The sequence below is a fragment of the Paenibacillus sp. BC26 genome (assembly GCF_900116125.1).
GTDB lineage: Bacteria > Bacillota > Bacilli > Paenibacillales > Paenibacillaceae > Paenibacillus_Z > Paenibacillus_Z lignilyticus.
Genome location: NZ_FPAD01000002.1, coordinates 461,374 through 519,044 on the forward strand (window position 1 = coordinate 461,374; position 57,671 = coordinate 519,044).

Sequence of the window (57,671 nt, forward strand, 5' to 3'; positions counted from 1 at the left end):
CTCCAATGCCGCATGCATTTGATTCGCTTGATCCAGCTTGTCGATGGCAGCAAGGACTGCCGAGACAATGGTTTCGATCCCTTCCGTCTTCAGGATGTAGTTGTCGATATTCTTCTGAATGGCGCTGTACACATAGTCGAATTCGCTGTAACCCGTAAGCAGAATGATCCGGCAAGCCGGCCAGTAGAAGAGAATATCGTCCGCCAACTGCAAGCCGCTCTTCCCCGGCATCCGAATATCGCTGATGACCAAATCGATCTTGGTTTTCTTCACGATGGCAAGCGCTTCAAGCGGCGAATACGCTTTACACACGTCGAGCTCTAAGGATTCCACGTGCTGAAAATGCTGTACAAGGCCGTCCACGATAGCTGGTTCATCGTCTACAATGAGTAATCGATACATGGAATCTCTCAATCTCCCATCTCGTTAAAGTGAATGATCATGTCCGCCTTTAGCCCGCCAAGTGCGCTTCGGGAAACGAAGATGCCGCTGCGCTGCCCGAATTTGAGCCGGATACGCCTGCAAACATTGAACAATCCGGTCTTCTCTTGGGAAGCAGACACATCGGCAAGCCGCTCGTGAAGCAGCTCAAGCGCTTCGTCCGTTAAGGTGTCGCCGTCATCTTCGACGGAGATGCACAGCGTGTCTTCCTCGTATTCCACTTTGACGGTCACATTGCCTCTCCTCATCCCATCCTCGAAGGCATGCTCGAAAGCATTTTCCACGACCGGCTGAATCAGCAATCTCGGCACCAGCAATGGCTTGCACACCTCGGGCAGCTTCGCCGCTTCAATAGTAATTCGATTCGAGAAGCGGATGCCCTGGATATCGCAATAATCCACCGCATGGCGATACTCTTGGTCAAGCGTAACCTCGTCGCTGCCGCTGCGAGTAATAAACTGATAGTAGCTGCCGAGCCGCTGCGCCAGCGTCGCCGCATTCTCCGCATCTCCGCTTCGGCTGATCATGTAGATATTGAAGAAGCTGTTGTATAGAAAATGGGGATTGATCTGCGATTGCAGCTGCTTCAATTCGGAGTGCTGCAGCGCGATTTTCTGCTCATAGTTTTCTTGAATGGAGCCTCTAAGCTTGTCTACCATTCGGTCAAAGCTTCGATAGAGGTATCCGAATTCGATATCGCCTTGCGGACGTATGGATATATTCAAGTTATCGGTTTCTAATATTTTGAAGGCTTCAATCAATCGTTTGAGCGGGCGATGAATCATGACGTTGACCGAGAAGGAGAATACGACCAGCACGCCTACGGAAACCGTAGACAGGATAATATACCAGAAGTTGAACGTCCGGATCGGTCCAAGCACTTCATTCTGATTGATGTAGGTGAAGATCGTCATGCCGAGCATCTGAATATCGCTTGATGTAATCAAGTATTTATGATTGCCAAGCCTCAGCGTATCCGTACGGGTAGGATCATCCGGCGGAATGGCGATCGTGCCGGCAACTTGCTTCTGCATTTGGCTGAAAATATCCCTGTCCATCTTCACGGCGATTGTCGTCGTAAAATCATCATTGGTGAGCGCTGCCCCGGAATCCTCGTAATTCTCCACAAATCGGCGCAGCGTCTCTTCCAGCTTCGGCTTGGAAATCTCCATGTACGAAACGATTCTGCCATTGTTGCTGGAGGCAATGAAGTAGAGCCTGCCGCTCTTGCTGTATACCGGCTGCGCTTGTTCGGATTCTCGGTAGGACGCAATGGCCTCATATTCCGCATTAGGCAAATCCCTAATACCGGCCCTGACGGAGAAGGTTTTCTCCAGCGACTTCACGTACACGCCGCTGTTTACCAGAAATTCGCTGGAGTTCTGAATCAAGAGCAAGCGCTCCCGTACACGATTCACCAGTTGAAATTGTTCGTAGCCTTCCAGCCGTTTTCCGATAAAACTGAGCTTCTGCAGGTCCGAATCATTCAGAAACTGAAGCTGCAAATTACGAATAAATGCGATCTGATCATTGAGCTGGCGGGAATAAAACTTTACGTTGGAGTTAATCGAGTTCGTATATTCTTTCTTGATGAAGGCTGCGCCTGTTGTATTCATTCGGAGGTTTATCAAGAGCAGGGGTACGATCAATAAGATGAATATTAGAATAACCTTCTGATACACATGCAGATTTGCAAGTCTAAACTTCGTTTTCACGATGCCTCATCCCCTCATGTTTCCCTTCTGCTTGTACATTCCTGTAGCCTTTTGTCACATTATCACTCATTTACTAAAAATTTGCACTGCCAAAAAAAGGCCAGCATCCGAACCATAGGTTCTCTGCTGGCCTTCATCGTTTCAATTGCAATCTACATCACCGCATAACGGAAGCTGCCCATGGCTGCGTTTCCGTTTGTACCGGCACCCCTGTTTCGAGTGCCTCATTCAACTTGATGCTCAAATAATGATCCTGCGAGGCTTCAGCTAAACCGTAGAAGCTTGGCCCGCCGGCCGCATATTCAGCCATCTTCGCCAGGGAGGTTGCAATGGCAAGCTCATCATCCGTCAATCGGCCCGGAGTAAACGGATTCCGGTAAACCCACTCTTCTCCGGCCAGGATGCCTTTGAAATAATAGCCTTCGAGATTCCCGTTTTCCCCTGCATTTTGTCTGCGGAGCTCCAGCTCAATCGGTGTCGAATAATCCTTCAAATAACGGATTTCCTTATTGCTGATTTCACCGGATTCCCCGCGCACCAGCAGACGTTGACTGCGAATCCATGAGAAGTATTGATCACCTGTGAAATCATAGATTCCCAGTTTGCCATCAAACGCGAGCGAGGCTATGACCTGATCGGACTGCGTAAGTCGATGCTCCTTCGGCGCACCTTCCCGTCCCGGTCCATTCACGAGCGGCGACCGAAACCGCGAAGCTTGAATGACCGCGTTCTCGAAAGTAATGCCCAGGAATTGACGGATCAGGCTAATGCCATGATACCCGTGCGCCGCCGAGACCTGTGCTTGGGTTATCGTCCCGAGCTTCCCGGATTGCGCAATGGCAATACGTGCTGCGTGAAGCGGCTGAAATAAATATTGTTCCGCAACTTGAATTCGGCTGTCGCCATACTTCTCATTTAAACGAATAAGGGCTTCTACATCCGGTGCCGGCGGCGTCTCGGACAGAACCGGCATATCTGCTAACGCTAATTCTTCGATCACACCGGGATTCGCATCCCATGGAACAGACGACACGACAAATAGCGGATCAGCCTTCTCCAGCATCGCAGCGGTAGTGCGGTATACCGGCACTTGCCACGTCGAGGCCAGCTTCTTCGCTTTCTCTTCGTTGCGGACTACGACACCGCTCACTTCAAACTGTTCCGGCAGCTCCTTGGCAATGCGCAGATAAAACTCCGTCCGCCAGCCGCCGCCAACAATCCCAAACCGTATTCGACTCATCTATAATCCCTCCGTCGTCATTAGAGCTTCCTGCCGTCTCGGCCACCGCCGGTCCCGCTATATGCAACACCCGGATTCCAATCCGTTTCAGCCGGTGCTTCGAATGCATCAACGGGGAACGTCACTTTGCAGCGATGTCGGCTGGATATGTACGCGCCCTCCACAATTTCAAGCGCCAACAGAGAACTCTCCGGGATCGAATAATTCCGCTCGCCGGATTCGATCATTCCAGCCATTCTCTCGAGATGTGCCTGATGCCCCGTAACCGCCAGCTCTTCGGGGATAATCAGCTCGCCTTTCGGAAACTCCGCATTCAGAATCCGGTAGCCGTTCGCCCAGCCCCAGAATTCAATTTGACCCGCGGTTCCGATAAGGCGGAATAACGTGTCTTTTCCCTCGGTGTTAATCCGCACATGATCTCCGGTATTCATGACTACCCGGACACCGCTTTGCGTTTGCCCATACGTGACAGCCGTCGTTTCCACCTGCATGCCGTCACGATAGGTACGCGTGCTCGATTCGCAGATCCCCATCACATGGTCCATCGGCTCATTTCCCGTCAATTGCACGAAGAAATGCAGCCAGTGGATGCCGGCATTGATAATATCCCAATTCGTATTTTGAATTTCCACGAGCTTCAGCTCGCCAATCTCTCCGCTTCTAACTCGCTCTATGATTTCAAGAGGCGTCTTCTTCGCAAGCAGGCCATGCGGCACGGCCATTGGCAAATCGCGTTTCTTGATTTCCTCCAGAATTCTCCGTCCTGACGCCACCGTATGTCCAAGCGGTTTCTCCACGAGAATCCCCTTAAGCGGAAGCTTGAGCGCATCCAGCGTCACTTCTTCATGAGAAGGCGGGAAGGTGCTCACGCATACGATATCAGTCGGACAATCCTTAAACATCTCGTTATGATCCAAATAAGTGCGGATGCCGGGAAATTGTTTTTGCAGATTCTCACACACTTCCGGCCGAAGATCTGCAATCGCTGCTAACTCGTAATGCTCTGAATTATGTAAGGCATTCATGCTGAGCTGCCCGCCGGCTCCTCCGCCAACGACTGATGCAGTCAATTTCTTCATGAAACTCCTCCTCATTTTCCCAGCATAATTTCACCCAAGCCGTGTCGCTGCTGCTCTGTTGGAACCCCTTTCAATTTACCATACGGAATCTCCTAAGTAATAGTCCTTTCTAGTAATGTTTCTCTTAAATCATACTTAGCAATATACCTCCGGCCGCTCCGGAAATGACAACCGCCCAGGGCGGAACTTTCCAGTAGACAAGCATGATAAACAGGATCGATGCAAGTGCAAAGTCCTGGGGTCCGATAATCGCTGTCGTCCACAACGGATCGTACAGCGCGGCCAACAAAATACCGACTACTGCCGCATTTATACCTATAAGCGCACCCTGGATGTAAGAGCTTGTGCGAAGGGAGTTCCAGAAGGGCAAGGCCCCGAAGACAAGTAAAAAGGCAGGCAAAAATATAGCTATTGTAGCGACTATAGCCCCAGAGGCGCCTTTGGCCATTGCTCCCAAGTATGACGCAAAAGTAAACAGTGGACCGGGGACTGCCTGCGCCGCACCATATCCCGCGAGAAAGTCTTCTTTGCTAACCCAACCCGTAGTTACCAATTCATGTTCTAAAAGCGGCAAAACGACATGTCCCCCGCCAAATACGAGGGAGCCCGGCCGATAAAAACGATCAAAATACGAAAGCCATTCGGAACCGAAAACTTGGCCGAGCAATGGCAACGCGATTAATAGACCGAAATACAAGATCAAACAAAAAAGAGCGAAAGCGCGGCTGACTTGTATGGGAAGGGTGGGAGCATCCCTAACAGTCGTTGTTTTTCTATACATCCCTAAACCAAAAGCTCCCGCTGCCGCAATAAGCAGCACTTGGGTGAACGCCGACTGCCACAACAGGCTGACAGAAGCTGCGATAATGGCCATGGTTACCCTGGTTTTATCCGGCGTCAACTTCTGCCCCATGCCTACAATGGCTTGAGCTACGATGGCCACGGCCACTATTTTTAATCCGTGAATCCATCCCGCGTGGCTGATATCATATCCCTTTAACAACAAGGCGAATAATACTAAGGCAATAACCGAAGGCAGCGTGAAGCCGATCCAGGCTAATAAACCTCCAAGAATACCGGCGCGTATAACCCCGATTCCGATGCCGACCTGACTGCTGGCCGGACCCGGAAGAAACTGGCATAGTGCTACCAGATCAGCATAGCTTCTCTCATCCAACCACTGCCGTTTGCGAATATATTCGTTATGAAAGTAACCTAAATGAGCGATCGGCCCTCCGAAGGAAGTAAGTCCGAGTTTGGTCGATACGACCAGTACTTCCATGCGTGTTTTCCATTTTCTATCAGGTTTGCTCTGTATAGCTGATTGGGAGGTTTCCATAGAATAGCATCTCTCTAATTTTTGTCGTATCATCGAAAATCGGTATTATAATATCATTTTAATCCTTGTTGTTAAAGTTAACTTTTGATGAATCTGTGGCTGCTGCTAATTGACTAATTCAGCAACCCGTGATTTTTAATTTTAACTCGAATATGAGGCTGGATTTTAATCTGCGCGTATTCCTTCTCCCAATCCAATTTACTCCATTCCCTATGATGCAGTGCCTTCATTTGAAGACCAATTCCAAGCCCATCGCAATTGGCTTGTTGAAGTTTACGAATCATGGCTTCCGCGCGTGTGCTCAGCACCTTTTCCAAACTTCGAGAAACATCCGCAATGATTGCCTTGTTTAACGGCGTACCGCTAGGATTATCAGTTAAGAAGCAATTAAGTGTAATATCAATATCCACAGTAATCGGATTCTGCATGGATATTTTCACCTTATGCTTTGCCCGCTTATATATAAACGTCAAATAACTTTGTTCAGGACCGACTTGTTCCGTTAAAGTCCCATAGGACATGTGTCTGGTTAGCATAACAAAGGTACGGGCTTGCTCGGAATCCAGTCTACCGGTCATCTGCTTTCCATGAAATAACGCCAGTCCGCTGACTTTTGCCCGTTGTTTCCGGTGCATGGCCTCAATTAGAGGCAGCACATTATCAAACCCGGGAGTACTCATAATCGAGAACATCAGAAGAGGCGATTCACTGGGAATAAGCCCTTCTTCCTCGTTACTCTCCAACAGATCGTACAAATATTCACTGATGAGCGATCGGTCCTCTACATCCATTTCAACGATATCTTGGGCAGAGCCATCCGTAATGGCCACGAAAATACTGATGGGGAACTGTCCTTCACGGTAGAAAAAATCCAACGTTTCATACAGACTTTTTTGCTTGAATTTGCCCGAGCAGTTTTGGCTTCATGGGACATACCACCTTTCCATAAAATATGGCCCAATCCAACAAATAATATGTATCTTTTTCCAATTGTCCGCGCGCAAACAAGACCGTTGCTCTTTAATCAACATCCTTCATGTGATCCACTATTGGAATCCCTTTCAATTTTCCGTCCGGAATCTCCTACATCATAGTACGCTCCAAACTCTAATTCAGCACGCAGCGTTCCACACAGCTCGCATCTCGCTTACCGCACTCCGCGAATCCTGCCTGCCTCGAAAAGCTAACGCATTGAAATGCTAACGAATCGTAGAGGGCTTATTTAGCCCGATTTCGGGCCTACGGAAATCTAACGAATCGTAGAAGCCTTATTTCGGGGAATTTCGCTTCAAACACCTGCAAATCTATCAATTAAGACCTGTACGATTCGTTAGATTTTTTTTGGAGATGTTTTGGAGTAAATAAGACCTGTACGATTCGTTAGAACAGTAGCCACTCATGACTACTCCCGCCCCCTCATTAGACGATTCATCTTTAGAAGTTCAACAAAACGCAAAAAAACGAGGTGATCTCAAAATTGAGATACCTCTTTTTATTTATTTCAGATTGGAATGCATCGGATCTAAGTTTACTCAGATGCAAAAGTGTGCATACCCTCAATCTTATACTTGAGACTACCTTCTACGGTATTAATTAACTTTTCAACTATATTCTTGGATGATAACATCGGATAGGTAACACTCCACCATTATCGGCTAGTTCACTTGAACCGGCAGCTTAGGATTAATGCCTGCATTAATTTGTTTTATGATTTCAAGCGGAAGCTTTGGCTCACGATTAAAAGTAAGCAAGCCGTTCTTCTCCTGTTCGACGTCGGTAAGCTGCGTATAGCAATACCCTTGGAAGACGCCGTTATTTAGAATAGGATGAATGATATTCACAATTCGCTCTAGAAAGTCTTGTGAATCCTTTGCCGCCGAATATCCCCATCCCTCTGCCGCGGATTTCATGAACGAAACGCCGCCAAACTCACTCATTAAGATAGGCTCGCCGCCGTATTGAAATCCAGGTACCGAAAGCCATCTTCCTTGTGGATTGCTTACAACGGTTTGTTCTTTCGTCTCATATCGGCTCTGCAGTACTTCTCTTCGCCATTCATAATCGTGAATGGTGAACAGATCTGACTTCAGATGCTCCCATCCATCATTCGAGATAACCGGACGCGTCGTATCAAGCGACCGTGTCAGATGATACATCGTCAGTCCATGCTGCTGCTGCCGTACATCGTTAAGAACGTTCGGAATACCCCAGCTCTCGTTAATCGGTACCCATACAACCAAAGATGGACTGTTATAGTCCCTTTCAATCGCTTCCTGCCACTCCTGAATGAACCGGCTTACATATTTCTCGGAGTAATCATATGCATTAGCGCCTTCACCCCATACCAGCAATCCCAAACGATCGCAGTGATACAGATAGCGCGGGTCTTCCAGCTTTTGATGTTTCCGTACACCGTTAAAACCCATCGCTTTCGTATAGCCAATATCTTCAAGTAAAGCCTCGTCGGTCGCTGCCGTCAATACGCCCCCAGGAAAATATCCCTGATCCAAGATCAGCTTCATATAATACGGTCGATTATTTAAGCAGAAGACTCCATCGACAATCGAAATTTTGCGCATGCCGAAATAGCTTTTCACTTCATCCATAATCTCGCCGTCAACAACAAGGGTAAACTTCACATCGTACAATTGGGGCTTCTCCGGTGTCCACCAGCGGCCCATTCCATGATCGTTAAAATCATTCAGCTTGAGAAGCCGTTCCTCTTCTTCAGCGACGATATCCATGCGGTCTCTACAAATCGGCTGACCTTTAAACGTTACCTCTGTTTGCAGCTCAACATACTTCCCCTTCATATCGCCCTCAATAAAGCTGCGAATACTAACCACATTACGGTCAATATCAGGTGTCATCCTTACCCTGCGCAGCGATAGCTCACTAACCGGTTCAAGCCACACCGATTGCCAGATCCCCGTAGTACGGGTATAGAAGACAATATCCGAATTTTCTTTCCAATACTGCTTGCCTCTGGGAAGCGTTACATCTTGGCTATAATCCTCGGCACGAACCACAACCATGTTCTCCCCATCTATTAATACACTCGTAATATCCGCACTAAAAGGAGTATGTCCGCCCTGGTGTGTCATAACAAGCTCGCCATTCACCCATACTTTGGCGGCATAATCGACGGCACCGAAATGAAGCACCATTCGCTTGCCTGTGTAGGCTGCAGGAATCAAGAAACCTCTGCGGTACCACACGACATCGTGAAACGAGGTGTCCCCAATTCCGCTAAGCTCGCTTTGGAAACAATATGGAACAACAATCGTCTGATTAAAGGCGCAGCTTTCGTCTCGATACCATTTCTCTTTCTCGCCCGTGTTACGATCATCGAAGGCGAACTGCCAAGTTCCATTCAAGGGCAGCCATTGCTCGCGTTCAAATTGCGGTCTGGGATATTCTTTTCGAGGAATAACGTTTTCCATACGGCTTCATCTCCTTTTCTCTCTAAGCTGGTCAACTGCTTGTATTACTTAAGCGGAGCCCGTCTGAATACGCTCAGACGGGTCTCCCTTTAACCTGTTAATTCTTAAAAAACTCTACATTGTCGATATCCGCCCATTGATTGGCATTGTTGTTGGAGACGTAGAAACCAATGGTTGCTTGGCCATTTGTAACTTGAATATTGCTGATCGTGACCTGTGTCCATGTGCCTGTAACCGGAAGTGAAGTTTGAAGCATGGTGCCTCCATAATCCTTCACTTCCATAACCGCCGAATTCTGGCCGCTGCTTCTTCGCGCATACGCTCGCATCGTATAGGTACCGTTATCCAGCCCCGTAATCGTTTGCCCGATATACGCAGTTGCAGGTCCGGAAATACCCGATAAGCCGACAAAATAATTGCCGCCTCCAGGTGCCCTTGCAATACCGTCATTTAAGCCGTGGATAATAATCCGCTGCGGATAATCATCGTTGAATGTCGTCCATCCATTGACATTAGCCGTTTCAAAGCCCCAGTTATTCGCAAGATTCTTGTTCGTCGGTGTTGTTGCATTGCCGAACCGCAGGAAGATTCCCGTGCTCGGAAAGTTCGCGCTCGTTGCAGCAACAACCGTATTCGAATCTACCGCCATTAGTGCGTTCCAATTGGAGGAAGTCGTGTCGGAAACCGGAAACACATTATGTTTGTATTGCCAGGTCGATCCATTATTGGAGCTAATAAGCGTACGCATAGATGAATAATTATCTCCGGTATTGGCGCTATCCTCGTCAGTTTGGAACGATGTCATCAGTCTGCCATCGCCCAGTTTGACTACGAATGGTGCTCCTGCCTTCTTCCCGGTCTTGGTAGGAATGTAGAGTGTTTGTCTGGCTCCCGACCAATTGAGGCCGTCATTCGAAATCTTATATTTGATCACAAACGGGTAACCCGCCACGTCTGAGGCTTCAAATACAGTGATGTAGCGTCCATCGCTCATTTGAGCAAATACAGGCATGCCGTCACGGGAACCTGCCGCTACGCCATCGCTCACCATAGTAGCAGAGTTCCAGGCGCTGCCATTCCATGTTCGCATATAGAGGTTCTGTTTTCCGCCGGTGCCAGCAACTGCCGGACTGTCGTCCGCGTACATTACGGCAATTGTACTGCCGATATACCCAAGATGGGGCTCCCACAGTCCTTTGAACGAGGTTGCCGTCGCAGAAGCAATTTGGCCACCGGACAAGTCGCTCCATGTCGCACCGTTGTCCGTACTCTTGCGCACTTTCAGGTACGTATTCGTCGTGCTGCCCGACTGAACAACAACCCTGTATGCTAACCAGATCTCGCCTGATGTAAGTCTGAGCATCTGAGCATTGCCGACATCGCCGGCTGCATCCGATGCCACAACGACTGGAGCGCCCCAGGATTGGCCGGCATTTGTGCTTTTGGCCACTTTTACTTTCGTAAATCCGCCATCGACATTCGTATCAAACGACACTAACCAATCTGTCGCACTTAGTTTTACCAAGCGTGGATACCATGCGCCGCCTGATGCGGGGGCAAATGCCGTGACGGTTGCATTGGGCCATGCCATTCCTGTAGATGCTGCCGTTGCGACATTGTAGGGCAGGAATATAGCAACTGCCAGCAGAAGACAAAAGCTGTTTCGTGCAATTCGCGTACAAACTTTTCGTAGATTCAACATCATTCACACTCTCTTCCTTATTAGTAGTTAACAGGAATCAGGAATCTGCTGCTCTCTAGACTGCTAAGTTTGCTATCGTATTGTAGACGAAGCTGCCATCACCTCCCCTGCATCCCTGCCTTACTCCTTATCGGGAAGCCTTGTAACCATGACATGGGCAAACCGCCAATCCGGTGACGCGCTGCGCAGGCCAATCCTGCCGTGCAAGAAAGCGTTGGAATCCTGCCACTCTATGAGCGGCGAGTCGGTGACTTCACCAGCAAAAACTCGTATATGCGCACCTTTCACCTCCACGCTTAGATTTGTATATTGATCTCTCTCTAATGGAAGTGATGCTGAAGCTACTTCTTCATTGCACTCGTAATTCACTTTACGGAGCAGCACTCGGTCATTCCGGAAAGCTAGCTCGTAGCCCATGAAAGCATCTCTTACTTGCTCTGGAAAATCCGACTCATTTGTAACTCGCAGCAGCATTGCGCCTTCGGATAACGTATCTCCTTTCGTCTGCATGATGTCGAAGCCTACGCGGTAATCGGTCCACTTGCTGCTTCCCGCAAACCATTTGCTGTCACGATCTTCAACCTGACTCGCGAAGCTGCCATCTGATTCCTGCGCCCATTCTCCATAAATATCTTCGATCTCCGAACGGTTAAGCAGGTCAGATACTTCTTCTATTGACTCTATAACTAGCGATGCTTCTACATTTCGGAAGGTCAATTCGCCCCGAATAAGCTTCATCCGAATGACATGGGCACCTGGTGTGAGTTGGAAATAGCCAATTGGAACTTTTGACCATTGCGTGCCATCTGCAAAATCATCGGAGTCAAGCGTGAATCTGCGGCTATCATCATCCACACTCAGTTCAAACTCTGCACCCGACTTCGCCGCCAGGGAAGCTGTAACTGCAAATAAATAGGTTCCATCAGAGCCGACATTAGCAGCATATTGCAGCCAATCCCCTTGTTCTTGCAGCGTTACGGCGTAGCTTCCGTCATCGGTAATTCGATTGAGAACACCGTCCGCAATACGGAAGTCTGCTTTGTCTTTGGCCTTGCTATCGAGATGAAATCCGCGGTCTTCTCCTTCTAAGTAATGAACCGCCTCGAAGCTTCCAGGGAGTGTCTTGAAAGCTTCAAAGTCACTGCTTCCACTGGCAGCATTCGAGAATGCGGTAAACATAAGACGAGACGTTGACCTGCCTCCGTCATAGAGGTAGCCGATTTTCCCCGGCCGGGCTTCCAGGCTATTTTCATCTATGAGTAGTAGGCCATCCCAATACACCTCTGTTCCCTCTTCATCCGACTGGATCCGAATCGTATGAAGCTTTCTTAAATCCGTACCTTCCGGAAGCGGAATTCTCTTGATGCTGCGACTCGTCTCACCTGAGTACTCTTCCAGATTCAATTCGTGTTCTGGTCCGACTACTCTCACAGCCCTAAACGCTCCTTGCGCTTCCGAATAAGAGAAAACCGCTGCAAAAGATTGCTTCTCTGCTGCATCTGCGTTCTGTTGTAACGAAAAGTTAAATTCAGCAGTAAATCGGCCTCCAGCTTCAGCTTTACTCAGCAGCAGAAGATCTTTGCCAAGTGTAATGGGCTGTTCCCATTTATCGGGCGATGGCGATTGACGATCAAGCGTATCTTGAAAGTCCGGCAGCTTGGGTACGAGGTTGTTGTAGTGAGTTGGTCCAAGTACCGCCATCTTGTCGCCATTAAAGACGAGACGATCCATATTAAGCATGCGGACAGGAGGTCCTTCTGCCGAATGACCGATTAAATTATGATAGAACATGTAGTAGGAATCCAGATCGGGACCAAGCACGGAAGAGCTGTGGCCAAGTCCATTGAACGCGTTATCTGTGCTTATGACAATCGGATTGTTCTCAGGGATGGTGTAGCTTCCTAGCGGTGAATCCTTCGCAACGGCATAGTTAATTCGGTAGCCTTTGCTAAACACATGATTACCCGTGTACGTCATGAAGTAACGACCATTCCGCTTGATAATCATGGAACCTTCGGTCCAGTGCCCAAGCGATGTATTCAACTTGGTTCCGCCCAGTTCAACTTCTAGTGGGCTTGCCATCTCATGGCCCGTAATGCCGCCAAACTCAGCGCGTGTGAAATACCATTTGGCATCGTCATCGATAAACACTGAACCATCAATGGTTAGACCGAAATTGTCCGTTTCTTTGGTGAAAGGGCCTGTTGGACTGTCACTGCGGAAGACATAATGACCTTTGCCTGCAGGAGAAGTGTACATATAGAAATAACCGTTCCAATAAACGACCTCCGGCGCATAAGCGCCTTCACTTATTGGGTCCTCGGTTACAAGTCCTTCATACCGCCAATTCACAAGATTATCCGAACTCCACGCTTTAATGCCCACTCGAAAGTCCTTCGTGCTGCAATACAGATAATATTTGCCATTGTAGCGCATGACATAGGGGTCGCCGATCCCATAGTCCGGCCACTCATCCTCGAGCTGGAGCGCATTTGTATAGGTTTGACCAAAACTAAGCTGCACGTTTGGGATACTCCTCTCTATCTTATCTCCGTCACGAATCGCTATCGTAAGCAGGAGTAACGCGATGACAACTAGGCCGATTAGGTAGAATTTCTTCCGTGACAAGGACATAGCTTAGCCTTTGATGCCGGTAATGGCCATCGATTCAATAAAATACCGCTGAGCGAAGAAAAACACCAAAATGACCGGAACAAGTGCGATAAGCGAGGCAGACATTAACGATGGATAATTGGATTGCGAGATATAGTTAGACTGCATACTGGCAATGAGTACTTGAATGGTTTGTCTCTCTTGCGTGTGCAAATAAATGAGAGGTCCCAGGAAGTCATTCCAAATGCCCATGAAGCCGAGTGCTGCCTGAGCTGCGATCGCCGGCTTGGAAATCGGCAAGGCAACCGTCATAAAGGTACGAAAGAATCCGCAGCCATCAATTTTTGCTGCATCAATGAGATCAGTAGGAATGCCGCCTTGCATAAATTGACGAAAGAAAAAGATGGTCACAATGTTTCCGAATAGTCCCGGCACAATTAAAGGAAGCAGTGTATCCACCCATCCCAGCTCGGAGAAACCAATATACTGCGGAATCATAACGACAGAATAAGGAATCATCATCGTCCCTAAGAGCGCCATAAAAATGACCTCTTTACCTGGAAACTCAAATTTGGAAAATGCATAAGCTGCCATTGCCGAGACAAACAAACCAATGGTAAGTACGAAAACAACAATGATAGCACTATTCATAAACCCGTGAAGAAGCGGCGCCTTTGTCCATACATCGGTGTAGTTATCCCAGGTAGCCGGGTCAGGAATCCACTGAGGCGGAATGTCAAAAACATGCTGCTGTGTTTTAAAGGAGGTGGAAACCGTCCAAGCAAATGGAGCAAGCATGACCACAGAACCAAGGAGCAGCAGCAAATAGATGATGGAATGAAGTATTTTTCTGTCTCTTATCATAGTCTTGCCACCTCCTTATTCTTGGTACACCCAACGCTTGGAAACGCGGAATTGGATTAACGTAATGATAAAAATCATAATCCCTAACACCCAAGCAACTGCACTGGCAAAGCCCATGTTGAAGTATTTAAAGGCCTCTTGGAAAATGTAATAGACGATTGTAGCACCGCTGTATTCAGGTCCACCATCGGTTGCCAGAATGTACATTTGACTAAAGGATTGGAACGTTCCGATAACCCCCATGACGACAACGAAGAAATGAATGGGTGAGAGAAGCGGTAATGTAATATGCCGAATTTGCTGCCATCGACTTGCTCCATCCACTTCAGCAGCTTCGTAGTATGTGGAAGATATCCCCTGCAAACCGGCTAAATAAAGAACCATCGTTCCGCCGACTCCGCCCCACAGCCCCATGAGAATAAAGGAAGGCTTTACCCAGAGAGGATCGCCCAGCCAGTTCGGTCCTTGTACGCCGAATATTTTCCAGATCCATTCATTAATAATGCCGTAGTCATAATTCAGCATCCACTGCCAGAGCAGCGATACGGCAATAATGGGCGAAATAACCGGTATGTAATAGACCGTGCGAAATAGGGAAATACCTTTAAGCGGCCGATTCATCATGATCGCAAGAAACAGCGAGATGACCATGCCAATTGGAATCCCTATGAGCAAATAAAAGGTATTAAACAAGGATTTATAAAACTTCTCATCCTCGAACATCGTTGTGAAATTATCTATCCCCGTCCAACTTGACGGTGTAATCATATCCCACTCCATGAAGCTTAGCCCAAGGGAGGTTAAGAGCGGTGCCAAACCAAAGATAAGAAAACCGAGCAGCGGCGGCGCTACAAATAAATAAGTCCACATGATTTCTTTGCGACGAAAACTACGCTGTTTGAGTTGTTTTTCCAAGATTATCCCACCCGCCTTTAGAGGAAAGACGAAGAAAGGTAACTAGCCCCTATTCTTCGTCTCTCGTCATTCATATTACTTGTTTTCTTTGTCGTAGATCTCCTGGAGCTTAGGCTGCGTTTCTTTCGCCCAGTCCGCTGCCGTCATCTTACCGGACCAAACTTTACTCGCTTCTTGCCACATGGTATCGATCCATTTGGTGTTTTTGGAGCCCATATCAATGGTTGGATGCCCATAATCTTCAATAATGTCGATGAACACTTGGCGGGTTTGTGGCGCTTTATCCATTTGCAGGAACTCGCCTTTCGCCATATCGATTAGGTTCGGCACCGCTTGCCCAAGCTCATAGTTTTCTTTCTGCGCGTCTTTATCCACACTTAAGTAGGCAGCTAAGTTGTAAGAATCCTCAGGATACTTCGTATCTTTCGCTACAACGAATCCAAGAGATCCCAGCCATGTAGCTGTTTTCCCTGTATTCGGACTTGCCGGCCATGCTGCGATATCCCATTGGAATGGCAGCTTCCAGAAGCCGGGTTGATCCCAAGGTCCCATCGCAAACATCGCAACTTTGCCTCCGAGGAAGCGTGCATATCCGTTTTGCGCTTTATCATCCTCGACGGAGAGGCTGACATGCTCCTTTAAGCTCAAATCCGCAACGAACTGCATCGCTTGCGTAAATTTCGGATCATCGATTGTAATTTTGCCAGTCGTGTAATCAATGAAGTCACCGCCATTCGCCCATACGGCCGACTCAAGGGAGTAGCCGGCAACGCCGAACTGATCGATTTTGCCGCGATCGTTCTTGACCGTCAGCTTCTTCGCATCGTCCAACATATTATCCCAGGTGTACTCGCCTGCTTTGGCACTTGGGTACTTCAATCCGGCTTTATCAAAGAGATCTTTATTGTAAACAAACGCCCATGGACCAACGTCCTTAGGTAACCCATAGAGGTCGCCGCTTCCAACCATCTTGCCATCGAAGCGGTAACGGTCAAGCGCTTGCTTCCATACATTGTTCGGATCCAGTGCATTGCTGCTTTCAAGGAAAGGTGTGAGGTTCAGCAAAATCCCACTGCTTGCAAATTTGTTAAACTGCGCGCCTCCGGCATAGAAAACATCGGGCGTTTTCTTGGCGGCAATCAATGTATCAAGCTTCTGCCAGTACTCTCCCGGCGGAACAACAGTGTATTTAACCTTCTTATTAGGGTACTTCTTCTGATACGAATCAATCAGCTTCTGGAATACGGCTTTCTCTGAATCTCCGCCCCATCCCATAAAGCTAATTTCAGAGCTTTCATCTTTGGGCGTTTCTGTGTTTGCGGCCTCTGTGTTTGATGTTCCGGTGTTCGTTTTTTCCGAATTGCTGCTGCCAGCGTTATTACTGTTACCACAAGCCGAAAGTAGCAGCGTAAGACAGAGCGATAATGCCAGAGAAGCCTTAAACCACTTTTGATTCGTTTTTTCCATTTAATCCTTTCCCCCTTTTAAAGTTCATTTCAATTTGTTACATATTTGTTGTTTCTAAGTGAATTATATAACTTAAAAAAGAGCAATGTCAACGCTTTCTTTCAATTTATCTGTTTGTTTCAACAAAAAAAGTCCAGAACGTCTTGTGTATACAAAACTTCTGGAATAATGGGGGCTTGGCTATTGGGCGCTGTGCTGAATTTTCATCACAATCGCTTGTGCGTGATCGCCGAAATTTTTGCCGAACAAATTAATACCGCCCCGATGCTTGGCATCTGGTTTAATCCCGATTCGGAAGGATATAAACGGTTTACTGTCCAGATTCAAGTCTTGTATCGTAGCTGCAGAGGTTTCGACATTATCCACTGCGCTATATTCGTTGCTGACTCTCCACGTTTTAAGCAGACCGTACTGCGTGCTGTTATCCCCCCACCAAGATGGATTAAGTCTCCCGCGATGATCGCCGAAATCTCCCGGAGACAGCCACGAGCCAATTTCCACATCATTAATCCAAACCGTAATATCGGAAGGCCAGTTATTGTTGTAATTCGGAGCTTCCGAGCATAGCTCCAGCGAGAACTCAATGGAATTCACTTTGACTTTACCGGAAATCGCCTTTGGAAACCGGTATTCGATCCACCCTTGACGCAGCCAAATAATTTCAGCATCCTTGCACGCCGGGTTATAGAAGCTCGCCGGGTCATCCTCTTGAATAAGCATTCCATCCACTCCGGCAATACCACAAGTCGGAAAGACTTCAAAATTAAAATAATGTCCGACAGGCATTTCGACTTCATAGGTTTGATTCGCGTTGGTGTAATTCGCAATCGGATTTAGTATCATTCGTACATCATCAAAGTTTCGGCTGCACACTTTCATTGCCCCGCGCGTAGCCGGCAGCAATTCAGTGAGGATCAGTCCCGCTTCCTCAAGCACCTTTACATTAATGGCAGCTGTAGAAACGGGAATTTCCAGGGCATGAGCAATCTCCACGACATTTAGAGATGGAGTGTTCAGCAGCAGTTTGATGATACCAATTCGCGTGTGTGAAGACAGCGCATGGGCAACCTTTACGAGTTTATCGGGTTGATTTATCGAGAGCTCCAGCATGGACATGACCACCTTAAGAAACATTTACTTCTACCAGTTTAATCAATAATCGATGTTTTTGTCCACTTTTTTTGTAACAAAATAGTAATTCCGATTCTTATACCTAAACGTCGCCCTATACTGTAAAAAACTTGCCCGCTCGTCCAAATTTTAACTTTGTAATGTAATTGTAATATTCCCTTCATATTCCTTTCATATTGAGCCCTTATAATAAACACATGACCCCCCTTTATTATATATTTTCTCTTGTGCCTGCGGATATGCCGCAGGCCTCTTTGTTTTTTACGAGACTTTTCGCGGAGAATAGTAGGGAACGGCTATAATCAGTAATTCTTTTGTAAGAATTCGAACTCCCTCTTGCGTGACTGTATGTAGCGGGCTTCATAGATGGATGTATATACACTCCCCCAGTATTTGTTATAATCAGAGGGAGTAGATATTCCCATTTAAGCAGGTGCACAGCATGAATTTATATTTAGATTCACGCACAATTATCGTTGTGCTTGGAATCGGTTACTTATTAGCATTATCACTTGGCAGCTCCTATTGGCTGGATCGTACGAATTTAGCGTCTATTAAAAGCTACCTATTCGCGAAATGCTTGCAAATTATAGCCTGGTTTAGTATGGCGTTTCGGGGAGATATCGTACCGGACTTCGTAACCATCAGTTTCGCGAACTCTATTCTATTAGCAGGGACTGCCCTCGAAATGGTAACCCTCTTGAATCTTCATAAACCTATTGGACTCAAGACCAATATTCGATATACGATTTTGACGATATGCAGCATTATCGGCTTTCAATTGATCCTCCTTCTGCATAACAAGGAAGATGTCCGAATTGCCTATATCTCTTGGGTTACTGCAGTAATGTTAATTCCAGCCTATCGCCTCCTTCTCGGGCGAGGAACAACTATGCTTAGGAGAGTTACCGGTAGTCTATATATGATTGCAATCGTCGTATTTGTGGCAAGAGGGATAATTGCTTTACATTCCGTGGAATCAGCTAGTTTCTTCATTCCGGGAATCTTTCAATTGATTTCGATATTGGGGATATTCCTGCTTACCGTTCTGGGGAGCATAGCATTTGCATTGCTTTTGAAGGAGAGAACCAATCAAGAGCTAGTGCAGTTAGCGAGCTACGATGATCTGACAGGCACACTGAACCGCAGAACGTTCACGCTTCAAGCGAAGTTGGCACTCGCACACTACGCGAAGAAGGGGAAACCTGTCTCCTATCTGCTATTCGATATTGATTGGTTCAAAACCATTAATGATACCTATGGCCATCACGTTGGCGACCTGGTCTTGCAGGACTTGGCATCACGGATCAAGCGGCATTTGGGCAGCGAGGATTTATTTGTCCGCTATGGGGGAGACGAGTTTGGACTTATGCTCCCGGGAACGAATGAAGCTGAATCCACCCAACTGGCTGAACAGATTAAACGCTCGCTTGGCGGCTCGTTCAGCGAAGATCCGCCGGTGCCTTATTCGATCAGCATGGGCGTGCTCACGGTAGTGCCGAATAAGCACACACAACTGGAGACGTTATATGCAACTTGCGATAAAGCCCTTTACACGGCAAAGAGTAACGGGAGAGATGGCATGTATCGCAGCCAATCTGAGCAGGTCCCTGAAACGTTGGCTTCATGTTGAAGCACGTAATCAAACTGTAATATTCCCTTCATACTTCTTTCATACTCTCCTCATCTTTTCTTCATAATCCGTCTATATAATAAGTCACATGACCCCCCTTTTAAAATAGATGTTTCTCTAGTGCCTGCGGAGATGCCGCAGGCCTCTTTTTTTGCCTTCATGCCGTGAAGGCGGTTCAGACCTCATATGAATTTGCGGAGTTCGATTTCGTCGAGCATGGGAATCCCGTAAAATCCTACAAGCGGGACTGCAGGCTTCCGCTTCCTTACCTCATCAATTGCGCCGGGATGCACAGCGATTATTCGATACCCCAGCCTTTGATAAAAGCGCATGGCATCGACATTATCATTTGTAGTGACAAGCCAAATATGATGACTGCCAGCCTGCTTTGCTATTTCTTCTACAAATGTTAGCATTTTTCTTTCAATTCCTTTGCCTCTGATAATGGCATGAATGTTCGTCAATTCACATTCGCCATTCGTTAGCCGGTAGCTTGCTGCACCGACTCTGACACCATCCCTCCAAGCAATGAAGGCTTCCACATCCCGGAGATTATGTTCTTTGCCTCTGCTAATTACGAAATCGCCGCCATATTCATTGACCCACAAGGCTTTCAGCCAGTCCCTATCCTCACTGGTTGCAGGAGAGAGAATTTCGATCGCTTCTCCATTTACTTCCATTCGCATCACCCTTAATAATGTATCGTCGACCAACAGTAAAATTGACTGGGGAGATAAAAAAAAGCGCGGCAGCCTGCCACGCTTCAATCCTATTCTAGCGGGTACTTACAACGCTTTAGCCGCATCCGCAAATTGGCGTGCACGCTCAGCAAGCAGATCAAACCGCCCGCTGCGCACCCAATCCAAATTCACAAGCTTGCTGCCCATTCCGACCGCACATGCGCCGGCTTTGAAATAATCCGCAATGTTGTCCAGATCGACGCCGCCCGTTGCGAGCATCGGGATTTTGTCCAGCGGAGCCCGGATTTCGGATAAGTATTTCCAGCCCAACGTGCCCATAGGGAAGATCTTCACCGCTTCGGCACCGGCTTTCCATGCACGAACAATCTCAGTCGGTGTCATGACGCCGGGCCATACCGGCACACCGTTCGCATAACCGTATTCCACGACTGACTCATCCAAGTTCGGGGAGATCAGAAACTGGGAGCCCGCTGCTACGGCTTCCTTCGCCATATCCAGATCAAGAACGGTTCCGGCACCGATTCCGGCTTGGTCGCCGTATTTATCGCGCCAGCGGTTAATCATCCCGGCAGCACCTTCGGTATTCATCGTAATTTCCATCAGGGTAATGCCGCCGCTGATCAGCGCTTCGGCCGCCCGGTCTGCATATTGATCCTCGATATAACGAAAAATAGCTACAACCTTCTCTTGCTGTAATCGTTCCAGCATTTGACTCACGTTTAAGCAGCCTCCTCATCACTATGGACAATCCTATAGATCATTGTAGAACGAGACCTTTGCGAAAATCAATCCAAACCCTGCCAATAATCTCGCAAAATACGTACAAATACGTTCGGGAACGCAAGCTCCTTCATCTGCTCAGGCCCGATCCAGCGATAGTTGGCCGGTGCTTTACCCTCGGGCAGCCCGTATGCGGGGGCAGTTTGCGGGGCAATTTGGACTGTGGAGGCCGACACATCCGCATCCGCAACGGCAGCTTCCCTTGCAGTGTCAACCCCAGCTTGCTGCTGCCAGAAACCGAATTCCGCGCGGAATACCTGCACGTCCCACACGATGTGGCTGAACACATGCTCGGTTTCGCCCCACCAGCTTGTCGGCCTGACAAGCAAACCTTCCTCCGCCGATAACATGCGGCTCAGATAATCCGCTTGGGCCGCGTGGAGGTCCATCAAGCTGCCAACGCTTGCCGGTGCTGCAGCCTCAGCGATAGAAGCCGCTGCGGTTTCGAGCTCGGCCGACGCGATCGCTGCTGCAGCAGCAGCTTTGCCGCGGCCTTTGCGCTTCGCGGCACCGACGCCTTCCCAGGGCAGCGCGAGCACATGCGGCAGCTCCCACATCTGGGCGAGCAAGCCGCTCTCCGGCCGCTGACGCACAAGCAGCTTGCCTTCATGCGCGCCGCTGCCCGTAATAATGGCGGCAAGCCGCGTTTCCGGCCGCGGCGGCTTCGCCTTCGTCTTGATCGGCAGGATATGCTCTTTCCCAGCCATCCTGCCTTCGCAGTGCATCATGACCGGGCAAGTAAGGCAGCCCGGTGATTTCGGCGTGCACACCAGCGCGCCCAGCTCCATGAGCGCTTGGTTAAAGTCTCCCGCTGAACCTTCGGGAATCAGCGATGCGGCCAGCTTCTCGATGCCGATCCGCGTGGACGGCTTCGCAATATCTTCCTCTAGGCAGAAATAGCGGGACAGTACGCGCATGACATTGCCGTCCACCGCCGGCTCTGGCCGATTGAACGCGATGCTCATAATCGCACCTGTCGTATACGGTCCGACTCCGCGCAATGCAGCTACCGCTTCTTTATCATCCGGCACGATGCCTCCGTGAAGGCTTAGAACTTCACGCGCCCCAGCCTGCAAATTCCGAGCCCGCGAATAATAGCCGAGCCCTTCCCAGCATTTCAACACCTCGGGTTCCGGCGCTTCTGCAAGCGCGGCCGCTGTCGGGAATTTCTCCATAAACCGTTCATAATACGGAATAACCGTATCCACTCGCGTTTGCTGCAGCATAATTTCCGAGACCCATACTCGGTAAGGATCGCGATTCATCCGCCACGGCAAAACACGCTTATTTGCTAAATACCACTTCAGCAGTTCGATACTGAAATATCGGGAAGCCTCCGATTCCATGATTGTTTCATCCTCTCAGCCCTACACAACATTTATGATTTTTTCTGTTTTTTGCTCAAATAGATTTGCCGATAGCGGCTCGGCGTTACGCCCGTATACTGCTTGAACATCCGCGATAAGTAATGATTCTGCATCCCAACCTGCTGAGCAACCTCCGAAATATTGCAATCCGGCTTCTCCAGCAGCTGCTTGGCCCGCTCCACGCGGCGCATGTTCACGTACTGAGTAGGTGCGTAACCGACGATATTTTTGAAATAGCCGATAAAATAATTCGGATGGAGATACGCGAGTCTGGCCAAATCATCAACGCCGATCTGTTCGGACAGATTGTGCTCGATATAGTCCAGCACGCGGTCGATTTTCTCGAGCGGTTCGACCTGTTGAAGCGACTCTTCGCTTATGCCGCCGTATTCCAAATAAATAGCCATAATATCAAACAAAGCTGCCCGAATGCGCAGCTCCCGTGTAATCATCGACGATCTGTAGACGTCGATCAATCGTTCGAACAACGCCCGCAGGTGAACCTGCTCCTTCGGCTCCACAATGATCGGCAGCTTAAGCAAATCGAATATTTCCATATCCCCGATGGAGGCTCGAAAATTGCACCAGTATACCGCATTCGGCGCTGATCCTGTATTAAACGATTGCTTACCGGGAGGCAGCAGCAGCAGCTGTCCGGGTTTGGTACGATACAAGCGTCCGCTTTGCATTAGCTCGCCTTCACCCTCTATAATAAACCAGAGCCTGTAAAATTCTGAAACTTGCTCCATGGCCTGTCCGTTCTTAGGCGCAGAGTATGCTGCGATGGTTACATCCGCTTGAAAGCGGTGAAAATAATTCTGTATGATCGTCTTGTAGGTGTGTTTCATTATATTTTCACCTGCGTCTCCCACTTTCAGATTTTGCGAGTGTACGCGCATTTCCCTATTATAGCGCACTCTTTGACCAAATGAACACCTCCGTAAAGCCCATGCTTTCCCGGATTCATCGACCAAAAATTCAATTGTAAGTTCATCAACACGAGGAGGATTACGACCGCCTATGCGCTCTTCTACCAGCCAAACCATTGATTTTTCGCGCTTTTCCCCGCTGCTTGCATTGCTTATCGTGATACTTCTTACAGGCTGCGGCTCGTCCTCACCGACTTCGACTTCGGCCTCAAACGTGCCCAAGGTATATAAATCCAATTGCATCTCCTGCCATGGATCGGAGCTGCAAGGCCGGATGGGTGCTTCAACCAACCTGCAGCATGTCGGCAAACGAATGACGAAGGATCAAATTACCGCTCAAATTAATAAAGGCGGCGGCGGTATGCCTGCCTTCTCGGGGAAGCTTACTCCGGACGAAGTAGCCGAGCTGGCTAGCTGGTTAAGTGCCAAGAAATAATAAAAAGACCCTTGCTTGCTACAGCGGATACATGCATAGCGCATGATGCTGTTTGAGCAGTGGGTCTTTTATTTATGGTTCGCGAATGTTTCGCTTACCGATTCGCATCTGGGGCAAACCGGATGACAATGTGCTTTCATAGAACCATTTGGATGCGCCCATCTTCGGATGAGCCGGAAACAGATCACCGGCAACCAGCGGCAGCAAGCTGCCCCAAGCATCACCGTACACTCCATCGGTCGGAACAAGTTCTCCGCTCTTGTAATAGCGCTTATCTTTTCGTTCAGAGTGAGCCGTCATGCTTCCACCGTCCCTCTACCCTGGTTAATCCCTATTGGTATATTCCAATTATGGGCAAATGGTGACGATGCTATGCATCCGTTTTCAGTCCAGCCGTTCCACAATCACAAACGCCGAAGCCAGCGACTGATCATGCGTGATCGTGACATGGATGGTCGTCTTCGCTTGCATCAAGCCAAGCCGTTCCCAAGCACCATCAGTCAATCGGCACACTGGCTTCCCGCTTTCATGTCGATCCACTTCAATATCGCGAAAAGAAAGCTTGCTTCCAATCCCGCAGCCAAACGCCTTGGATACCGCTTCTTTCACCGCAAACCGGCCGGCCGTAAACTCCACCAGCCGTTTCCCGCCAGCCGCTTCGGCAAGCTCCAGCTCGCGTTCGGTCAGAATTCGGCGCATAAACTTGGCGCCGCTATCGCCTTGTATCATTTTGTCCATTCGCTCAAGCGATGAAATGTCATGCCCAATTCCGATAATCACTGCCGTCTACCGCCTTACTTGTGAATGTTGCTGCACTAGGGCAGGATGAATCCGTATTTTTTCCATACTCTTCCTGCCTCTTCGCTTTGCAGAAAACCTAACAGCTCCAAAGCTTCCTCTTGATGCTTCGTTTCCTTCACTACCGTTGCCGGGTACACGATTGGCTTATGCGTTTCAGAGGCTACCGTTAATGCGATCGTGACTTTGGTCGATGTCCTCGCATCCGTCAAATAGACGAAACCCGCGTCCGCGTTGCCCGTCTCTACGTAGGACAGCACCTGCCTCACATCCTTGGCGTACACCACTTTAGGCTCGATTTCGTCCCAAATGTCCGCGTCTGTTAGCGTCTGCTTCGTATAACTTCCGACGGGAACGCTCTCAGGCGCGCCGATCGCAATCGTCTTGTAGGAGGCGTCGGTTAATTCGGTGAGCTCGGAAGGTTTTGTTGATGTTGAATCATTGGGCTTCTTGGGCACAATCAAGACCAGCTCGTTTCGCAGCAAAATCGGACTTACTCCTACCAGTCCCTTGTTCCGGAGGGCCTCCATCTGATTCTGACCCGCGGAAATATACAGGTCCACCGGAGCTCCCTGCTCAATCTGCTGCTGCAGTGCACCCGAAGCTCCAAAATTGTACGTGATTCGCACATCGCGCTGCTCTTCGTAGGTCGTTTTCAGTTCGGTGAGCGCGTCCTTCAAGCTAGCTGCGGCCGATACGGTTAGCTCGACCGGTTGCTTGGCTTGTTTGCTGCAAGAAGACAAGAATACGCTCAGCAGCATGATAATGAGCAATCTAGCTAATAAATACGATCTGTTCATGTTCATCTCCGGGATACGCACACGCTAGCGGATGACGCCGATATGTGCCAATCTAAAGTTCGTCCCCTTGCATTCCGGACCGTCGCCATGCGTGACTTCCAGCTCCAATTTGTGCGTGCCTTGCGGCAGTTCGTCACCTAGGAAGCAGGCTCGATACCAGCCGTCATCCCCGCACCAGTCCGGGCGCTCGCGCGACATGGCCACCCAGTCTCCACCGTCAATTCGGTAACGAAATTCGGACGACATTTTGCCAAAATCAAACCCCAGCGACAATCCGCGGCCTTCGAATGTAAAAGACAGCTTCGCGCCTACTGCCGCCGTCTCCAGCACTTGGTCGATCCATTCATAGAACGGCCAGCGACGGATGACCCACGGGCCTTCGGTTGTTACTTGCGCGAGCGGCAGCAGTTCCGCGGCTCCCCAGTGCTGCGGATGCAGCGGTGCGGGGAGGAACTCGTTCGCCGAGGTAGTGGTGGCGGAGCGTTCAGCTGTAGTCCACTCTCCCAGCAGCTCTTTCTCCAGAAAAGCGATTATGCTCTGCCCGTAGCTCAAGCTGCCTCTATGAGCTGGATGCAAGCCGTCCGGCAGCCACTCCTCCCAGCGCATCCGGCCTTTGCGGACTTCTTCAAGCGCGTACAGCCCCATCCATACCGAGCCGATCCCGTAGTAATCGGCGAGCTCTTCCAGCTCGGCGATCGAATCCGGCACGCCGCCTTCGCTCATTACCGCATACATCGTCTGCATAAACGTATGTGCGAGCACGATATCGCGGTCTCCATCCGCAAGCAGCTTCCGGAGTAACCCTTCTCTTGTGCGTCTTCTTTGATCCGATGGTTCGCCGAAATCATTTACGGCATAATCGATAAACACAAGCTGGCAGCCCCGATCGATTAGATCGCGTTTTGCACGAAATACGGCAAGCTCGCTGCCGGTTGCACCGATCGCCGCATTTTCGACGACAATTCTTGCTTCGGGGTACTGCTCGACCAGCCAAGCAATGACGGGCTCCGGCCAATTGTGCCGCGTGCGCGCATCTGTAATCGAACCGCCGATAAAACCAACCGTCAACTGTCCCTCCGACAGTGCCTTACGCGTATGTACTAATGGATTGCGATGTTTCCACACGTCTGCATTCATTCGTTGAGCTTCCTCCCCATGAGGTTCATTTAAACTCATCCAACTTCGACCCGCGGTGCTGCTGCATATCCATGATGAATTGCGTTGCTTTCCTTATCATACCACTTGTCCTGTGTAGTTTCATGGCGAAATGCTTATAAGGTCCTGCCGTTCCGGTTGCTGAGAGTCTCCGACAGGAACTCTCAGCGCCGCTCCCGGACGACTTCCCGATTGATTAGGAAGCCACGTATCGTCTTGGTGCCTTTGCCTGCTGGGCTCAAGAGATTATTCAGGTGCATCTGATGAAGGAGCCGATAGGCTTTCACTCTGGGGATCTCCAATATCTCCATCACATCCCGTGGTCGAAGTGGACGATCTAGGCGCAGCGCATGTCGAAGAACTTCCGCCTCGAGAAGCTCCGTTGTTCCACGCAAACGTCTGCGATCGTGAATGCCGCCAAGCCAGCAGCCCATAAACTGCTGGAGAATTTGCTCACACATGCGCGGACGTTCAGTGATGTCATCGTAGGAGAAGCGAAGTAGCTGCCAGCCGTCGATGATGAGATGGTTTTGGCGCATTAAGGAGTCGGAGAATTACCAGCGGGTGACTTTAGATGAATGGGGGCCATACCCATCGATTTCGATGGCCAGCTTGATCGGTTCACGGATATAAGCAAAGTCCAGATACCGCGAGCCATCCTTGAAATCAGCCACTTCATATTCACCGAATAAATAATCGAAACTCCGAAATGCCGGATACCACACTTGCTGCAGAAACAGCCGCTCCGCATGGCCTTGTCCCTCCTCTAACCTGTGTCTACCTTCCCTCCTCTGCACCAGTAATTGACGATCCATCCATTGTTGATACGCTGCTTGAAAAGACATTCCACTCATCCTCCCTCAAAATGAACATAAAAAAACCGCCACAATCGGACAGACGAGTCCAATCGAGCGGTGTGTGCTTCACAACCTAATGATTTGCTATGATTGTACCATGACTTTTTGGCAATCACAAAGGTAATGAAATAGATTGGTTAGTTTTGGTGCTGAGAGTTCCATTTTGCGACTCTCAGCTAACGGAACGGAGAATATGGGGTTGGTTTTGGTGCTGAGAGTTTCATTTTGCGACTCTCAGCTATCGAAACGGGGAATCTGGGGTTAGTTTGGACGCTGAGAGTTCCATTTTGCGACTCTCAGCTACCGGGACAGGGGATCCCGGGTTGGTTTTGGTGCTAAGAGTTTCATTTTGCGACTTTCAGCTACCGAGACGAGTGATCTGGGGTTGGTTTTGTTGCTGAGAGTTCCATCTGCGACTCTCAGCTACCGACCATGGGATCTGGGGCTGGTTTTGTTACTGAGAGTTCCATTCTGCGACTCTCAGTCTACCGACCATGGGATCTGGGGTTGGTTTTGGTGCTAAGAGTTTCATTTTGCGACTTTCAGCTACCGAGACGAGTGATCTGGGGTTGGTTTTGTTGCTGAGAGTTCCATCTGCGACTCTCAGCTACCGACCATGGGATCTGGGGCTGGTTTTGTTACTGAGAGTTCCATTCTGCGACTCTCAGTCTACCGACCATGGGATCTGGGGTTGGTTTTGGTGCTAAGAGTTTCATTTTGCGACTTTCAGCTACCGAGACGAGTGATCTGGGGTTGGTTTTGTTGCTGAGAGTTCCATCTGCGACTCTCAGCTACCGACCATGGGATCTGGGGCTGGTTTTGTTGCTGAGAGTTCCATTCTGCGACTCTCAGTCTACCGACCATGGGATCTGGGGTTAGTTTTGGTGCTGAGAGTTGCATTCTGCGACTCTCAGCTACCGACCATGGGATCTGGGGTTAGTTTTGGTGCTGAGAGTTCCATTCTGCGACTCTCAGCTACCGTAACAGGGGATCCGGGGTTGGTTTTGGTGCTGAGAGTTCCATTTCGCGACTCTCAGCTACCGGAACGGGGAATCTAGGGTTAGTTTGGACGCTGAGAGTTTCATTTCGCCACTCTCAGCTACCGGAACGGGGAATCTAGGGTTGGTTTTGGCGGTGAGAGTCGGATTCCACGACTCTCACCAACCGAAACGGGAGGCTGGGGTTAGTTTGAATGCTAAGCAAAAACCGCCCCGCCGAGAATCGGCGGGGCGGTTGCATGCATTAGATACCCGGAATCGGGTCACGCTTGTGGGCGGTTTTAATGAATTGCTTCTCGAGCTTCTCGCGAGTCGCATCGTCGATTTGTTTGCCTTCGAGGTAAGAGCTGTTGTCATCATAAGTGATGCCGAGCTCGTTCTCGTCGGTTTGGCCGTCCCAGAGGCCGGCAGTCGGTGCCTTGGTGACGACTTCGCCCGGTACGCCGAGTGCAGCTGCCAGCTGGCGGACTTGCCGCTTGTTCAAGGACGTGAGCGGCGTAATATCGACCGCGCCGTCGCCCCACTTGGTGTAGAAGCCGGTGACCGCTTCGGATGCATGGTCTGTCCCGACAACGAGCAGATTCAGCTCGAATGCGAGCGCATATTGCGTCACCATGCGGGTGCGGGCTTTCACGTTGCCTTTGCCCCCGCGGCTGATGTGGCGCGAAATGCCGATCGACTTCATGCTGTGTTCCACTTCAAGGGCAATCTCATCGACGGCCTCTTGAATGTTGGTTTCCACGCGATATTTCAGATTGAACGCTTCCGCAACCGCGTAGCTGTCTGCAATATCGACCTGATCACCGTAAGGCTGGAACACGCCGAGTGTCATATATTCTTTGCCCGTCTCAGCGGACAATTCATCTGTTGCTTTCTTGCAGAGACCTGTTGCTACCGCGCTGTCGATCCCGCCGCTGATCGCAATGAGCAGCCCCGTCGTGCCGGACTTGCGCACGTATTCCTTGAGGAAATCAACGCGACGGCGAATTTCCTGCTCTGGATCGATTTCAGGCTTTACGCCCAATTGCTTAATGATTTCGTCCTGCAAGCTCATCCCCATGTCTCCTTACACCTCTTAACGGCAGAAACGCTCGAAAGCAGATGTCAAATCTGCAGCAATGTCAGCAGCCGAACGGTTCTCGATTTGATGACGTTCAATGAAATGAACGAGCTCTCCGTCTTTCATCAGTGCGATGGATGGCGAAGACGGCGGGTATGGCGCGAAGAATTCACGCGCTTTCGCAGTTGCTTCTTTATCTTGACCGGCAAATACCGTGTACAGGTGATCCGGAGTAATGTCATGCTGCAACGCTTGCGCTACGCCCGGACGGCATTGTCCTGCGGCACAGCCGCAAACGGAGTTTACGACAACAAGCGCAGTTCCCTTGGAATCTGTCAATTTAGCAGCAACCTCGTCAGGTGTACGAAGCTCCTCAATTCCGATTCGAGTTAAGTCATCGCGCATTGGCTGCACCATATCCACCATGTATTTTTCAAAAGACATCGACATGAATAATCGCTCCTTAAAAGTTCAATTTTCTTTCTATTATACGCCCCGCTCAATTTGAAAGCAAAGAAAAAGCAACCGGACCCGCGCCCGATTGCTTCCTATCTACCGCTTTACTTATCCTCAGCCGGCTCATTCTCCGCGATTCCGGAAGCCGCATTCTTATCTTCATGCAGAAAAATGCCGCCTTGCGGAAGGATCCCCTGTTCAAAATAATCCCGATTCTCGCTTGTCAGAAAACCGATATCCTTGAACGGATGCACCCACTCGCTGCCCGCCATAACGGCCGGATCCGTTTCCTCCGTCCACTGATTGAGCGGTGAATTCGGCGATTCATAATTATGATCGCCGATAACGACGCCGCTGCTGTTCACAAACGGCACCCGTGGCCCCCGGTTATCGCGAAACTCGGGCAGAAAGTTAATTTCAAAAGGATCCAACTCCGGATCATCCTTGCTGAAAGCAAGCGGATGGGAATCCAAATCCCGCTCTTTATCCTTGCTCATACTAAGTCCCCCTTAGTCCGCAGGGCGATTAGGGCCGTCTAATTTCTTGTCGTAACCTTCCGATTCCGGAGCTTTACCGCTGCTGCGCTGCTTGTTGCTTGCTGCGGCATCCTGTGCCCCGGCATTGTGCTGCTTTTGTTTGTTTCCCAATGCTGGCACCCCCTTCCACCGCTAGTATGCGCGGGGGACAATCAGCTTATCCGTACCTTCCGGCGCATGAAAATACCGATAAAGGACAACGCGATAAACAGCCATTGCAGCGTCGTCAAACCGTAGGTCAACGCTGGCAAAGTCCCCGGAGGATATGCCGCAAACAAACTGACAAACAATCCGCCTATACCTGTTCCTAGCAGACTGATCGATGCTGACTCCCCGCTCCCGATTCGACTCGAAGCGCCGGTGCGAAACAAAACTCCGTATACGCAAGCGATCAGCAGCGCATAAGGGATTCCGTAAGGAATATCCGTTACCAACGTCCACACGAAGCAGCCGGGCACAATCGCATAAGGCCACACATCCAGCTGCTTATTAAGTGGGATTTTACGTTTCCGGCCTGCGTACCCGATGTACGCGCATGCAAGAACAAAACCAAAAGCCGTATCAACCCCACTGCCGCGAACGAGCAGCAGTGCACTTGGCCGTTCCCAGAGGATCTCCGGATCCCGGATAAGAAAAGCCAGCTTCCAGCCGATAATCGTGCAAATAACCGCATTCAATCCAATATCAAGCCAATTGGTTTCGCCTTGAAGGGATGAACGTGCGATCCATAACTTAAAGAGGGCCAGTCCGACTGCCGCGGATAGAAGACCAGCCAGCAGCATCGCATCCAGACGTAAAGGACCGATTTCGATCGCTTCAGACATGTTCGGTTTCTCCTTAGTAGGCGCTTAGTGCAGCGGCTGCTTCATTATGATTGCGACTTCTGTCGATCTTGACGATGAACGTCGTACCGATTCCTTCTTCGGAGTCCACTTGAATGCCGCCGCCGTGACGCTCGATAATACTCAGACATAGCGGTAAGCCAAGGCCGGTACCGCGGGATTTGGTCGTGAAGAAAGGTTCAAACAGCCGTTCCAGCTTTTCTTTCGGAATGCCGCTGCCGTTATCGTTTACTCGTAGCTCCACATAATCCGTATGCGATTCCGTCTGGATCGTCAATACGCCATGCTGATCCATGGCCTCCATCCCGTTGCGGGCCAGGTTCAAGATCAGCTGCTTCATCTCTTTCTCATTCAGCATTAAAGCCGGAATTCTCTCCGCCAAACGCAGCTCAATCGACTGTCCCCGCAAATTGGCGTCTGCCCAGAGCAGCGGCATGATCTCGTTTAGGATATCATGCAGGGAGCAGCTTTCTTTCTCAATAATCCGATTCTGAGCCAAGGAAAGGAAGTCGTTAATAATACTGTTCGCTCGATCGAGCTCGTCCATTACAATGCGGAAATATTCCTGTTGATGCTCCGGGCTGCGCTCCCGCATTAATTGCACGAAACCCCGAATAACGGCCATCGGGTTGCGGATTTCATGGGTAATGCTCGCCGCCATCTGACCGACCAAGCTTAAGCGTTCCATCCGCCCAATCTCGTCGCGCAGACGGCTAAGCTCTGTTATATCGTGGGCGATGAGAGCGGCTCCGATGATTTCGTTATTTTGCATATCGCGTACGCAGATGCCGGAGTTGACATACATTTTGCCCTGCTCCTGCACATATTCCGTCGTCAGACGATGCCCATTGAGCGCCTGATAGAGCAGCCTGCCAAGGACATCCTTCTCGATATGATCGTACATGATGGTAAACGGCTGGCCAAGCAGCTCATGGCGCCGTTTGCCGCCCACTTTATCACGCAAGAGATGAATCGCCATTTCGTTGATATGGGTTATCGTTCCCTGCTGATCGACGAAGATGACGCCGAGCGGCGTTTCATCAATAAATTGCTGCAGCTTCTGAACCTCGATGCGGTAGTTGTTGGAAATGCCGTTGAGCTCGTATGCGGTCATCTGCCTGCGGATGAAATTCTCTGCAAAGGTCAGCATCATCCACATCACCAAGAAGTAGAGAAGCTCATGGCCGATAAAGTAGAAGAGGTCAGTTGAGGTCAGGTCTGGTTGTTCGGCCCAATCATAGTAAATGAAGGCGCTTGCGCGAATCAACAAAATGACGGCAGTCGAAGCCATCACGATCTTAAGCTTGCGTTGTCTGGAGAAGTTCAGGAAGCCTTTGTGGTACTTGTAAATAATGGGAAATAACAGCAACAGCATGCCGACAGCATCGATCCAAACCCAAAATCCATCCATCATATACAGTTCTGCTACGATGAATATGGTTGCTAATGGGATCAACACGCCTATGCCGCCGTACAACGATCCGACCAGAAGAGGTGCATAATGGTAATCTAAGTAGAACTCTTTGATTTCAACACAGACCTCCAGCCCAAGAAGGACGCAGGCTCCACAAATGAGGATGAGAATGATGGGAATATTTTTGCGCGGTTTCGAATAATCGTACCAAACTTGAAAGGCGAATACGGGCATTAAAGCTACGATAATTTGCAGGAGAATAAGCTTCCACACAAAAACAAGTCCCACCTTCCTACTAGCACCTAGAAACCCAGTATATGTAATAGAGAAAAGCTGTTAATCCGATTAAAACATAGGTCTTGGAATTTTACAACGTTTCTAAATGGTAGTTTTAAAACTTACTAACGAGTAGACGCGGCATGTTCGGGGTAGTATGATAATTAACGGTAAATTGCAGTTATATTCAGTAAATAATTAGCGAAACTCGCGGACATCGTCCCACTTCATAAAAGGCGGAATAGTAGAAATGAAACCCTATGATATTATCATCGTCGGTGCAGGCTCAGCCGGTCTGATGGCAGCAGTAGCAGCCGGCAAGCTCAGTGCCCGAATATTGCTGCTCGATAAAGGAGACAAGCTGGGGCGCAAGCTCGGCATCTCCGGCGGCGGACGCTGCAATGTGACGAACAATAAAGATACCGACGAACTGATCAAAAACATCCCCGGCAACGGGCGATTCCTCCACAGCGCGCTGAGCAACTTCTCCAATAAACAGATCATCGAGTTCTTCGAAGGGCTCGGCATCGCGCTTAAAGAGGAAGATAACGGCCGCATGTTCCCCGTCTCGGATAAAGCGAAAACGGTAGTCGATGCCTTGGTTGGCCAAGTGAAACGCTACGATGTGGACTTGCTCGTCAACTCCCCGGTTGCCAGTGTGCTCTATGATGAAGAGAAGGTGCTTGGCGTTAAGCTTGCCAGCGGCAAACGAATTGAAGGTAACGCGGTAATCGTCGCGGTCGGCGGCAAATCGGTGCCTCACACAGGCTCGACCGGAGATGGTTACGCGTGGGCGGAAGCAGCCGGTCACACCATCACGCCGTTATTCCCGACTGAGGTACCCTTGACATCAAAGGAAGATTTTATCGTGAAACGGGAGATTCAAGGACTTGCTCTAAGAGACGTCGCACTTAGCGTGCACAATGAGAAAGGCAAATCTATCATTACGCATCGAGGGGACATGCTGTTTACGCACTTTGGCATCTCCGGGCCGATTGTGCTGCGCTGCAGTCAATTCGTCGTGAAGCAGCGGGTCAAAACCAAAGCTCCCGTTCAGCTGACGATCGACTTCTTCCCGGACTTAAGCGTAGAGGAGCTCTACAACCAAACCTTGACTGCGGCGAAATCGGAATCCAAGAAAGCCATTATTAATGTGCTCAAAAGCTACATGCCTGAACGGATTCTGCCGATTGTGCTCGGACGAACCACGCTGGATCCCTATGTCACCTATGATAATATTCCTAAACAAGAGTGGCGCGAGCTCAGCAAGCTGATGAAAGCCTTCCCGCTCTATGCGAACGGAACACTTTCGATCGAGGAAGCTTTTGTTACCGGCGGCGGCGTGAATCTCAAAGAAATCGATCCGAAGACGATGCAGTCCAAATGCAAGGAAGGGCTGTACTTCTGCGGCGAGATAATGGATATCCATGGCTATACGGGCGGATACAATATCACGGCCGCTTTCTCGACCGGCTACACTGCAGGCAGTCATGCTGCGATGCAGACCGGTGCAGGCGTATAGATGGTGTTCACATCAAAAAATGGTGGCGATAAGGGAAAACCCTATTGCCACCATTTTTTCAGTTATCCACCTCTCAACCCTTCACGCCGCTAAACAAAATCCCCTTCTCGAGCGCACCTTGCGTGCCCATAAACACGAGCAACAGCGGTAGAATCGAAATGACGCCGCTCGCGCTGATCCAGTTGGGCCGTGGGTTCTGCCCGCTTTGCATATCATTCATCGCCACCGTGAAGGTCCAATTATGCGGTGACCTCGATACCACGTAAGGCCAGAGGAAATCATTCCAAACCGGAATGAAAGTCAGTACTGCCACGATTGTGAATACCGGCACGGACATCGGAACGACGATGCGCAGGAAAGTCCGAAGCTCCGAAGCGCCATCTACGCGTGCGGCTTGAAGCAGCTCTTTGGGCAGCTGATCGAAGAAGCCTTTGAATAGAAAGATAACGAACCCCCATGCGAAATGAGGCAAAATGATGGCCCAAATATTGTCCACGAGGCCCAGCTTCTGCATAAGCAAATATTGCGGAATGAGCACGGACACGCTTGGAATCATAATCGTTGCGAGGAAATACATCAGGACGATGAATCGAACTCTGCGATTCGGAATGAGCTGTGACAGCGCGTAGCTGGACAGCGCCCCGAAGAAGAGCTGCCACGCGATAACGACCAGACAGATAGTGAGGCTGTTCAGGAAGAAATGATAGAATCCCAGACTGCCCGCAGTCTCCACTGCCAGCAGATTCAAGCTTCGGAAGCTATCGAACAAACGCAGCCAATTCCGAGACTGCTCCATCTCCACCACTTTGCCGTTCAGCAATCCGCTCTCGTCGAAATAAGCTCGCAATTGCACACTCAGCGGCTCATCGGATAGATTGGGCTGCACGCGATAAGCCTCCCCTTCCGATATCCCATACCACGCGAAGTCTGATAAGCGGCGTTCTCGAATTTGAGTCAGCTTTGTATTCATGATTTTGTCGGAGAAACGATCGTTGGACACGATAAAGGGTTGCCCCACGTAGAACTCAGCCGCGGTTGTCTTCGCCCTGTACAGCTTGAGCCCATCCTTAATGCCGGTGACGGTAATCTCCCCGATATTGTCGCGCATGAAGGCACGCCACGGATACCAAATCGCTTTCATCGCATCTTTCTCATAGAACGTCTGCTCTTGATTCCCGATGCCGGAGTAATCCAGCGTCAGCTCGATCGTATGGGGAATTCTCGGGAGGAACTTCGGTGTCGTCGATTCAATCGATTCGTTATCCATAATGGCCGTTACAAGCAGCCAAACCAGCGGAAGCAGTCCAAGCACGACGAACACGATCGTAACCAGATAGGAAGCGACGTCCAGCTTACGTTCGCCCTTTTCCACAATACGATTAGGTCTCATCTGCGTTCAGTCGTCCTCTCTCTGCAAGCGGAATTGAATAACGGTCAGTAGGGCGATTAAGAGGAACATGAAGAAGGAGAGCGCTGCCGAAACCCCGAATCTCGATTGCTCGAAGGCCGTCTTCTGAATCATGAGCGCCACAACCAGCGAGGCATCTGCCGGTCCGCCTTGCGTCATTACGAATATCGTATCAAACGACAGCAGAACACCTGACATAAACCCGACGAACTGAATGATGATGACGAACGAAATGTTCGGCAAAATCATGATCAGCATGCGCCGCCAAGGTCCGCAGCCGTCAATTTTCGCTGCTTCGAATAACTCGGATGAGATGGATTTAATGGCTGCATAGTAGAGCAGTACCCCGATACCTCCGCTGGCGAAGAAACCGGGCAGCACAATCGCGAGCTTAGTCATGCGGAGGTCATTCAGAAAGCCATACGGGCCGAGCCCGAGCTTACCGAGCAGATAGTTGAACAATCCACGATCGGGGTTATACATCCACTTCCACAGCAGAGCTCCCGCAACAAGCGGCAGCACATTCGGAATTTGATAGAGCACAAGATAGAGTCCGTTCAGCCGTTTAATATGACTGAGGAAGAGCGCCTGTACGATTGGAACCCAGAATACGAGCAGCACCGACAAGCCGAAGAAAATAAACGTGTTCTTCATCGCAACCCAGAACGTGTGACTGCCGAGAAATTCAACGTAATTGCCAAGGCCGACAAACTTGCCGGGCGGGGTCATAATATCGTAGTTAAAGAGACTGATATAGACCGCTTTAAACAGCAAATAATATTTGAATATGAAAAATACGACGATAGAAGGAAGCAGGAACAAAATCGGTGTCCACGGGATCTTCCATTTATTCACCATTTCCTCACCACCTACTTGCTGCACCGCGCTGGATGACCGGATCGCTATGCGGCGCGGCGCGGTGCAGTAATGAATTGCTCGTATCAAATCAGCTATTTGCTGCCTGCCAAAATATCACTGTTATACTTATCGATGACTTCCTTCTGGGCAAGTGCTTCAGCCGCTTTGAGCTCTGTGGCCGGGTCGGCGCTCGGATCAAGCAGAATCCTCTGAATCGGCTTTACGAGATAGCTGCTCAGACTGCTTTTCAAATAATATTCCAGATGTTTATCCTTCGCCGTTGCCTGAACAGCCGCTACATAATCCGGAGGCAAATCCTTGACCCATTTCGTTACGTCGAAGTCTTTCACGATCGAAAGCGGATTGATCGCAAAGCCGTTGTCCAAGCAGAACTGCGCCCATGCCTCCATATGTTCCTTGGACAGGAAAAACATCGCATACTCGAATGCGGCCTTCTGCTGCTCCGGCGTCGATTTCGGATTCAGCATCCAGAAGTTCCCTCCCACTTGCGAAGGCGCTCTGCCCGAGGGTCCAACCGGGAAAGGAGTGAAGCCGATATCCTCCGCTTTCATCCCTTGCTTCAAGAAGTTGCCGAAGCTGTCGGAGCTGCCGAGAATCATTGCGGAACGACCGGTATAGAAGTCTCGCAAATTCTCGTTGTAATCTTGAACGACGTTCTTCTGGGTCACTTTGTGGGTCCATTTCAAATCTTTATAATATTGGAGCGCCTTCACGGCCGCTTCCGAGCTGAACATCAGCTTCACGGTTCCATTAGGCTGAAGCTCCGTCAAGTCCCCGCCTGCTTGCCACACATAATATTCGAAATGCCAATCCGCCCAGTCCATGCCCAGAATATCGAAACCAATCGTATCCGGATTATGCTGCTGTACTTTCTTGGCCGCTTCCGCAAATTCATCCCATGTCTTCGGCGGACTGACGATCCCTGCATTCTTGAACATCGACTTGTTATAGAGCAAGCCGGACGAATACATGAAGCTTGGAATGCCGTAAATTCGGCCGTCCTTCATGGCCAGATCAAATGCGCCGTCGATGAAACGGCTCTTATCCGGCGAGCGATTCATCAGATCCGTGATGTCTGCGGCAATTCCCTTCTGCATATAGAGCTGCATGTCCGGGAACGGCTGCTCCATTACATCCGGCCCTTCTCCGCCTGCAACCGCTGTCATAAATTTCTCGCGCACATTCGTCTGGAATGCTTCAACATGCTTAACCTTAATGTTCGGATGAAGCTCCTCGAATAGCTTGAACCGGCTTTCGATGAAGGGTTTGCCGGGATCATCGGGTGCCGGTTGATCCCAAGCGGTAATCTCGATGATTGGCTCTGTGTTATCCAGGGAAGCGTCCGCAGCAGTATCATTATTGCCCGCTGCCACAGCCCCATTGTTATCCCCGCCAACTGCCGAACCCGCTAGATTATCATTGGAATTACACGCACTAAGCAGTACTGAGCATAAGGCTGCTGCCAGCATAAGAGCTGCCGGTTTGTTCAAAATCCTGTGCTCTCTCATCCCTTACCTCCTGAGCGTAAACAGCACGGTCACGTTCGCTACCGCCGCCGCTTACAGGTTAATCATAGCTGGATCGGCTGAACACGTTAATGGAAATTACGAACTTATGCGCTATTAAATTTTTGATGATACCGTCGCGCGGAATTGTACCGGTGTCATACCGGTCGACTTGCGGAAAACGCTGCTGAAATAAGCAGCATCCTTGAAGCCGACCAGCTCGGCGATCTCTTGGATTTTCAAATTGGAATCCCGCAGAAACTGTTCGGATTTGCGCAGTCTCGCAGCGGTCAGATAGTTCACGAAACTCTCGCCGAATCGTTCTTTGAAGCGGCGGGAGAAATAGCTGGGATGGAAGTAGAAACGGTCTGCAATCGTTTGTAGGTTAATCGGCTCATGCAGGGAGCTGTCGATGTAGAGCTTCACCTCGTCGATGACGCTGTATTCCGAGGAATGGCGCAGTTTGTACAAATGGCCTGCGATATTGTGGATCATTTCGCTTAAGTGTCCTTGCATGTCCCGCCACTGCGTCAGATTATGCAGCCAAGTCAGCAGATCATCCAGCTCGCCGATAATCCACTCCGGGATGCTCGTCTGGGTGAGCAAATATTTGCGAAGCAGGAGATGAAACTCCACGCAGAAGCTTTCGAGATGGGCGAAGGACACCTGCTTGCCTGCGGCAATCGTCTCGACGCGTTCATCGATCCAGCCTGTCAGCGCCGCAACGTTGCACTCGCTCAGGAAACGCAGCAGCAAGGCCTCATCTTCTCTGGAGATAACGGAATGCAAACCGGCCTTCACTTGTTCGCCGGCGTCGTTCATATAAATTCGCCCGTTACCGTGAATAATGCAGTTGCGAAGCGCTTGCTTCGCTTGCTGGTAAGATTGCTGAATCATTTCCATCTGATTGACGGCGCCGCCGCATCCGATGGTTGCTTCCAGCTTCAGATGACGCTGTATACCGCCTAGAATCTCTTCCAGCTCCCGATGAAGCGTATCCGTCTCAACGGGCGAGTGGCCGCCAAGCACGTAAACAAGCTCATTTTCCAGCATCGCATGACGGAATAACACCCCTTTGCGCTCCGTTGATTCGAGAACGGTAGAGATCATATTTTGAACAGCGAACGAAAGCAGCTTCTCGTCACCTTGCCGAAAGGACAGATGGGGCAGCTTCACCGCCTGCAGTACGAAGACAACCGCTACAAAATAGCTGCAGCTCCGGCGCAAGGCGAGCAGCTGCTCGTCTCTCTCCGCTTGGGGCACGCCGCCCGGTCCGTACTGGATGAGCTTGCTCAGCATCCGCTCTCGAATCGACTCTTCCGCGCTGCTCTGCAGATGCTTGATCTGTTCGCCTGCCTCGGACTGCTCCAGGCGCTGCCGGATTTTGCCGATAACCCGCAGCAGGCTCTCCTTCAGCTCTTCCTTGTCGACTGGCTTAAGTAAGTAATCGGTCACGCCGAACTGAATCGCTTTGCGGGCGTAATCAAACTCCCCGTAGCCGCTAATCACGATGAACTGCAGCTCGGGCATCGCTTGCGCCGCTTCCTTCAAGAACGTGAGCCCGTCCATAAGCGGCATTCGAATATCGGTAATGACGATATCAGGCTTCACCTCGTGCAGCATTCGCAGCGCTTCCGCGCCGTCTCCCGCTTCGAAGACCGATGTGATCGGCAAGCCGGACATCTGAATCTTCTTCATGATCCCTTGCCGCATCAGCTGTTCGTCATCTGCGATTAGCAATTTCATAGGAAGGCTCCTCCACTCGCGTTTTTTTGATCAGAACCGTTACCGTCGTCCCCTGATCTTGGCTGCTTTGAACGGTTAACCCATAGCTGCTGCCGAAGACTAGCTTGATGCGGTAAAGCACATTGAACAGGCCGATGGATGAAGCCGTGTGATCCGAATAATTCTGCTGCTGGCATAGTTCCAGCTTCTCTTGCAGCACCGTGAGTTTATGCGGTTCGATAGCAGGACCGTTGTTCCAAACCGTGATCGCGGCGTCGGTGTCCGAGAGGCTGTAAGCCCGAATTCGAATTTCCCCGCCTTGCGTCAGGTGGTCAATGCCGTGAATAAAGCTGTTCTCGACAAGCGGCTGCAAGAGCAGCTTCGGCGTTAGCGTCGCGTGCAGCCCCTCCTCAATTTCGATCGAATACCGAAGCCTCGCTCCGAAACGAATTTGCTGAATCGACAGGTAGATTTCGAGCTGCCGAATCTCGGTTTGCAGCGTGGACATGTGGCCGCCGCTGATGTTGTACCGGAACATTTTGGCAAGCGAGGAGCTTATTAGACTTATTCGTTCATCCTCGTAAAGCGAGGCCAAACTATCGATCATCCCAAGCGTGTTGTATAGAAAATGAGGATTGATTTGGGATTGCAGCGACTTGATCTCCGCATCCTTCTTCACCAGCTCCGTCTCGTATACTTTCACGATGAGCGAGTTGATCTCCTTCGCCATTTGATTGAAGTGCCGGATAAAATAACCGATCTCATCTTTAGATGTAACGGGCACGGATACCTCGTAATTGCCTTGCTCGATAGAAATGATGCCATTCTTCAGCAGCTTAAGCGGCGTAATAATGCGACTGGCGAGGAGACTTGCGATCACCATCGCGCCGAGCAGGCAAATCATCCCGATTACAAGCGTACGAAGAGCAAACGTGTTCAATTGCTTCAGCAGCACCTGCAGCGGGACTTTTCCAATGAGTGCCCAGGACGTATTGTTCAGCTCGTTGGAGACGAACAACGTCTCCACGCCGTGGTCATCGCCGAACAGATATCTGGACGATATGCCATAGCTGAACCGGAAAAGACCATTGAGACCTTGCAGCTGCGCGTCCGTCCGCTCATGATCCGAGAGCATCACTTGCCCGCTTGCCGAGTCGACCAGCATGTAGTTGCCCTGTTCATCACTGGCAATATCGCCAAGCCACTTCATCAGATATTCCGGCGAGAGCCGGATATAAATGACGCCGACGATCGGGGTGTCGATATTGAAATTGATGATTTTGACCGCTTGCGCGAACATTAACGTATTCACTTGTTGATTCGTAGCCGCATCGATCGTATGCGTTGGCACCCAGATCCCTTTCCCGTCCTTGGCGACGGCGGCCTTCTCGATGGGCTCGAAATCAAAATCCAGCTCATTCGTTTCATTCATTCTGCCGCTGGAGAGCATATATCCGTCCAATTGGCTGACCATGATATAGTCCACCACCGGGTTGTCGGTCAGAAACTGGCTGAATTTCGCGGAATAATGGGAGTACGCATCCGGATCGGCCCCCATTTTGCTGACAAACTGCTGGAAATCTTTATTGCCAAAATAGTCCCACGCGAAGTTCTTCACGTTCAGCATATAAGATTCCAATGTGGCGGCCGATTGGCTGCTGATCTGCTCCATATTGCCGACCGCTCGCTGCTTGATGTCCGAGGAGGTCTGAACATAATAATCGAGCCCCAGCGCCGAGACTGTGATCGATATCGTAATGAAGAAGCAGAACCATATCTTCCGATAGAGCGACTTGGTTATCCAATGGTAGGGAAATAGCAGCACTTTGGTCCGCATCTTCTGCATCCTGAACCTCATCTCACCTTAATTACTTAAATTATAAAGGGAGAACGGCATTCGGTTCATTAGTTTTTATACTTCCTTCTAGTAAAATCGTGAAAGTTTTCGTCGCGTAGCAGCACATGCATCCATCCCAGCCACACCTCTCCTGCTTCCAACCGGTAACTCGCTCATCCTCTCCACTCCCCCGCCTCCTCACCATGCTCCTAACTCTAACGAATCGTACGAGCCTAACCACCACGCTCTCCGCCACCTCACCATGCTTCCACCTCTAACGAATCGTACGAGCCTTATTTGGTCGAAAAACGTCGCGTTGAAATTCTAACGAATCCTACAGGTCTTATTTGCTCAAAAACAGGTGCATTTCTGGCCATATCGGCTAAATAAGACCTCTGGGATTCGTTAGAATTTTGGAGGTGCTTATTTCATCCAAATAAGCCCTCTACGATTCGTTAGAATTTTGGAGACGCCTTTTTCATCCAAATAAGGCCCACGATTCGTTAGAAATCTTGTCGTGTCTTTTTTATGACATAGACTTCCATTTTTGCTATACTAGTCATATATTTTCGGTCGTGAAGCATACGCCGCTTTAGCACAAAGCCCCTTTTAAGGGTGCAATTGTGTCTAAGCGGCTATTTGCGTTTATGCGGCTAATAGGAAGGATGCGGGAGTTATAGCTAGATTTGACGAAGCTTATGAGGAATGGATCGCGTTTAACATTACCCAAGAACAGAATCCCAGAAGACGCGAAATACTGGAGAATGGACTCGGCCGCGGCACTGTTGAGTTTTTACGTACTGTCTGGTTTCCCGCTGTACGAAACTTCAATCATCTATATCCCGAATGGGAGGTGCGAGATGCTTACAACGGGTATCGTTACCTCGATTTGGCCTATATGCCGGGCAGCGATGTAAAAGGAGGAATCGAGATCCAAGGTTACGGCTCTCATGCGAGGGATCTCGATGTGCGCCGCTTTAAGGACTTGTGCTGGCGGCATAGTTTATTGGCACTTGACGATTGGATCTTCATGCCGATCGCTTACCTTTCAATTACAGATGAACCCAAGCGCTGTCAGCAGCTCATTCTTTCCTTTATCGGCAAGTTCCTTGCCATGGACGTACCCGAACGTTTGAATTGTTTTGAAGCTGAGACCCTTCGTTTTGCAAGAAGGTTATTTCGTCCATTTACACCGCTAGAGCTGGCCTCCCATCTGCGAATTTCAGACAATCAAGCAAGGCGTGTTCTTCACACCTTAGTCGAGTATCAGCTGCTTATTGTGGCAAACGGTCAGCAACGATATCGCACCTACACCTTACGAACCCCATAATTCTAACGAATCGTACGAGCCTTATTTGATGGAAAAACATCGATTTGAAATTCTAACGAATCCTACAGGTCTTATTCTCTCAAAATCCATTGCATTTCTGGCTAATTCGATTAAATAAGGCTTCTGTGATTCGTTAGCATTTCTGAAGTGCCATTTTCTCCAAAATAAGCCCTCCACGATTCGTTAGAGTGGCGGCGAGAGGTGGGTGACCCAGCTGCGAATGGTCGGTGATGCGGCGATGTGCGGTAGATGATGTGCCTGTGTGTGGTGGGAGATGCGGCTGCGGATGGTCGCCAACACCCCTGTGCGCGGTTGATGTTTCAGCGGTGATCGTGGGTGACCCGGCAGCCAATGATCATTGATTCGTTTGTGTGTGGTCAGCGAAACGGCAGCGAATGATCGCTGACCCGGCTGCGTGCGGTATCCCGAGCGGCAGCCATCGAACGAAAACAAGTCCACGACATTCATCGTGGACTTGTTCAAGCTCATCTTCTACTCTCTGGTGATTAGTCGATAGAGTACAACTGCAGCCTGCGCTCGTGTTAAGTGACCTGTTGGCGAGATTTTGCCTCCATCGCCTACGAGGATCCCTTCTTTCACGAGGGAAACAACACTTGAAACGGCATAGCCGGCAATTTGCGAAGCATCGGCGAATGCCTTCAAATCACTGTCCGCCCCCGCAGCCAGAGAAGTTTTCGCCAGCTTCATTGCTCTGACCACAAGTGCAGCCATCTCTTGTCTAGTGATTTCACCGTTCGGGTTGAATTTATTACCGCCTGTTCCCAGTGACAAGCCGATTGCCTTCGCGATGCCAAGCGACTCATAATACGAAGCCGACTTGTCGATATCGCTGAAATTCGACTCGAATTTCGCAGTCAATCCCAGCGCTTTCACCAGACCATCTACGAAGTCTGCTCTTGTAATGTTCTTCGCAGGACTAAACTGCAACTCACTGGTTCCGCTCAAGATACCTTTGGAAGCTACAGCCTCGATTGCTTGCAGCGCCCATTTGTACTTCGCTGCATCTGCAAAAGTCTTCACGCTGTACGCCACCGCGTATTTGCTGAAATGTGTCGTCGTAAATACGACCTTGCCTGATTCGGCATCATACTTCGCATTCGGTACCGGAACCGCATGGCCGTCCTCATCCAGATACCAAATCACGATATGCTCCGGATGCTCCAGCTCTTCCTTAGTCGGCGTGTAAGGGATGGATACCACCACCGGCTCATTCGGATTGTTCCAGTGAATGGCTTTGCCATCGGCTGTGAAGCTGATGTCGACAACCGGTTTGCCATCCTTCAGCACACGGCTGATCGACAACGAAATGGTCTTCGCACCTGCGATGTCCTTATCAGCAAACATATTCAGCGGAAGCACAACCTCGGCATCACCTGTTTGAACCACCATTTTGGTCGCAGCATTCTTCTCCGAGAACAGGGAAGCCGGCTGCTCCAGCACGTAACCATTTGCACCTGTAAGAGAACCAACAGTAACGGTTACAACGCTGTTACCTTGTTCATCCTTCTTCGCAGCTTGAAGTGCTTTGGCAAATTCGCCTTCCGAAATCGAAGCTACAGCTTTTCCCTCTTTCAATGTAGGCGTTACTTTAATTGCTGTGTCTTTGACCTCTGTTTGGCCGCCAAAGATAACCGGTCCTCCGCTGCTTCCTTGATCAATAGAAAGCAAGTAAGGCTTCTCAAGCGCAACCGTGAAGTTACTAGTATCAACGGTACTTCCATTGATTAATTCTTGCGCATTGCCTACAGCTTTACCATTGACTTCAATTGTAATCGTTTTGGACGCTGTAGTCGGGTCATAGTTCGCAATGTTGATAAGCAGTTTGCCATTGTAATTCGTGCTCAGCCATTCTACGCCGTCGATCGGTTCGCCCGTCGCCTTATCCTTAAGAACGACGTTCATTAAACCCAGCTCAGTCAAGCTCGCTCTGACAGATTGCTTCAACGCGCCGCTGTCGATGTCACTGCCAAGTACCTTCGCACCGGAAAGCACAGCATCTCTGGCCGCACCACTCAGCGATTTGTTGTTCTCATCCGCACTCAGCGAATTGTCGCCGATCATAATGACCTTTCCGCCCGCAGCAATGAAATTATTGATGGCTGTCAACGTAGAAGCCGATACATTCGTAGCTTGCGGTACGATGAGCAGCTTGTAAGCAGATAAACCTCCATTTTGCGATTGCTTCTCCGACACGAAACCAACTCGTTGACCGCTGAACGTTAACGCTTCGTACGCACGATCCATCGAATCCAAGTATGCATTCGAGTAAACCATGGAAGGTAACGAGTAGAGAATGGCTGCCTGCGGTGCACGATTTTGCAGTTCAGTTACTTCATTTGCCAATCGGTTCAGATCCAAGTTCACTTTACCGATCGTCTGAACCACATCCGGGCGGGTCAGAACGCTGTCGTAGAAATCCGAGGTCGGATTGTAGTCTCTCTGCCATACCCAAATCGTGGATGCATTCTTGCCATGTACAGCTGATTGCCAGAGTGATGTTTCTACGTGCTTGGCTTGCTCCGGCGTATATACCTTATCTCTATCCGCAATCACGTGAGTTTCTGAGTTGAAAATTGGTGCCTTCCTAAACGAACCTTGCAAATCATAGAATCGGTTCTCGCGAATGAAGCCGCTAACCCCACTGCCAAGATAGTTCCAGTTGTCATTGCCGTTCATATCCGAGAATTCGCTGAAATCCTCCGGATCAACGCCATATCTTGTAGCGCCGGTCAAATCAGCCATGATTTTGGCACTGACAGGAACGTTAGGCGCAAGCTCCTTCACCAGCTCTGCCATCCATGAATGCCACGATGAGAGATAATCATTGTTAAAGACTGTCCAGTCGTAGTAATAAGATGTGGCTGTCTTGACAGACGGCATCGCAACAGCATCAAATCCACTGTACTCCGTACCATAATTTTCATTTAAACTTGCAATTGTTGTGTATTTGCTCTCTAAGAATTGGTGCCATGGCGCTACTGCAAAAGCATCCGTTCTCGTATCATACTTAGGCTCATTGCTGATGATGATACTATGCAGTGCCGGTTGATCCTTCACTAGCGGAACAAGGGTTCTGATGTAAGCCTCAACGATTTCACGCGCTTTCGGCGCGTTAACGTTGTAAGTCAAGAATCCGTCATTTTCATTACCTAATTTCCACTTATCCTTAGCCCACTGCGGGAAATAATGCGGCGAGATGAGCAGACTGACAGCGACATTATGCTCCGCTGCATTTTCCAATGTTGGAATAACGCTATTCGTGATTAAGTCTGTTGAGATACTGTAATCGGCTTCGCTTCCCTCTGCCGGTGCCAGCACCGTACCGTCCGGACCAAGCTCCATCTGAATGATATTCGCGCCTAAATCGCTAAACTGCGGAATATCGGCTTTAGCTTGATCGAAGTGGCCGTACCCCGTGAAGAAAATCGGCCTGTCAACGGCAGTACTTGAAGATGATGTTTTCGTTGGACCTATAAACGAGAATCCATCCATTCTCGAACGAGCGGTCACATACTTCGGAACACTTAAAGCTGTTTTCTCTCCACTCAGGTAAGCCTGCACATTAGCAGTCGCTTCATCGTAGAGACGTTCCAGCTCATTCACGACATAGTCGGCACGTGATATTAAATGGTTTGTAATGTCGTCTTTGCCATATTGAATAAAGTTCTTGATGACGGTGTAATTCACCGTTTCATAATCAACTGAGATGTTTTGCGCCTTAGCTGTCGCTAATAGTTCCTGCAGTGCCGGCAGCTTCTCATCCAGCTCATCCAATAGGTTTATCAAAGCCTCTTCATCCCGTTTAACGGCTACGTCGATCGTTTCTTGCTTGGACTCACCTGTTGCTTTATTGGTAATGACGGCCTCAAATTGTTGGCTGCCGACCGTTGGGAATGAGACCGGAATTGATTTCTTAAGCACTTTTCCAGCTGGTACGGTAACTTCTTGGACTTCGGAACCAGTGTCATTCGGAAGAGAAATTTGGAACGTTTCTGCTTTCACTCCGAAGTTAGCAATCGCGACAGAATAATCGTACGCTGTATTCTGAAGAACATCCTGTGGTCCATGCATCCACGTGCTCCAGGTTAGACCTTGATCCAGGAGCATCAAGGAACCAAGGCTGGTTGCATCCTTGCCATTGCCGATCCCCGGCGTCCATTCGATGTAGCCTCTTCTGTCAGCACCGTCGTTGTCATTGATGAGGAGTGTAAAAGGAACCTTCTCCCCCGGTGCTGCAGGCAATGCTGCCAACCACGGAATAGCTAAATCATAGACTGTGACCTTACTCGTATTGTCACGGCTAACTTTCAACTTAATGGAATCCACGCCAAGCTTAGCGCTGCCGCTGTTCCAGCTGAACTTGCTAGCCGTTCCGCTGCCATAAGAGAAACCATATTCCGGTCCGTAAACAGCCCCATCTTTGGAAAATGCAACCTGAACACTATCTCCACGCCAGATGACATCGCCTGCGTAATCAAACTGGTCAGCATCCTTTACATCAACATGCAGATAGAGATTGCTGTCATCGTAGGCAAGCGCCGCATTCGCTGACAAATCGTCTTTCCCTTTCCAACCCGGTATTTGGACTTGCTTACTCGCATTCGAAGGCAGATCGAAAGACGCCTGCCCGCTCCAATTACTAACAAAACCATCTTCACCCACTGCAGTCGTCCGGTGGATTCCCGCAAGCATGCTGTTGCCGATATCTGCCACATTGGACTTAATTCCATAGACTTCTTCTCCCGGTATACCGGTACCAATTTTGTAGTCGAAGACAGAAACTGCACTTTGCGGTTTACCTGGGATCTCCGCAATTGCTTTTATCGTCGTTACGTCTGAGATTGTAATCGGAGCACTGTACAATGTCTTGGTTGTAGAAGTTTTCGGGTCCGTTCCATCGATAGTATAGTAAATGTTTGCACCATCAGACGGGGTTGTAAGAGTTACTGTCGTACCCGGCAATACGGCGGATGAGCCTGGCGCTGCCGATACGCGCTGTACCTGGCTTGTAAGTATCGTCAGGTTATCGAACAAGTAACGAAGCGATGATCTGCCTTTAATCGCATCGTCCTGGTTAAAAATATAGAAGATGATTTTATTAATATGAGCACGGTTATATGCGGGTATATTGCTTAGATTTACTTTATAATTCGTCCACTCATCCGCAGTCAATACCGGGAGTGATTGTTCATAGATAACATTGCCGACCGTATCCAATAGCTTGAAATAGATCGGTTCATGACTGCCCACCGTTTGACTGCCAACCGGCCGAATATCGAATGCAATCTCCGTTGCAGGCCTCAGGTCCATCGGATTCGCATTCAGATCCCAACCATACTCAACCCATATATTCCCTTTACTCTGATCAGGTACAAAATACGTTACGTCGGCAGCTTGCCCTCCTTCGGTTTTGTTCACAGTATCCGCTATGTCAGTAGGTCCGCCCCACTCGTTTAAGTTCTCGAAACCATTAATGACGCTTTTCATTAATGTATCCACAGGTTTTATCACTCTTAAATTATCCAACTGATAATGAAGCGTTGTTCTGCCTTGGAAGGCATCATCCCCGCTGAAAATATAGAAAGCAATATGGCTGATCGCAGCTCGATCAGCAGCCGGAATACTTGTCAAATCCAGTGTGAAAGTAGTCCACTCATTAGCCGTTTGTACAGGAAGCACATCCTCGAAAATGGCTCTACCGATAGTCTTATTGTACAGCTTGAATCGAATCGGCTCATGCCCGCCTGTTGTTTGATCGTTCGCCGAGCGAATATCAAGCTTCAGCTGCGTTGCCGTTGACAGGTCTAGCGGATCAGCTGAAGTATCCCATTCAATTGTATGCCATGACGCAGGGTCAACAACAACCGGCACGGTGTAATTCACACTAAGCGATTGCAAACCTTCCGTTTTGTTAGTTGTGTCATCCGCTAGCGTAATATCATCGAAATTCTTCGACCAATCTGCGATATTCTCGAAGCCTGTAATCACTTGCTCCTGCATTTGAATCGGCTTAACAGCTCGTAAATTGTCCAGCTGGTAATGAAGCGTTGTTCTGCCTTCGTATACATCATCCTTGCTGAAAATATAGAAAGCAATATGACTGATCGAAGCTCGATCAGCAGCGGGAATTTCACTCAGATCCAGTGCGAATGTGCTCCACTCGTTTGAGGTTTGTACTGGAAGTGCATTCTCATAAATCGCCCTATCCAGAGACTTACTGTACAGTTTTAGTCGAATCGGCTCATGGTCACCTGCCGTTTGGTTGTTCGCCGAGCGAATATCAACCTTCAACTGAGTTGCCGTAGACAGGTCTAGCGGATCAGCTGAAGTATCCCATTCAATTGTATGCCATGACGCAGGGTCAACAACGACTGGTACGGTGTAGGTCACACTAAGCGATTGCAAGCCTTCCGTTTTGTTTGTAGCGTCAGCCGCTAGCGTAATATCATCGAAATTCTTCGACCAATCTGCAGCATTCTCGAAGCCGTTAATAACCTCTTCTTGCGTAGGGGAATTTACCACTACTTGATCATCAGCAGCGTAAGCCCTGCTCGCCGGAGCGACGCCGACGCTAATCAAGCCAAGCAGCAATGCGGCTGTAAGAATAATGGCATTTATACGTCTGAACATGCTTTTATAACCTCCCGTTTGTTTGCTTAACTAATCTGTTTATCCTTTTGCAGCACTTTGCGTTTCGGGCCAGTTCCTGTCCCCTTAGCAACGCCTCCTTCAATGGATTCTTTACCGCTCATGTGAATAGCGTGTATGTAATTTCGCGTGATTGAAGCGCTTTCAAGTTTTCAAAGTTATTGTACTGCGATTCGCAAACCGCATTAATAGAATATCTTTACTTGTGTCTGTTGTTATTTTGACATCTGTACCTGCATGCGAATGGAACGGCAACTTAAACCGGCCTTCTCCGTCCTCCGTTCCCACTTTTCGCAAACCGTTTTCCGTATTTCTGCATGCCTCGAAAATCTAACGAATCGTAGAAGCCTTATATGCTCGGATTTCGAGCTTCCAAGATTCTAACGAATCATAGAAGCCTTATTGTGGGGAAATCAGCTCCAAAACACCTCCAAATCCTCAAATAAGGCTCGTACGATTCGTTAGATTTTTTATAGAGCTATTTTCGTGCAAATAAGACCTGTACGATTCGTTAGAATTTTGGGGAGCAAAAATCCGCGCCGCACCCCCGCCCCACACATCGCATCCCATCACCATCCTGCTCTCCACACTCACCATCTCGCACCCGCACATCCCGCTCCACACTCAGCTTCTCGCATTGGCTCTTCCCGCACTTCACACTCAACTCTCGAATTCGCGCATCTCACTCTCCACACTAAGCATCTCGCATCCACATATCACGCTCTCCTCATTCGCCATCTCGCTCCCGAACATCCCGCACTCCACACTCAACATCTCGTATTCACTCCTCCTGCTCTCCCACACTCAACATCTCGCATTCGCTCATCCCCTCTCAACTCGCCTTCCCCATCTCACATCCAACGCGCCGGACTAGATATCTCTAATCATCGCTGCACAGCAAAAAAGCCAACCAGCAAGCTGGTCGGCTTATCATGAACTCGCAACTTAGGCGAGCTTACGTATGTACATCGCCGGAGAAATATCCGTACGAACCGTCGTCCGGGAAGAATTCGTCCTGTTGCGGGGCGTCGTCGTCCCAATTGCTCAAGCCGGCTTGCGATTCTTCTTGGGCGATCAAGTCCTCGTTGACCACGTGGGCCGGTATCGTAATATTCGCCATATTGTAAGCGTCATTCGTGAGCTCGATATCCGGTATGGAGGACTGAACCGCGAGCTGGCCGCCATGCGCCTGAGCAATCTCAAGTGCGGAGGTAAGATCGCTGCCGTGCAAATGAATATGTACCCCCATATCCTGCTGGATGACAGGTTCATAACCCAGCTCTTGAAGCGTGCTGCACGCGAGCGCGGCGGTCTTGCTATCACCGAATTGAAAAAATAACGCAGTATCATTCTGCATCCTTCAGGCACACCCTTCTCCGGCAAAATAGTCCATTCCCGTTTAGAATGCCCATTTCGCGAGAAGTCATTCCTACTGCTTGCCAATTCCATTCGCTGCAAGACGAATTTGCCACTTGCTCCAATCAATCGGATGTACCGCTGCATAACCCGGCAACGGCTCATCACCATTAATGATAATGAGCGGCGACTCGCCGGCTGACATCCTCTTGAGCACAGCCCAATACGACAAATCCCCCATACCCAGCATCGGCAGTGCCTCAGAAACAGTACGGAATAATTGATCCGGCCTCAACGACGACAAATCGCCTTCTCCTTCTCCCGCCGCTAATGCTTGCAAGGTTAATCGTTCCACAATGCCAATATCGCCGTCAGCCTCATTAGGAATCCGTTGAAGCTGGAACCGAAGCGCTGCAGCCATCACGGGAAGAACCGCAGCATCTTGGCTCAGCAGCCACGCCTTAATCGGTTCCCTGCCGCCTGCCGAATAAGCCTCCCATGCGCGAGCACCTGCCGCGAGCTCATCGACGGAAACCGCCTTTCGCTCCGGCCACAACCCGCCAAGCTGCTCCGGTGACAGCTGACCCAATCCGCGGAAATCAACGACGCCGGCAACCTCTTCAGCGATAATCCAGCTAAGTTTCGGAGCTTGTCCTAGCCGAGCTTCCGCGCCCCACAGCCAATAAAGCAGCGCCGCAAGCATCGCTTGGTCGAACAAATCATATTCGAACCAGAGCACGATGTCCTCGCCTTCTTTTACCGCGCTCGTCAATACAGCCAATTGCGCTTCGCACTCTAATCGGTAGTGCTCGCCCGGCACGCCAAAATCATGTTCGATCCATTCCGCGCGTTCGCTTGTTTCAGCCTGCCCCCACCACTCCAGAGACAACGGACCATCAATCCAGCTCTCTCTCCAAGGCAGAATACGGTCTGATTCGAAAAGCTTTGTTTGTCCTAATAACGCGGCAGCGTGATCGCCATTTGTGATGTGCAGCATGTTTATCCATTCCCTTCCATTAATTATATGTTATAATAAACGAACAACAGGTGCAGGGGTGCATAATAATGGATGATTTATTTACGTATTATACAGATGCAATCGTGATCATTCATGAGAATCAAGGTGTACGTACAATACATACGATTAATAATGCCTTCTCGACTATAACCGGCTTTACGTCTGAGCAATTGGTCGGGCAAGATATAGCTACGATACAACCTGATACTGCCAACACGCTATGGGGGCTGATAAACCGTCTTTGTGCCACCTTCTCGGAGCATAAGACCAGCGCCTACGCGGAATGCAACCTTACGATGCAGGGAGATAAACCTATTTTCGCTGAGGTTCATATCCAACAGCTTGAAATTATTAACGCCGTCTACTACACCGTGAAGCTTGTTGACCGCTCTGAGCACAAATGGATTGAAGAAATGGTGCTGAAACAGAATGTGGTTAACTCGGTCATCTACACGAGCGGTGGATTAATGACGTCCCTTCGGAGCTATCGCAACTCCATCCCTTATGATCGGTACAAGCTTTCCCTGAAACATAACAAGGAGTTTGTTATCGAAGAGGACCAAGCTCGTGTCCACAACTTCTTTAATTCACTTCGTGAAAGTCGCCAGTCGGGCCAAATCACATACACATTGCGGCTGTTTGAAGACCGCTATCTCACGACATCCCTTATCCAGCCCTTCTACAATGCCGATGACAGCTTTAAATGCTACGCCATTCTAACGCTTGCCATGAATTCCATTCACCTATCCAAGTTTGGACAAGCCATTCGCAAACAAACCCAAGCCTTTAAGAGCGACATGCGCGATGCGGATATCGATCCGGCCTATAAGCTTCGTCTGCTGATGGTCGAGAAGAAGCTTTCCGTCACCCAGCTTGCCGAGAACACCCAGATCTCATTAACGACGATTTCCAATATCCGAAACGGCAAAATCAAGAAGCCGCAGCGCCTGACAGCCCATTTGATTGCGGCAGAGCTCGGCGTGGAGCCCGGGGAAATTTGGGGAGACTGAGATGGAGCTTAAGACCATACTTCTACTTCCATTGCCTCACTACCTGCCAGTCATACAAAAAGGACCGCTCTCACCAGTCGAATTGCACACTGCTGAGGCGGTCCTTCTTCATGCTGTTACAATTTAAACTTCGCTGTCAATTCGTTCATCTCAATCGCAATATCGCTCAGCGCGCGTGACGAAGTGGCGATTTGCTCAGCGGATGCGGTCTGCTCCTCTGTTGTTGCTGCCACGGTCATCGCCGTCTCCGAGCTGTTCCTTGCAATTTCCTGCAGACGCTGCATCGAGCTGATGACCTGCTCAGAACCTGCTGCCATTTGCTCCGATGCTGCCGCTACCTCTTGCACCTGACCGGATACACGCTCCGACGCGGCCGCGATCCCGGCGAAGGATGAACCTGCTTCGCGCACACTCCGCAGACCGGCCTCCACTTCCTCGGAGCTTGAGCGCATCGTTTCCACGACGGTAAGCGTATCGCTCGTGACGTGCTCAATCAGTTGCTCAATCTCTTCGATGGCTTCCGAAGTTTGAAGCGCGAGCTTCCGAACCTCGTCCGCGACAACCGCAAAACCGCGTCCGTGCTCGCCGGCGCGCGCTGCTTCAATCGCCGCATTAAGAGCGAGCAAGTTCGTATGCTTCGACACTTCGCCGATCAGCTTAGAAATGCCGCCAATGTTGCGCGTATGTATTTCAAGACGGTTCACTTGCTCGGTGGCTTGCTGCACAGTCTCATGAATGGCCGACATCCGCACCATCGCCTGCGATACCGCTTCATGCCCAATCGCCGCCTGACGGCTCGCATCTGCCGATAAGCTCGCAACAAGCGAGGTGGACTCCGCGATTCGATTGATACCTTCGCCAAGATCCTGCGTCGTCTTGCTTACTTCCTCGAAACGCTGCAGCGCAATCTCTGTTCCGGCTGCCATATCCGCAACCGATTCAGCGGCTTGCTGGGACGAGCCTGCGTTCTGTTCCGAAATCGCCAGCATCTGCTGCGAAGATGAAGCTATGCCTGCCGAAGCTTCTTGCACGCCCTGCATAGCAGAGCGCAATTGCATGATCATGCCGGAGAGCGAGTTAAACAACGCGCCAATCTCATCTTTATTGCGGATCTTCGGCACTTCCGTAACTAAATTGCCGCTTGCGACTTCATTTACAACGACAGCAGCCTGCTTAATCGGTTTCGAAATCGTTCTGCGCACATACCAGGTCAAGAAAATGACCAGAATCGTACCGACAACGAGCGCAATTTGGCTTGTCCGCTGGGATTGCGAGTTAATCGTTGCGTTCTCCGTCTTCGCCTCTTCAGCGCCGGTATGGTTGTTACGGACCAGATAATCAATGCTGCTCTGAATCGCCGCATAGGAATGCTCCGAATCCTTCATCACCGTTACAATCTCTTCGGTGCTCAGCGAATTCTTGTTGCTCGCCGACACTTTCTTCGTCACGTCCTGATACCCTTTCCACGCTTCTTCAAGCTTCGTGAACAGCTCCTGATCCGTCTGATCGCCCGCCGTCATAATCGCTTTATAAGCTGCAAGACTCTCATCGACTTTCTTAATCGTAGCATCGGTATCGGATACATATTGCTTCTTCAAGCTGGCATTGGTTTCAAGAAGAATCTTGTACTGCAGGGTTAGCACGTGATCCGCCATGTAGTTGATGTTGTTGATCGTCTCGACGCCTACGAGCCATTTGTCCGCGATCTTCTTCGTGTTGTCGTTAATTTTGGTCATCATGAGGGAACTCAATACCCCATTTACAAGCAGCAAAAGCAGAACGCTGATAAAGGAAATCATCAGCTTGGCCCCCACCGTAAATCTAACCTTTCCATTCTTCTTCCCCATGTTGATCTCCGCCTCTGCCCTAGTTAGGTTAATGCCATTAATAACAGCAACATTTCCAGTATACTTGGAAATTCATCGCTTTAATAATTACATTTTTCGACATTTTTCATAGTAAGGAAATGTCAATAAATCCTCCATTTTAGCGCCATATGTCTATTTTGTTAATCTACCATATTTTTGCTGAAAGTTAAATAATTAAAGAAATTTTCCCCATCAGGCACAACAAAAAAACCGCTTCTCTCAACGTTCGAAAGAAGCGGCTTTAATAACTACATCTAATTGCGATACGGTTGCAAGCCGGCGTTCAACGCTTTCGTCTGTGCGTAAACGTCCTGATAAACGCGGAACAGACCTGCATAGGCGCTGACAGCAGCCGGGTCCGGATGATAAACGGCGGCGCGTTTCACGAACAACTCTGCGCACGCCTCCAAACTTTGGAACCATCCGCAGCCATATGCAGCGAGCATTGCCGCACCAAGCCCCGGACCTTGCTCATTCTCCAAGGATACGACATCCGCACCGAAAATATCAGCCTGCATCTGAAGCCATATCGGATTCTGAGCACCCCCGCCGATGGAAATGATTGTATCCACTGTTTTACCGGCTTGTCTGAACAGATCCACCGATTCATTGAGCGAGAACGTAATGCCTTCCATGACTGCACGGGCAAAATGAATCCGCTCATGCGAGCCATCGATCCCGATGAAGCTGCCGCGAATAACCGAATCGGCATGCGGCGTACGCTCGCCAACCAGGTAAGGCGTGAACAGAAGTCCGTTTGCGCCCGGCTTCACGTCGCCAATGCCGGCTAGCAGCTCGTCGAACGATTCGCCTTTGGCAAATGTGTTCTTAAACCAGCTGAGACTGTAGCCAGCCGCGAGCGTAACCCCCATCGCGTAGAACGCATTTTCTTTCCCGTGGTTGAAAAAATGTACTTTGCCGCGGAAATCGTTGCCGCTGCCTTGCTCGAATGAAAGAATAACGCCGGAGGTGCCGATGCTGCACATCGTCAGCCCCTCTTGCAGAATGCCGGAACCAATGGCGCCGCAGGCATTATCCGCACCGCCCGCGAACACCTTCGTGCTCTCGGATAGGCCGGAAGCCGCTGCTTGATCAGGCAATAAAGTGCCCGTCAACGCATGCGATTCCACAAGCGCCGGCGCGAAGGAAGCCGGGAGACCGACCGCTTCGAGCACCTCGCCGCTCCAGCATTTGTTCGCTACATCAAGCAGCAATGTGCCTGCTGCATCCGAATAGTCCATGTGCAGCGCGCCTGTAAGGCGATAACGCACATAGTCCTTCGGCAGCAAGAACGATACCGCCTGCGCGAAGACTTCCGGTTCGTGCTTGCGCACCCATAGGATCTTCGGCAGTGTGAAGCCCTCTAGCGCCGGATTGCGTGTTACCGTAAGCAGCAGCTCTTGGCCCACTAACGCTTCGATCTCACGGCATTCCGCCGTTGTGCGCGTATCGTTCCATAGAATGGCTTTACGAACCGGATCTCCTGCCGCATTCAGCAGCACCAAGCCATGCATTTGGCCGGAGAAGCTGATGCCTTCAATCGCATCAGCCGGTACGCCGGATTGCTCCACCAGCTCGCGAAGCGCGCCGATTGTACCTTCCACCCAGTCATCCGGCGTTTGCTCGCTCCAGCCGGAATGTTCATGATACAGCGGATAATCACGGGAAGCTTCAGCAGCTACAGTGCCGCTTCGATCCAGGAGAAGCGCCTTGACGGCGCTTGTACCAAGGTCAATTCCGATAACATAGGACATGCGTGAATGGACCCCCTCGACTTAAACGCTGTAGATAACTTCGTTCAGTACCAATTTGATCCGCTCAAGACGGCCGGATTCGTTCTTAATGGTATTGTTTTGCATGGCGTATTGCTCAAGCGATTGCAATGTAGCGCGGCCCGCAACGATTTCGGCACCGATGCCGTCTTTGAAGCTGCGGTAACGGTTGTCGACGATGTTGTCGATGATTTTCTCTTCAATTAACTTCGCAGCCGCCTTCAGACCCCAAGCATACGTATCCATACCTGCGATGTGAGCAAGGAACAAATCCACGTCTTCGAATGATCCGCGGCGTACTTTCGCGTCGAAGTTTACGCCGCCTTTGCCAATACCGCCGGCTTTAAGCACTTCATACATCGTAAGTGTCGTGGAGTACAGATCTGTCGGGAACTCATCCGTATCCCAGCCAAGCAGCAAGTCGCCTTGGTTTGCATCAAGCGATCCAAGCATGCCATTGATAGCAGCAACGCGGATTTCGTGCTCGAATGTGTGGCCGGCAAGCGTTGCATGGTTCGCTTCAAGGTTCAGCTTGAAGTATTCTTTCAGATCATATTTCTGCAGGAACGCAATTGTCGTTGCCGCATCAAAGTCGTATTGGTGTTTAGTCGGCTCTTTCGGCTTAGGCTCGATCAAGAACTGAGCGCCAAATCCGATTTCTTTGGAATATGCAACAGCCATGTGAAGCAAACGCGCCAGGTTGTCGAGCTCAAGCGCCATATCCGTATTAAGAAGCGTTTCGTAGCCTTCGCGGCCGCCCCAGAATACATAGTTCTCAGCGCCGA

At 49.8% G+C, this 57,671-nt stretch carries 45 protein-coding genes and 1 pseudogene (2 of these 46 only partly in view); 5 read left to right on the top strand and 41 right to left on the bottom strand.

The genetic code is table 11. The features are described from left to right. The 13 genes and pseudogenes from BM412_RS18480 to BM412_RS18540 all read right to left on the bottom strand — a co-directional run. A protein-coding gene (locus BM412_RS18480) for a response regulator transcription factor (protein WP_091221540.1) crosses the window boundary here: on the bottom strand, positions 1–402 show its 5' end (the start). 1,287 nt of this gene lie to the left of the window's left edge; the window shows 402 of its 1,689 coding nt (coding positions 1–402); the start codon lies at positions 400–402; its stop codon lies off the left edge, out of view. An 8-nt stretch (positions 403–410) separates the two neighbouring features. Then, positions 411–2,156, bottom strand: a complete 1,746-nt coding sequence (locus BM412_RS18485) for a sensor histidine kinase (RefSeq protein ID WP_091221543.1) — start codon at positions 2,154–2,156, stop codon at positions 411–413. 157 nt (positions 2,157–2,313) lie between these two features. After that, complete coding sequence (locus BM412_RS18490; RefSeq protein WP_091221545.1) at positions 2,314–3,396, bottom strand: Gfo/Idh/MocA family protein; 1,083 nt, start codon at positions 3,394–3,396, stop codon at positions 2,314–2,316. A 20-nt stretch (positions 3,397–3,416) separates the two neighbouring features. Continuing rightward, complete coding sequence (locus tag BM412_RS18495) at positions 3,417–4,475, bottom strand: Gfo/Idh/MocA family protein (RefSeq protein ID WP_177245913.1); 1,059 nt, start codon at positions 4,473–4,475, stop codon at positions 3,417–3,419. A gap of 124 nt (positions 4,476–4,599) precedes the next feature. Next, positions 4,600–5,814, bottom strand: coding sequence for a chromate transporter (locus BM412_RS18500; RefSeq protein ID WP_256256436.1), 1,215 nt, complete (start codon positions 5,812–5,814; stop codon positions 4,600–4,602). Positions 5,815–5,927: 113 nt separating this feature from the next. After that, positions 5,928–6,704, bottom strand: a pseudogene (locus BM412_RS18505) (Ger(x)C family spore germination protein); the annotation flags it as partial. A gap of 765 nt (positions 6,705–7,469) precedes the next feature. Then, a complete protein-coding gene (locus tag BM412_RS18510; protein WP_091221556.1) occupies positions 7,470–9,257 on the bottom strand; it encodes a glycoside hydrolase family 2 protein in 1,788 nt (595 codons plus the stop codon). 97 nt (positions 9,258–9,354) lie between these two features. After that, a complete protein-coding gene (locus BM412_RS18515) occupies positions 9,355–10,959 on the bottom strand; it encodes an exo-alpha-sialidase (protein WP_091222925.1) in 1,605 nt (534 codons plus the stop codon). A gap of 120 nt (positions 10,960–11,079) precedes the next feature. Continuing rightward, positions 11,080–13,482: a family 43 glycosylhydrolase gene (locus BM412_RS18520; RefSeq protein WP_256256437.1), complete on the bottom strand. Its 2,403-nt coding sequence runs from the start codon at positions 13,480–13,482 to the stop codon at positions 11,080–11,082. 114 nt (positions 13,483–13,596) lie between these two features. Continuing rightward, positions 13,597–14,436, bottom strand: a complete 840-nt coding sequence (locus BM412_RS18525) for a carbohydrate ABC transporter permease (RefSeq protein WP_091221561.1) — start codon at positions 14,434–14,436, stop codon at positions 13,597–13,599. Between the two features lie 15 nt (positions 14,437–14,451). Next, a complete protein-coding gene (locus tag BM412_RS18530; protein WP_091222927.1) occupies positions 14,452–15,306 on the bottom strand; it encodes a carbohydrate ABC transporter permease in 855 nt (284 codons plus the stop codon). A 120-nt stretch (positions 15,307–15,426) separates the two neighbouring features. Next, on the bottom strand, positions 15,427–16,818 hold the full coding sequence (locus tag BM412_RS18535; protein WP_091221565.1) for an ABC transporter substrate-binding protein: 1,392 nt from the start codon (positions 16,816–16,818) through the stop codon (positions 15,427–15,429). Between the two features lie 180 nt (positions 16,819–16,998). Continuing rightward, on the bottom strand, positions 16,999–17,928 hold the full coding sequence (locus BM412_RS18540) for an ArsR/SmtB family transcription factor (protein ID WP_091221567.1): 930 nt from the start codon (positions 17,926–17,928) through the stop codon (positions 16,999–17,001). Positions 17,929–18,391: 463 nt separating this feature from the next. Between BM412_RS18540 and BM412_RS18545 the strand changes: the two genes are divergently transcribed. Continuing rightward, positions 18,392–19,582: a GGDEF domain-containing protein gene (locus tag BM412_RS18545; protein ID WP_091221569.1), complete on the top strand. Its 1,191-nt coding sequence runs from the start codon at positions 18,392–18,394 to the stop codon at positions 19,580–19,582. Between the two features lie 182 nt (positions 19,583–19,764). Here BM412_RS18545 and BM412_RS18550 read toward each other — a convergent pair whose 3' ends face one another. From BM412_RS18550 to BM412_RS18565, 4 genes are all read right to left on the bottom strand, one after another. Then, positions 19,765–20,349, bottom strand: coding sequence for a GNAT family N-acetyltransferase (locus BM412_RS18550; RefSeq protein WP_256256439.1), 585 nt, complete (start codon positions 20,347–20,349; stop codon positions 19,765–19,767). Between the two features lie 18 nt (positions 20,350–20,367). Continuing rightward, on the bottom strand, positions 20,368–21,000 hold the full coding sequence (locus BM412_RS18555) for a bifunctional 4-hydroxy-2-oxoglutarate aldolase/2-dehydro-3-deoxy-phosphogluconate aldolase (protein WP_091221576.1): 633 nt from the start codon (positions 20,998–21,000) through the stop codon (positions 20,368–20,370). 68 nt (positions 21,001–21,068) lie between these two features. After that, complete coding sequence (gene mutY / locus BM412_RS18560) at positions 21,069–22,409, bottom strand: A/G-specific adenine glycosylase (RefSeq protein ID WP_091221578.1); 1,341 nt, start codon at positions 22,407–22,409, stop codon at positions 21,069–21,071. A gap of 32 nt (positions 22,410–22,441) precedes the next feature. Continuing rightward, complete coding sequence (locus BM412_RS18565; RefSeq protein WP_177245915.1) at positions 22,442–23,278, bottom strand: AraC family transcriptional regulator; 837 nt, start codon at positions 23,276–23,278, stop codon at positions 22,442–22,444. A gap of 172 nt (positions 23,279–23,450) precedes the next feature. Between BM412_RS18565 and BM412_RS18570 the strand changes: the two genes are divergently transcribed. Next, entirely contained in the window at positions 23,451–23,795 is a 345-nt protein-coding gene (locus BM412_RS18570) for a c-type cytochrome (protein WP_091221584.1), read from the top strand. A gap of 72 nt (positions 23,796–23,867) precedes the next feature. Here BM412_RS18570 and BM412_RS18575 read toward each other — a convergent pair whose 3' ends face one another. The 12 genes from BM412_RS18575 to BM412_RS18620 form a co-directional block, all read right to left on the bottom strand. Next, entirely contained in the window at positions 23,868–24,095 is a 228-nt protein-coding gene (locus tag BM412_RS18575; protein WP_091221588.1) for a hypothetical protein, read from the bottom strand. A gap of 84 nt (positions 24,096–24,179) precedes the next feature. Beyond that, positions 24,180–24,575, bottom strand: coding sequence for a holo-ACP synthase (gene acpS, locus BM412_RS18580; RefSeq protein ID WP_091221589.1), 396 nt, complete (start codon positions 24,573–24,575; stop codon positions 24,180–24,182). A 35-nt stretch (positions 24,576–24,610) separates the two neighbouring features. Continuing rightward, positions 24,611–25,393: a molybdate ABC transporter substrate-binding protein gene (gene modA, locus BM412_RS18585; RefSeq protein ID WP_091221591.1), complete on the bottom strand. Its 783-nt coding sequence runs from the start codon at positions 25,391–25,393 to the stop codon at positions 24,611–24,613. Between the two features lie 24 nt (positions 25,394–25,417). Continuing rightward, complete coding sequence (locus BM412_RS18590) at positions 25,418–26,530, bottom strand: SGNH/GDSL hydrolase family protein (protein WP_091221595.1); 1,113 nt, start codon at positions 26,528–26,530, stop codon at positions 25,418–25,420. 182 nt (positions 26,531–26,712) lie between these two features. Continuing rightward, entirely contained in the window at positions 26,713–27,087 is a 375-nt protein-coding gene (locus BM412_RS31895) for a hypothetical protein (protein WP_143111652.1), read from the bottom strand. 15 nt (positions 27,088–27,102) lie between these two features. Continuing rightward, positions 27,103–27,393 (bottom strand): hypothetical protein, encoded by a 291-nt coding sequence (locus BM412_RS18595; RefSeq protein WP_091221598.1) that lies wholly within the window; start codon positions 27,391–27,393, stop codon positions 27,103–27,105. A 1,254-nt stretch (positions 27,394–28,647) separates the two neighbouring features. Continuing rightward, the gene (gene nadE / locus BM412_RS18600; RefSeq protein WP_091221600.1) at positions 28,648–29,457 is read right to left on the bottom strand and encodes an ammonia-dependent NAD(+) synthetase; all 810 of its coding nucleotides are present in this window, start codon (positions 29,455–29,457) and stop codon (positions 28,648–28,650) included. A gap of 21 nt (positions 29,458–29,478) precedes the next feature. Continuing rightward, entirely contained in the window at positions 29,479–29,913 is a 435-nt protein-coding gene (locus BM412_RS18605; protein WP_091221603.1) for a BrxA/BrxB family bacilliredoxin, read from the bottom strand. A 110-nt stretch (positions 29,914–30,023) separates the two neighbouring features. Beyond that, the gene (locus tag BM412_RS18610) at positions 30,024–30,416 is read right to left on the bottom strand and encodes a DUF3905 domain-containing protein (RefSeq protein WP_091221606.1); all 393 of its coding nucleotides are present in this window, start codon (positions 30,414–30,416) and stop codon (positions 30,024–30,026) included. A 12-nt stretch (positions 30,417–30,428) separates the two neighbouring features. Continuing rightward, entirely contained in the window at positions 30,429–30,566 is a 138-nt protein-coding gene (locus BM412_RS32170; RefSeq protein ID WP_177245916.1) for a hypothetical protein, read from the bottom strand. A 41-nt stretch (positions 30,567–30,607) separates the two neighbouring features. Next, positions 30,608–31,279, bottom strand: coding sequence for a hypothetical protein (locus tag BM412_RS18615; protein WP_091221609.1), 672 nt, complete (start codon positions 31,277–31,279; stop codon positions 30,608–30,610). A 13-nt stretch (positions 31,280–31,292) separates the two neighbouring features. Next, complete coding sequence (locus tag BM412_RS18620) at positions 31,293–32,984, bottom strand: two-component system sensor histidine kinase NtrB (protein ID WP_091221611.1); 1,692 nt, start codon at positions 32,982–32,984, stop codon at positions 31,293–31,295. 232 nt (positions 32,985–33,216) lie between these two features. On the opposite strand from BM412_RS18620, the gene BM412_RS18625 reads away from it, so the two are divergent. Beyond that, positions 33,217–34,509: a BaiN/RdsA family NAD(P)/FAD-dependent oxidoreductase gene (locus tag BM412_RS18625; protein WP_256256493.1), complete on the top strand. Its 1,293-nt coding sequence runs from the start codon at positions 33,217–33,219 to the stop codon at positions 34,507–34,509. Between the two features lie 73 nt (positions 34,510–34,582). On the opposite strand, the gene BM412_RS18630 is transcribed toward BM412_RS18625, so the two are convergent. The 5 genes from BM412_RS18630 to BM412_RS18650 all read right to left on the bottom strand — a co-directional run bounded on the left by BM412_RS18630 (position 34,583) and on the right by BM412_RS18650 (position 41,872). Then, the gene (locus BM412_RS18630; protein WP_091221617.1) at positions 34,583–35,899 is read right to left on the bottom strand and encodes a carbohydrate ABC transporter permease; all 1,317 of its coding nucleotides are present in this window, start codon (positions 35,897–35,899) and stop codon (positions 34,583–34,585) included. Positions 35,900–35,905: 6 nt separating this feature from the next. After that, positions 35,906–36,775, bottom strand: a complete 870-nt coding sequence (locus tag BM412_RS18635; RefSeq protein ID WP_091221619.1) for a carbohydrate ABC transporter permease — start codon at positions 36,773–36,775, stop codon at positions 35,906–35,908. Positions 36,776–36,867: 92 nt separating this feature from the next. Continuing rightward, positions 36,868–38,304: an extracellular solute-binding protein gene (locus tag BM412_RS18640; protein WP_091221623.1), complete on the bottom strand. Its 1,437-nt coding sequence runs from the start codon at positions 38,302–38,304 to the stop codon at positions 36,868–36,870. Positions 38,305–38,418: 114 nt separating this feature from the next. Beyond that, a complete protein-coding gene (locus tag BM412_RS18645; RefSeq protein WP_091221626.1) occupies positions 38,419–40,047 on the bottom strand; it encodes a response regulator in 1,629 nt (542 codons plus the stop codon). Continuing rightward, positions 40,025–41,872, bottom strand: coding sequence for a sensor histidine kinase (locus BM412_RS18650; RefSeq protein WP_177245917.1), 1,848 nt, complete (start codon positions 41,870–41,872; stop codon positions 40,025–40,027). The genes BM412_RS18645 and BM412_RS18650 overlap by 23 nt, the downstream gene beginning before the upstream one ends. A gap of 667 nt (positions 41,873–42,539) precedes the next feature. On the opposite strand from BM412_RS18650, the gene BM412_RS18655 reads away from it, so the two are divergent. Next, positions 42,540–43,193: a transcriptional regulator gene (locus BM412_RS18655; protein ID WP_091221631.1), complete on the top strand. Its 654-nt coding sequence runs from the start codon at positions 42,540–42,542 to the stop codon at positions 43,191–43,193. Positions 43,194–43,376: 183 nt separating this feature from the next. On the opposite strand, the gene BM412_RS31900 is transcribed toward BM412_RS18655, so the two are convergent. The 4 genes from BM412_RS31900 to BM412_RS18670 all read right to left on the bottom strand — a co-directional run bounded on the left by BM412_RS31900 (position 43,377) and on the right by BM412_RS18670 (position 52,215). After that, positions 43,377–43,682 carry a hypothetical protein gene (locus BM412_RS31900; protein ID WP_177245918.1) on the bottom strand — a complete coding sequence of 102 codons (306 nt, stop codon included), beginning with the start codon at positions 43,680–43,682 and terminating at the stop codon, positions 43,377–43,379. 3 nt (positions 43,683–43,685) lie between these two features. After that, a complete protein-coding gene (locus BM412_RS18660; protein ID WP_091221634.1) occupies positions 43,686–49,844 on the bottom strand; it encodes an S-layer homology domain-containing protein in 6,159 nt (2,052 codons plus the stop codon). A 973-nt stretch (positions 49,845–50,817) separates the two neighbouring features. After that, positions 50,818–51,219 carry a hypothetical protein gene (locus tag BM412_RS18665; protein WP_091221636.1) on the bottom strand — a complete coding sequence of 134 codons (402 nt, stop codon included), beginning with the start codon at positions 51,217–51,219 and terminating at the stop codon, positions 50,818–50,820. 72 nt (positions 51,220–51,291) lie between these two features. Further along, positions 51,292–52,215 carry a hypothetical protein gene (locus tag BM412_RS18670; RefSeq protein ID WP_091221638.1) on the bottom strand — a complete coding sequence of 308 codons (924 nt, stop codon included), beginning with the start codon at positions 52,213–52,215 and terminating at the stop codon, positions 51,292–51,294. Positions 52,216–52,283: 68 nt separating this feature from the next. On the opposite strand from BM412_RS18670, the gene BM412_RS18675 reads away from it, so the two are divergent. Next, a complete protein-coding gene (locus BM412_RS18675) occupies positions 52,284–53,246 on the top strand; it encodes a helix-turn-helix domain-containing protein (RefSeq protein ID WP_091221641.1) in 963 nt (320 codons plus the stop codon). 116 nt (positions 53,247–53,362) lie between these two features. Here the strand turns inward: BM412_RS18675 and BM412_RS18680 are convergent, their stop codons facing one another. The 3 genes from BM412_RS18680 to xylA all read right to left on the bottom strand — a co-directional run. Next, positions 53,363–55,093 carry a methyl-accepting chemotaxis protein gene (locus BM412_RS18680; protein WP_091221643.1) on the bottom strand — a complete coding sequence of 577 codons (1,731 nt, stop codon included), beginning with the start codon at positions 55,091–55,093 and terminating at the stop codon, positions 53,363–53,365. Positions 55,094–55,368: 275 nt separating this feature from the next. Next, a complete protein-coding gene (xylB, locus tag BM412_RS18685; protein WP_091221646.1) occupies positions 55,369–56,868 on the bottom strand; it encodes a xylulokinase in 1,500 nt (499 codons plus the stop codon). Between the two features lie 21 nt (positions 56,869–56,889). Beyond that, positions 56,890–57,671 carry the 3' portion of a xylose isomerase gene (gene xylA, locus BM412_RS18690; RefSeq protein WP_091221648.1) on the bottom strand. It continues 532 nt past the right edge of the window, so only the last 782 of its 1,314 coding nucleotides appear in the window; the start codon falls outside the window, past its right edge; it ends in the stop codon at positions 56,890–56,892.

Bases quoted from the DNA above. Each gene is read 5' to 3' on its own strand.
- BM412_RS18490 (WP_091221545.1), bottom strand. From the start codon at position 3,396: ATGAGTCGAATACGGTTTGGGATTGTTGGCGGCGGCTGGCGGACGGAG.
- BM412_RS18495 (WP_177245913.1), bottom strand. From the start codon at position 4,475: ATGAAGAAATTGACTGCATCAGTCGTTGGCGGAGGAGCCGGCGGGCAG.
- BM412_RS18500 (WP_256256436.1), bottom strand. From the start codon at position 5,814: ATGGAAACCTCCCAATCAGCTATACAGAGCAAACCTGATAGAAAATGG.
- BM412_RS18510 (WP_091221556.1), bottom strand. From the start codon at position 9,257: ATGGAAAACGTTATTCCTCGAAAAGAATATCCCAGACCGCAATTTGAA.
- BM412_RS18515 (WP_091222925.1), bottom strand. From the start codon at position 10,959: ATGTTGAATCTACGAAAAGTTTGTACGCGAATTGCACGAAACAGCTTT.
- BM412_RS18525 (WP_091221561.1), bottom strand. From the start codon at position 14,436: ATGATAAGAGACAGAAAAATACTTCATTCCATCATCTATTTGCTGCTG.
- BM412_RS18530 (WP_091222927.1), bottom strand. From the start codon at position 15,306: ATGTGGACTTATTTATTTGTAGCGCCGCCGCTGCTCGGTTTTCTTATC.
- BM412_RS18535 (WP_091221565.1), bottom strand. From the start codon at position 16,818: ATGGAAAAAACGAATCAAAAGTGGTTTAAGGCTTCTCTGGCATTATCG.
- BM412_RS18540 (WP_091221567.1), bottom strand. From the start codon at position 17,928: ATGCTGGAGCTCTCGATAAATCAACCCGATAAACTCGTAAAGGTTGCC.
- BM412_RS18545 (WP_091221569.1), top strand. From the start codon at position 18,392: ATGAATTTATATTTAGATTCACGCACAATTATCGTTGTGCTTGGAATC.
- mutY (WP_091221578.1), bottom strand. From the start codon at position 22,409: ATGGAATCGGAGGCTTCCCGATATTTCAGTATCGAACTGCTGAAGTGG.
- BM412_RS18565 (WP_177245915.1), bottom strand. From the start codon at position 23,278: ATGAAACACACCTACAAGACGATCATACAGAATTATTTTCACCGCTTT.
- BM412_RS18570 (WP_091221584.1), top strand. From the start codon at position 23,451: ATGCGCTCTTCTACCAGCCAAACCATTGATTTTTCGCGCTTTTCCCCG.
- BM412_RS18575 (WP_091221588.1), bottom strand. From the start codon at position 24,095: ATGACGGCTCACTCTGAACGAAAAGATAAGCGCTATTACAAGAGCGGA.
- modA (WP_091221591.1), bottom strand. From the start codon at position 25,393: ATGAACAGATCGTATTTATTAGCTAGATTGCTCATTATCATGCTGCTG.
- BM412_RS18590 (WP_091221595.1), bottom strand. From the start codon at position 26,530: ATGAATGCAGACGTGTGGAAACATCGCAATCCATTAGTACATACGCGT.
- BM412_RS31895 (WP_143111652.1), bottom strand. From the start codon at position 27,087: ATGCGCCAAAACCATCTCATCATCGACGGCTGGCAGCTACTTCGCTTC.
- BM412_RS18595 (WP_091221598.1), bottom strand. From the start codon at position 27,393: ATGTCTTTTCAAGCAGCGTATCAACAATGGATGGATCGTCAATTACTG.
- nadE (WP_091221600.1), bottom strand. From the start codon at position 29,457: ATGAGCTTGCAGGACGAAATCATTAAGCAATTGGGCGTAAAGCCTGAA.
- BM412_RS18605 (WP_091221603.1), bottom strand. From the start codon at position 29,913: ATGTCGATGTCTTTTGAAAAATACATGGTGGATATGGTGCAGCCAATG.
- BM412_RS18610 (WP_091221606.1), bottom strand. From the start codon at position 30,416: ATGAGCAAGGATAAAGAGCGGGATTTGGATTCCCATCCGCTTGCTTTC.
- BM412_RS18615 (WP_091221609.1), bottom strand. From the start codon at position 31,279: ATGTCTGAAGCGATCGAAATCGGTCCTTTACGTCTGGATGCGATGCTG.
- BM412_RS18630 (WP_091221617.1), bottom strand. From the start codon at position 35,899: ATGAGACCTAATCGTATTGTGGAAAAGGGCGAACGTAAGCTGGACGTC.
- BM412_RS18635 (WP_091221619.1), bottom strand. From the start codon at position 36,775: ATGGTGAATAAATGGAAGATCCCGTGGACACCGATTTTGTTCCTGCTT.
- BM412_RS18640 (WP_091221623.1), bottom strand. From the start codon at position 38,304: ATGAGAGAGCACAGGATTTTGAACAAACCGGCAGCTCTTATGCTGGCA.
- BM412_RS18645 (WP_091221626.1), bottom strand. From the start codon at position 40,047: ATGAAATTGCTAATCGCAGATGACGAACAGCTGATGCGGCAAGGGATC.
- BM412_RS18650 (WP_177245917.1), bottom strand. From the start codon at position 41,872: ATGCAGAAGATGCGGACCAAAGTGCTGCTATTTCCCTACCATTGGATA.
- BM412_RS31900 (WP_177245918.1), bottom strand. From the start codon at position 43,682: ATGAGCTTGAACAAGTCCACGATGAATGTCGTGGACTTGTTTTCGTTC.
- BM412_RS18660 (WP_091221634.1), bottom strand. From the start codon at position 49,844: ATGTTCAGACGTATAAATGCCATTATTCTTACAGCCGCATTGCTGCTT.
- BM412_RS18665 (WP_091221636.1), bottom strand. From the start codon at position 51,219: ATGCAGAATGATACTGCGTTATTTTTTCAATTCGGTGATAGCAAGACC.
- BM412_RS18670 (WP_091221638.1), bottom strand. From the start codon at position 52,215: ATGCTGCACATCACAAATGGCGATCACGCTGCCGCGTTATTAGGACAA.
- BM412_RS18675 (WP_091221641.1), top strand. From the start codon at position 52,284: ATGGATGATTTATTTACGTATTATACAGATGCAATCGTGATCATTCAT.
- BM412_RS18680 (WP_091221643.1), bottom strand. From the start codon at position 55,093: ATGGGGAAGAAGAATGGAAAGGTTAGATTTACGGTGGGGGCCAAGCTG.
- xylB (WP_091221646.1), bottom strand. From the start codon at position 56,868: ATGTCCTATGTTATCGGAATTGACCTTGGTACAAGCGCCGTCAAGGCG.